The following is a 57,671-nucleotide window of genomic DNA, read 5'->3' as shown; positions in this document are numbered from 1 at the left end:
ATTCGGCGCCGGACAACGCGGTCACCGCGCCCAGGTTGGCGGCGAAGCCGGAGGAGAACACCAGCGCGGCCTGCGCGCCGCAGAACCGGGCCAGCTCCAGCTCCAGCTCGGTGTGCAGCTCCAGCGAGCCGGTGACGAGCCGGGAGCCGGTGGCGCCGGAGCCCCAGCGCAGCGCCGCCGCCGCGGCCGCTCCCGCGACCCGCTTGTCCCGGGCCAGCCCGAGGTAGTCGTTGCCCGCCAGGTCGAGTTCGTCCGGCTGGGCCGGCCGGGGCCGCAGCCGGCGGACCAGCCCCGCGCCCGCCCGCTTCTCCGCCTCGGCGTCGAGCCAGTCGAAGACGTTTTCGGGCGGCAGCGGGGGGATGGCGTTCACGTCCCGCAGTCTCCCACCCGGGTCCGCGACCCGGATGTGCACCCCGTCACGGGAGAAGCCCCGCCCGGCGGTGCCGGACGGGGCTTCTCCTCAGTGCTTCAGGCTTAGCTGTCGTAGCTGCGACGCGGGCCGCGGCCCGGACGCTGCGGACGGCCCGTGCCGGTGCGGCTGCGGCCGGCGTAACCCGGGCGGCCGCCTTCGCGGGAGCCCTGGCTGCCGTAGCCGCCGCCGCGGCTCTCGCCGTAGCTGCGGTCGCCACGCTCGCGACCGCCGCCGTAGCCACGGCCTCCGCCGCCGCGGCGCGGGGACTCACGACGACGCTCGATCACCGGCTCGCCGCTCGGCTCGCGGGCACCGGCGATGCGCGAAAGCTCGTCGTCGCCCGGGCGGACCATCGTGGTCTCGGCGCGCACGCCGGCCCGGTCGGTCATCCGGCGGACGGTGCGGCGCTGGTCGTGCGTCACCAGCGTGACCACGACGCCGGACGCCCCGGCGCGCGCGGTGCGGCCCGCGCGGTGCAGGTAGTCCTTGTGGTCGGCGGCCGGGTCGACGTGCAGCACCAGCGAGATGTCGTCCACGTGGATGCCGCGCGCGGCGACGTCGGTGGCGACCAGCACCGGGGTGTGGCCGTCCTTGAAGTCGGCGAGCACGCGGTTGCGCTGGCCCTGGGTCTTGCCGCCGTGCAGGGCCGCGGCGTGCACACCCTGCTCGCGCAGCCGCTCGGTGAGGCGGTCGACGTGGTGCTTGGTGCGCACGAACATGATCGTGCGGCCCTCGCGGGCACCGATCTGCGTGATGACGTCCTGCTTCTCCGCGTGCGAGACCTGGAACAGGTGGTGGTCCATGGTCGTCACGCTGGCGGTGGACGGCGCCACCGAGTGCGTGACCGGGTCGGTCAGGTACTGCTTGACCAGCTTGTTGACGTCACCGTCGAGCGTGGCCGAGAACAGCAGGCGCTGCCCGCCCGGCGGGGTGAGGTCGAGGATCTCCCGGACCTGCGGCATGAAGCCCATGTCGGCCATCTGGTCGGCCTCGTCGAGGGCGATGAAGTTGCAGTCGCCCAGCGAAGCGGTGCCCTGGCGGACGTGGTCCGACAGCCGGCCCGGGGTCGCGATCAGCAGGTCGACGCCGCGCGAGAGCGCGTCGGCCTGGCGGGTGAAGGCCATGCCGCCGACGGCCGTGCGGCACCACAGGCCGAGCGACTTGGCCAGCGGGGTCAGCGAGTCCGCCACCTGCATGGCCAGCTCACGGGTCGGCACCAGCACCAGCGCGCGGGGGCGCTTGGGCCGGGCGCGGCCGCCGTTGAGCCGGGCCAGCATGGCCAGGCCGAACGCCAGCGTCTTGCCCGAGCCGGTCTGCGCGCGGCCCAGCACGTCGCGGCCCGCGAGCGCGTCCGGGATCGTGGCCGACTGGATCGGGAACGGCGAGCTGATGCCCGCCTCGGCCAGCGCCCGCAGCAGCTCCTCGGGGAGCCCCAGCTGGGCGAAGGTCTTGGTGGCCACCTGCTCGACGGCGTCGTCGCGCAGCATGCCCTCGCCGGCGCCGGCCGGGCGCTGCCGCGGCTTGCGGTCGGGACGGCCCGCGGCGGCGGACGTCGATGAGTGACCGGAATTGAACGTGACTGTCACAAATGCCTCTCGGACGTGGTACGTCGCAAGGGAGGCCCGGGCTGCCCGCGCGCAGGCAGGGCAAGATGGTGTGCGGTGGGCTTTCACAGGGACGGACCCGGCCCCCCATGTCGTGACCGACATCGAGCGCCGATGGAAGTGCTTCGGATTGACACCGCGAACCCGTGCTGTGGGTTTGGAGGCGACGGACACCAACTCATCCACGCCGCCGGTTGCGGTCTGTGCTCACTGTACCGGAGCCGGGCCTTCGACTTCGCACCCAGGTCCACGGTTGTGGGCGGCGTCGCAGGGGTGTCCTGCACCACACTGCCCGCGACGCCGCCCACGGCTCAGCCGAGCCCGGCCGAATCGATCAGCCGGTCGACCAGCTCCCCGGCGTCGAGGAGGTGTTCGGGCAGGCCACGGGCCTGGAACCAGCCGGACAGGTTGCGCACGTCGCGGTCCAGGAACGCCCGCCCCCGCGGGTTCGCCACCAGGTCCACCACCTGGGGCAGGTCGATCACCACCAGCCGGCCCTCGTGCACGAGCAGGTTGTACGCCGAGAGGTCACCGTGCGCGACGCCCTGACCGGCCATCAGCTCCAGCACGGCGGTGGCCTGGTCCCAGAGACCGGCCAGCTCGCCGGGCTCCGGGCGGAGCTGGGCCAGCCGCGGGGCCGCGGCACCGTCCTCGTCGCCGACGAACTCCAGCAGCAGCTCGTTCCCGTTGCGCTGCACCGGGTACGGCACCGGCGCGCCGATCGTCCACAAGCGACTCAGCGCGGTGAACTCGGCCGCCGCCCACTGCTCCGCGATCAGGTTGCGGCCGAACGAGCTGCGGTTGGCCATCGCGCGCATCTCGCGGGAGCGGCGCATCCGGCGGCCCTCGAGGTAGCCGGCGTCCCGGTGGAACAGCTTGTGCTCGTCGCCGCGGTACCGCTTGGCGGCGAGCAGCACGCCGCCGGTGCCCGGCCGGCCGCGCCGCACCACGTGGACGTCGGCCTCCTTGCCGGTCTTGAGCACCCCGAGGTCGGTGTCGACCGCGGCGAGGTCGGTGACCACCCAGTCCGGCCACGGCTGCGGGCCGCGCTCGGCGCCGTCCCAGGTGCTCCAGCGGTCGGCCCCCTCGGGAAGTTCGGCCTCGGTGTAGGCGTCCTCGCGCCGCCGGGCGAGCCGGCCGCGCTCACCCTCGGTGAGCCGGCCGCTGCGGACCGGGGCGGGCCCGTCGTCGAACTCGCGGACGCGGCGGGCCGGCTCCTCTTCGAAGGCGTCCTCGAACTCGGCGTAACGCTCATGGACGGAAGAGCTGGCAGAGTCGGAAAAGCCGGCAGAGTCGGAAAAGTCTTCGTGATCGTGCTGACGCACTGGTGGGTTCTCCTCGATCAGGGGTGCCCCACCGGGCGAGCGCGAAGCTCTAGCCGCGGGGGGCGGGCGGAAGGGGGCGGGACTGCGCCCGGACGTTCTCCACGACGCACCTCCTCACTTCGGCCGCCGGCTCCCCGGCCGGTCCCGGACACCATGCCGGGCCCCGTGGGGCTGGTGCAACCGAATTAACCGCTCCGGCGAGCCGCGCACCGGGCGGCCGTGCGGAGCTAGCCTGCGAGCCATGGGTTACGACGCGGTGATCGTGGGCGGCGGGCACAACGGACTGGTGGCGGCGGCTTACCTCGCGCGGGCGGGCCGGTCGGTGCTCGTGCTGGAGCGGCGGGAGGAGACCGGGGGCGCGGCGGTGTCGTTCCGGGCCTTCGACGGGGTCGACGTGCGGCTGTCCCGGTACTCCTACCTGGTCAGCCTGCTGCCGCGCAAGATCGCCACGGACCTGGGCCTGGGCCTCGAGCTGCGACGCCGGCGGATGTCGTCCTACACCCCGGCCGGCGACTCGGGTCTTCTTGTCGACACGGGGGACGGGGCTCGCACGGCCGAGGCGTTCCGCGCCGTCACGGGGTCCACAAAGGACTTCGACGCCTGGCGCCGGTTCTACGCCCTGGCCGGACGGGTCGCCGCGCGGACGTTCGCCACGCTCACCTCGCCGCTGCCCAGCCGGGCGGAGCTGCGCGAGCGGATCGGTGACGAGGAGGCCTGGTCGACGTTGTTCGAACGGCCGATCGGCGAGGCGCTCACCAGCCGGTTCGGCGACGACACCGTGCGCGGGGTGGTGCTCACCGACGCGCTGATCGGCACCTTCGCCCCGGCCGGCGGGGCGGACCTGCGGCAGAACCGCTGCCTGCTCTACCACCTGATCGGCAACGGCACGGGTGACTGGGACGTGCCGGTCGGCGGGATGGGCGCGGTCACCGGCGCGCTGGCGGACGCCGCGCGGCGGGCCGGGGCCACGCTCGTCACCGGCGCTGAGGTGGAGTCGATTACGCCCGACGGCGAAGTGCGCTACACCCGCGAAGGCGCTTCGCGGACCGTCTCGGGCGGGCACGTATTGGCGAACGTCGCGCCGCACACGCTCGCCCGGCTGCTCGGCGAAGAGCCGGGCGAAGCACCGGAAGGCGCGCAGCTGAAGGTCAACATGGTGCTTTCGAGGCTGCCCCGGCTGCGCGACCCTAACGTCGGCCCGAGTGACGCGTTCGGCGGCACTTTCCACGTCAACGAGACGTTCTCGCAGCTCGAGACCGCATACGCCGAAGCGGCCGCCGGGCGGATCCCGTCGCTGCCGCCGTGCGAGATCTACTGCCACTCGCTCACCGACCCGTCGATCCTCGGCCCGGCCGAGCGGGCGGCGGGCGTTCACACGCTCACGCTGTTCGGGCTGCACATGCCGGCGCGCTTGTTCGAGGCGGACAACACCGCGGCGCGAGCCGAAGCGCTGCGCGCGACGTTGGCGTCGCTGAACAGCGTGCTGGCCGAGCCGATCGAGGACTGCCTGCTGCGGGACCCGGCCGGGCGGCCGTGCATCGAGGCCAAGACCCCGCTGGACCTGGCGGCGGAGCTGGGGCTGCCGCGCGGGCACATCTTCCACCGCGACCTGTCCTGGCCGTTCTCGGATTCGGCGGCCGGCACCTGGGGCGTGGAGACGGCGCACCCGCGGGTGCTGCTGTGCGGGGCGGGGGCGGTCCGGGGCGGCGGGGTCAGCGGGATCCCCGGCCACAACGCGGCGATGGCGGTGCTGGCCGGCTGAGCCCGGGCCGGTGGCGCGCCCGCCGCTCGACGGAGCGGAGCGGAACGGGCACTGTGGGGGACATGCGCGTGATCGTGATCGGCAGTGGGATCGGCGGGGCGGCGACGGCTTACCACCTCGCGGCGGCAGGGGCGGAAGTCGTTTCGGTGGACGCGCCCCGGCCGGGCGTGGCCACCGAGGCGGGCGCCGGGATCGTCAGCCCCTGGACCTCGCGGTGGGACGATCAGCTGTACCCGCTGGCCGCCGCCGCGGGCGCGTACTACCCGCGGCTGGCGGCGGCGCTGGCCGAGGAGGGGCAGGACTCCTCGTACGAAGTCGTCGGCGGACTGGTGGTTTCGGACTCGGCGGCCGAACTGGACGAGGCGCAGGCCCGGCTGGCCGCGCGCGTCGCGGACGCCCCCGTCGCGGGTACGGTCAGCCGCCTCGACCCGGCCCAGGCCCGCGCGCTGTTCCCCGCGCTCGCTCCGGAGCTCGGTGCCGTGCACCTTTCGGGCGCGGGCCGCGTGGACGGCCGCCGCATGCGCCGGGCGCTGATCGCCGCGGCGAAGCAGCGCGGGGCCCGGTTCGCGCGGGCGTTGGCTTCGCTGCGGCCGAATACCCCCGCTGACCGGGGGCCGTGGCGGGTGGCCGCCGGTGACGAGGAGCTGACCGCCGACGCGGTGGTGCTCTCGGCCGGGGCGTGGTCGGCCTCGGTGGCCGAGCCGCTGGGGGTGGAGGTCCCGGTCGCGCCGCAGCGGGGCCAGATCACGCACTTCGAGCTGCCGGGCACCGAGACCGCGGCCTGGCCGGTCGTGCTGCCGCGCACGAGCCACTACCTGCTGGCCTTCCCGGGCGGCCACGTCGTCGCCGGGGCGACCCGCGAGACCGGCTCCGGCTTCGACCACCGGGTGACCGCGGCCGGGCAGCGCGAGGTGCTCGACCACGCGCTGGCCGTGGCGCCGGGCCTGGCCGACAGCACGCTGGCCGAGACCCGCATCGGCTTCCGCCCCTCGACCCCCGACGCCCTGCCGCTGCTGGGCCCGGTCGAAAGCCGTCCCGGGCTGTGGCTCGCGACCGGCTTCGGCCCGGCCGGGCTCACCCTCGCGCCGTACGCGGGAAAGCTGATCGCCGAACTGGTGCTCGGCGGCGAGGTCCCGGCGGGCCTGCTCGAACCGTGCTCGCCCGCCCGGTTCGGCTGAGGGGCTCAGCCGGTCAGCAGCTCCAGGCGGTGCTCGCCGGTGCGCTCGACGGTGAGCCCGGCCTTGGCCACCACCCGGACCAGCTGGTCCACAGTGGACGGCTCGGCGCGGGTGGTGGCCAGCACCGCGGCCAGCCTTCCCTTGTACGCCTTGTTGAAGTGGCTCACCGTGGTGCGGTTGCCCCGGGCGTCCTCGGTCACCACGCGCACGGTCACCGCGTCCGGGCGCAGCCGCGCGAACGCCGCGTAAGGGCCCGAACGCAGGTCCACCACCAGGCCGTCGAGGCCCTGCAGCACCGGCTCCAGCACCGGTTTCCACAGCCCGCGCACGGTGCCCAGCGCGGGCACGGAGCTGCCGCCCGAAAGCCGGTACGCCGGGATCGGGTCGGTCGCGGAGACCACGCCGAACAGCGCCGAGGTCACGGCGAGGCGGCGGTGCGCCTTCTCCAGGCCCGCCTTGGTGAAGCTCTTCAGGTCGAGCGCGTCGTAGAGCACGCCGGTGTAGCGGCGCAGCGCGGGCAGCGTCGGGGAGGTCCACAGCCGCGCGTTGCGGGTGACCTCGTCGCGCTGGCGTTCGGAGATGCCGAGGGCGGCGAGGCTGGCCGGGACGTCGCGGGCCAGCTCGACCAGCGCGTCCGCGAGCTGGGCCCGCACGGGGTTCAGCTCGGGGAAGGACAGCGCGGTGTGGTCGAGCGGCGGGCCGTCACCGCCGTCGGCCTTGGTCTCGGAAGGGGGCAGCAGCACCAGCACGCACTCAGCGTAGCCGGGGAGCTCGTCCGGGTGCGACGGCCGCTCGCCCCGGCCGACGCGGGGCCGCTCACGGGGCTGTTCGCCGCGGCCCAGGAAGGTCGACCGCACCGGCGAGCACCACAGCGTCGAAGACGGGCGCGGGAAGCTGCGGGGGCCGAGGTGCTGGTCCGCGCCGGTTCCCAGTGGGCCCGCACTTTCGTCGAAACGCGCGCCGACCTCGCCGAGCGGCTGGTCAGTCGACCAGGTTGAGCAGCGGACGGCCGTCGGCGAACCGGCGCAGCTGCCCGGTCACCAGTTTCCGGGCGCGCGGGTGGAACGAGGCCGAGCCGCCCGCGATGTGCGGGGTCAGGATCACCCCGGGCACCTTCCACAGGGGATGGCCGGGCGGGAGCGGCTCGGGGTCGACCACGTCGAGGGCGGCGCGCAGCCGTCCGGCGGAGGTCTCGGCCAGCAGCGCGCCGGTGTCGATCGCGGTGCCCCGGCCGACGTTGACCACCAGCGCGCCGTCCGGCAGCGCGGCGAGCTCGGCCGCGCCGACCAGGCCACGGGTGTCCGGGGTGTCGGGCAGGACCAGCACCACGATGTCGGCCGAGGGCAGCAGCCCGGGCAGCTCCGCGACGCCGTGCACGCCCTCGGCCGGCCGGGCCCGGCTCGCCACCCGGGTGACCACGGCCTCGGCCGCGAGCAGCTGCCGTTCGATCGCACGGCCGATCGAGCCGTACCCGACCAGCAGCACCCGGCTGTCGGCCAGGGAGCGGGTGTGCTCGCGCTCCCAGGTCCCGCTCGCCTGCTGCGCGAACCACCGCGGCAGGTCCCGCTGCGACGCGTGGACCAGCGCCAGCGTGTGCTCGGCGACGCTCAGGTCGTGCAGCCCGCGCCCGTTGGCCAGCCGGACGCCCTCGGGCAGCAGCGGCAGCACCGTCTCGACCCCCGCCGACAGCGACTGCACCACCCGCAGCGCCGGGAGCCGCCGCATCAGCTTCACCGGCTCCGCGCCGCTGTCGTAGGGGATCACGTAGAACTCGATCCCGTCCAGGCCCTCGGCGGGCGGCTCGCCGCCCCCGTACCAGGCGGCGGAGAGGCCGGCGGGCAGTTCCAGGTCGGTCCAGGGCAGCAGCACGCGGGGAGTCACGGGTTTCACGCTAGCCGAACCCGGGGCTGCCGCACCCGGACGCTCGTTCGCCGGGCCCGCCCCGGCGAAGCGCTGACCGGCCCCGCCCGTGGATAACCCGTTGGAGCCGGTCGGGGGCGGTTGACTACGCTGAGCCGAACTTTCCCGACCCGCCCAGCGCAGGGAGTCCCGCCGTGATCACCAGGATGTCGTCGTTGTTCCTCCGCACGCTGCGTGAGGATCCGGCGGACGCCGAGGTACCCAGCCACCGGCTGCTGGTGCGCGCCGGCTACGTCCGCCGGGTCGCCCCGGGTGGTTACACGTGGCTGCCGCTGGGGCTGCGGGTGCTGCGCCGCATCGAGAACGTGGTGCGCGCCGAGATGAACCGCATGGGCGCGCAGGAGATCCAGTTCCCCGCGCTGCTGCCGAAGGAGCCCTACGAGGCCACCGGCCGCTGGACCGAGTACGGCGACAACCTGTTCCGCCTCAAGGACCGCAAGGGCGCCGACTACCTGCTCGGCCCCACGCACGAGGAGCTGTTCGCGCTCACCGTGAAGGGCGAGTACAACTCCTACAAGGACTATCCCGTCACGCTGTACCAGATCCAGACCAAGTACCGCGACGAAGCGCGCCCCCGCGCCGGGATCCTGCGCGGCCGCGAGTTCGTGATGAAGGACTCGTACTCCTTCGACCTCGACGACGCCGGCCTGGAGCGCTCGTACCAGGCGCACCGCGACACCTACACCCGGCTGTTCGACCGCCTCGGCCTCGAGTACGTGATCGTCGCGGCCACCTCGGGCGCCATGGGCGGCTCGGCCTCGGAGGAGTTCCTCGCCGTGGCCGAGACGGGGGAGGACACCTACGTCCGCAGCACCGAGTCCGGGTACGCGGCCAACGTCGAGGCCGTGCTCACGCCCGCGCCGCCCGCGAAGCCGATCGAGGGCCTGCCCGAAGCGCAGGTGCACCACACGCCGAACACGCCGACCATCGAGTCGCTCGTGGCCTTCTTCAACGCCGCCGGCCTCGGACGCGAGTTCACCGCCGCGGACACGCTGAAGAACGTCATGCTCAAGACCCGCCGGCCCGGCGCCAAGGAGTGGGAGCTGCTCGGCGTGGGCCTGCCCGGCGACCGCGAGGTGGACATGAAGCGCCTCGAAGCGTCGCTGGAGCCCGCCGAGGTCGAACTGCTCGAAGAGGCGGACTTCAAGAAGAACCCGTTCCTCACCAAGGGCTACATCGGGCCGAAGGCGCTGAAGGACAACGGCGTCCGCTACCTGGTCGACCCCCGCGTGGTCGAGGGCACGGCCTGGCTGACCGGCGCCGACCAGGCCGACCACCACGTGCTCGACCTGGTGATGGGCCGCGACTTCACCGCCGACGGCACCATCGAGGCGGCCGAGGTCCGCGAGGGCGACGCCTCGCCCGACGGCCGGGGCACGCTGGTCGCCGCGCGCGGCATCGAGATCGGCCACATCTTCCAGCTCGGCCGCAAGTACACCGACACGTTCGCCGTCGACGCGCTCGGCCCCGACTCCAAGCCCATCCGCATCACCATGGGCTCCTACGGGCTCGGCGTCTCGCGCCTGGTGGCGGTGCTGGCCGAGCAGAACTTCGACCAGGACGGACTGGTCTGGCCGCGCGAGGTCGCCCCGTTCGACGTGCACGTGGTCATCGCGGGCAAGGACGAGACCATCGCGGCCGGCGCGGAGAAGCTGGCCGCCGAGCTCGACTCGGCCGGGATCGAGGTGCTGCTCGACGACCGCAAGTCCTCGCCGGGGGTGAAGTTCGCCGACGCCGAGCTGGTCGGGGTGCCGACCATCCTGGTGGTCGGGCGCGGCCTGGCCAACGGCGTGGTCGAGGTCAAGGACCGCCGCACGGGCGAGCGCGAGGAGATCGCGGTCGACGCGGTGGCGGACCACCTGGTCAAGCTCGTCCGCTCCTGACCCGGCTCCGGCGGCGGCCCGGTCCGGTCGCGAAGGTGGCGGCCGGACAACCCGGCTACCCGCCGCCGGAGCCCGGTCTGGACGCGGCGGTGACCGGCACCGATCGGGACGCGGCTCTCGCGAGGACTGGCCACGGCTGGGGCGTGGTCATCGGGCGGTGGTGGCTTCCGGCCGGTCCACCTCGGCCCCATCCGTCACCCGCTGACGTCTGAGTGCGAGCTTCGCGAAGTCCTTCAACCCGGCGTTGGGCAGGTAGGCCCGCCCCAGGGCGATACCGATCCGCAGCAGGTCGGCTTCGTCCCGGTAGGCGAGGTACATCGGTTCGTGCCGGGGCTGGAACTTGGCCTTGAACGCGTGCAGCGAGCGGAATCCGTAGTACGGCTCCATCTTCTCGCCCAGGGCGTCGAGCACCCGCTCCACCGCGCGGGCCGGTCCGGTGTCGCGGCTGCGGGCCAGCGGCGCGCCGGAGAGCGAGACGAACCGCGCGCCCTCCTCGCGGAAGGCGAGGCAGGCCGAGGCGATCAGGAACTCCATCACCGGGCGGAAACCGCGGGCGCGGCGGCGCATCACGTCGAGCGTCCAGCCGCCGACCGTGCCCGCGCCGGTGTGCACCGGCAGCCACGAGGTGACGCCGTGCACCGTGCCGTCCGCGCCGATGGCCAGGCCGACCCGGGTGGCCGGGTCCATCGCCTGGGCCAGGCCGCCGAGGGTGAACCCCATCTCCGGCATGCCCTTGCCGCCGATCCACTCCTCGGACAGCGCGCGCACCTGCTCGCGGACGGCGGCCGGCTCCTCGGCCAGGCGCACCAGCCGGAACTCGATGCCGTCCTTCCCCGCCTTGTTCAGCGCCGAGCGCACGTCCTGCCAGGCCTTCCCGCGGAACTCCAGGTGCTCCAGGTCGACCAGGGTGTCCTCGGCGACCTGCACCTGCTGCCAGCCCAGTTCGCGGGTGACCGCCACGGTGGTCGCCGTCGCGGAGAAGAAGCACGGCACGAGCCCGGTGTTTTCGCACATCTCGGTGAATTCGGTGACGGCGCTCGCGGCCGAGCCGTCCGGTGCCACCGGGTCGCCGAGCGCGACCGCGACCCCCGCGTGGCGCTGGTAGGCCAGGTAGGAGTGGCCGTCGGCGGCGACGAAGTAGGCGTTCTGCGGCCAGGTGGTCATCCACGAGATGGAGCTGCCCCCGTTGCGCCCCAGCAGCATCCGGGCGAACGCCGGGTCCGGGCCGCCGCGGCCGACCTTGCGGCACCGGCGCCGTGACGGCACGCGGAACGCCCCGCGCGCGGCGATCAGCAGCGTCAGCTCGATCGTCCACAAGAGATTGTCCACGAAGAACAGTGAGAGGTCGTGGGCGTCGTAGCCCGTGCGCAGCACCTTCGCCAGGGCGAGCACCCCGCCGACGACCAGCACCTGCGACACCGCGAACACGCACAGAGCCACGGCCCAGCGCCACGCCGTGCGGCTACCGCGGCGCAGTCCGTTGAGCATCGGCACCACGATCGCGCACAGCAGCAGGATTTCCACCGGTGACAGGGAAACCGCGTCGGACGGGCCGAACGGGCCGTCCCCGGGCACCAGCCACATCACCACCTCGGCGCCGGTGAGCAGCAGCAGCCCGGCGCACGCCATCAGGCGCAGCTCCCGCTGGCCCGGACGGCCGGCCTCCTTGATCCGCGCGGCCCCGACGAGCCGGTGCCCGAGCGGCAGCGCGATCAGGAGCGCGAAGAAGTGCACGAGGTCGGCCAGGGTGCCGACGTAGACGATGGCGACGCACGCGTACACGAACAGGCCGGTGCGAAGCCGTAGCCGCCACGGCGGACGCAACGCCGCGCTGGCCACCGCGATGGCCGCCAGCGTGCCACCGGAGAAGCCGACGTCGAGCGTGCCCGCGATCCGCCCGGCCCAGACCCAGCCGGAGTTGCGGCACAGCTCGAGGAACTGGATCGCCGCGACGGTGGACACCAGCTGCCCGCCCACGGTCACGGCGATCGCGCGCCGCGTGCCGAGCTGCCACTCCGCGAAGCCCGCCAGCAGCGCGAAAGTCCCCACCATCGGCAGGTAGAACAGCGGCCGCAGCGCGAAGAACGGCCCGGTCGCCAGCGTCCACCAGCGCCCGTGCTGCATCGAGGGCAGGCCGTAGGCGTAGTAGTGGAAGCCCGCCTGGTGCTCGGCCGCGTGCCACAGGGTCCCGCTCGCGACCGCCACCACGAGCATGGCCAGCACGACGGTGGTGGTGAACGGCAGCCGGTGCCACAGCAAGGCGAACCGCCCGCGCGGCGGCTCCCCGGCCACCCCTTCGCGTCCCCCCGTGCCGGTCCCCGCGGCCGGCGTCGCTGTCGTCATACTCCGAGTCTGGCCCGGCGACCCGAGGCCGGCATCCCTCGCCGGTCGGACTTCTCCCCCTAAGGGAGTGCTACCCCAGGAGGACCCGACCCTGACCCGAGACGGCCGGCGGGCTCAGGGCCACCACGGTGACCAGGGCCGATCCGCGCAGGCGGGAGCAGCCGCGCGAGCACCACGCGAAAACAAGGGTTGACGCGCGGCGCCGACGGGTCTGCGCACGCCGCCACCTCGTTCAGGCAGCAACCGGCTCAGCTGCGTTGGCGCATTGAGGGACCATTCTGTCAGGTCCTAGGTGCCACCCATACCTCCCAGACAGGTCGGCGGCTACGGCGCACCGGGCGGCCAGCACCAGCGGGTTGAAAGTGCCGGCCCCGCTGCCCACGCAGAGGTTGCTGGACGACCCGTGCGGCGTGCTGACTGATTCCGAGCTCCACGGCGTCGGACTGGCTTCGCCGGGCAAGGTCTCGCAGGGGCCCCCGCCGTTGTGCGGCTGGAATTCCTCCGACTTCGCGCAGAACGGGGCGAACGCGGGGCCGGTGCCGCAGAACAAGGGCGGTATCAGCGACATCTACGACCAGAAAGCCAAGCAGGCCCACTTCCAGCGGTGATCACCAGTATCGGCACCGGGCCGAACAAGGCCACCCCGTGCGCCAGCGCGCAGAAGATCGGCGAAGCGGTGATCGCGCACCTCAAGGGTGCTGCCTGAGCGCCGTGTCGAAGATGCCGGTCGCCTGAGGAGCAGGGCGAGGTGGACAAAGACCGGGATCGTGCTCGGTTCTCCCGGTCTGGTCCTCCGTCGCTGCTCGCGGTGTGGCTGCCGCCCGGTTTGACGGGCGGTTCAGCCCAGTACGGCCCGGCGCACCGTGTCCAGGTCGCGCAGGTCGGGCAGTACCGTGTGGGCCCCGGCGGTCCGGAGCTCGTCGGCGCTGTACCGCCCGGTGGCGACCGCGACCGAGACGGCGCCGTGGTCGAGTGCGGCCCGGACGTCTTCCGGGGTGTCACCGACCACCACCACGGTCTCGGGGGCGAAGGTGGTGGCGTGTTTGGCGGACGCGGCGGAGACGGCGTGCGGCACCAGGTCCGGACGGTGCGCCGAAAGCGAGCCGTACCCGCCGATCGCCAGGTCCAGGTGCTCGTCGAGGTCGAACGCCGCGAGCTTGTGCCCGGAGATCTCCGGTAGGTTGCCGGTGACCAGGGTCTGCACCACGCCGCCGTGCCCGGCTACGGCCGCCAGCGAGGCCGCGGCGCCGTCGAGGGCCCGGCCCCGCTCGTGCAGCGTGGCGCTTTCCCGCGCGGAGATGGCGATCAGCTCGGCCCACAGGCGCTGGATGGTCTCCTCGTCCGGCTCGATCCCGTGGCTGGCCAGCAGGGCGCCGCTGATCGCGCGCTCGGTGTTGCCGCCGAAGTCCGGCTCCGCGCTCAGCTCGGTGCCGGTGGCCGTGAGCAGCGCCTCGGTGTACCAGCGCAGGCCGACGCCGCTGTAGTCCACGAGGGTGTGGTCGATGTCCCAGAGCACCAGCCGGTGCGCGCGTGTCGTCGTCACGCCGGCGAGGCTACCGGGACGGATTTTTCGACGTCCGGTGAATTTCAGCCCGCGAGCAGGCTGAACCGCACCCGCCGCACCGGGTTGTCCACGTTGGTGTCCACCAGGCAGATCGACTGCCAGGTGCCCAGCAACAGCACCCCGCCGAGCACCGGGATGGTCGCGTACGGCGGCACCAGCGCGGGCAGCACGTGGTCGCGGCCGTGGCCGGGGGCGCCGTGCTGGTGGCTCCACCGCCCGTCGCGGGGGAGCAGCCGGTCGAGGGCGCTCAGCAGGTCGTCATCGCTCCCGGCGCCGGTCTCCAGCACCGCCAGCCCGGCGGTGGCGTGCGGCACCCACAGGTGCAGCAGCCCGTCGGTGGCGTCGGCGTCGCGCAGGAAGGTCTCGGCCTCGCGGGTCAGGTCGTGCACCACGGCTTCGCCGCCGGTGCGCACTTCGATCTCGGTGGAGTACATGCCGCCAGGGTAGGGCTCAGGAGCCGAGGTACCGGAGCACGGCGAGGACCCGCCGGTTGTCGCCCTCCGACGGCGGCAGTCCGAGCTTGCCGAAGATGCTGGTCACGTACTTCTCCACCGAGCCCGCCGAGAGGAACAGCGAGGCGGCGATCGCGGAGTTCGACCGGCCTTCGGCCATCAGCCCCAGCACCTCGCGCTCCCGCGAGGTCAGCTCGGCCAGTGCGTCGGACCGGCGGGTGGCGCTGAAGAGCTGGCTCACCACCTGCGGGTCCAGCACCGTCTCGCCGGCCGCGACCCGGCGCAGCGCGTCGAGGAAGTCCGAGACCTCGGCCACGCGGTCCTTGAGCAGGTAGCCGACCCCTCCGGCCCGGTCGGCCAGTAGCTGCGCCGCGTACTTCGTCTCGACGTACTGCGAGAACAGCAGGACCGCCCGCGGCCGCTCGTCCCGCAGCGCGATCGCCGCGCGCAGCCCCTCGTCGGTGTGCGTCGGCGGCATCCGGATGTCCACAACGGACACATCGGGCTCCAGCTCCACCACGGCCTCCCGCAGGGCCACGGCGTCCTTCACCGCCGCGACGACCTCGTGCCCGCGCAACGTGAGCAGTTCGACCAGCCCGTGGCGCAGGACGGCCGAATCCTCCGCGATCACGATCCGCACGCTTCCCCCTTCTGCGGAGCCGACTCTAGGCCCGCACCGGCACCGTGGCCGTGACGGTGGTCGGCCCGCCCGGCGGGCTGGTCACCGACAACCCGCCGTCGACCGTGCGCAGCCGTTCCGCGAGCCCGGCCAGCCCGCCGCCGGGGACGACCGCCGCGCCGCCCGGTCCGGGGTCCGCGACGAGCAGCCGCAGAAACCCGTCGTCCTCGGTGACGGCCAGGCGGACCGGGGAGTGGCTGTGCTTGGCGGCGTTGGTGAGCAGTTCGGCCGCGGTGAAGTAGAGGATCGTCTCGATCGAGGGCGGTGGCCGCCGCGGCAGGCGGACCTCGACCCGCGTGTCGATCCCGGTGGTCGCGGCCAGAGTGGGCAGGGCCACGTCCAGGCCCGCGTCGAGCGCGGCCGGGTGGATGCCGCGGGCCAGGTCCCGCAGTTCGGTCAGGGCCTGCTTGGCGCCGGCGTGCGCGGTGGCCACCAGCTCGCGCACCTGGCCGAGGTCGACGGCCTCGGCGCTCAGCTCCTCCTTCGCGAGCCCGAGCCGCATCGCCAGCGCGACCAGCTGGGCCTGCGCGCCGTCGTGGAGGTCCCGCTCGATCCGCCGCAGCCGCAGCGCGGCGTCCTCCACGGCGGCCGAGCGGCTCGCTTCGAGGTCCTGCACCCGTTCGCGCAGCCGCCGGCGGCCCAGCAGCCCGGTCACGAGCGCGCGGTCGACCACGGCCGACCCGTGGAGCAGCCAGGGCACCACGGCCAGCACGGCGATCCCGGACGCCGCCCACAGCAGCGAGCCCGCCCACGGTCCACTGTGGATGCCGAACACCGGCAGGACCGCGCCGTGGAGGAAGAACCACAGCACGGGGTAGCCGATCGTGGCCCCGGCGTAGAGCAGCGGCAGGCCGGTCAGCAGCAGACCGGCCACCGTCCACGGCAGCCGCACCAGCAGGTACGCCACGGCCCGCCACGCGACCGGGTCGCCGATCCGCGCCTCGAGCCAGTGCCACAGCCCCGGCCGCAGCGCCGCCGGACGGGGGGCCTGGACCGGCCCGCCGAGCAGCGCGCCGGCCAGCCGCCGGTGCCCGGCGCCGAGCGCGCGGGCACCGGACAACGCCGCCGCGAGCACTGCTGGTCCGACCACCAGCGGGGAAAGCGCGATCCCGGTCGCGATCCCGGCCAGCACCACGATCAGCGCGACCGGGGAGAACACCCCGGCCAGCAGCAGCCACGCCGCCTCCCGCGCGGTGGCGCGGGGCGGACGCAGCAGGACGTCGAGCTTCACCCGGGTGAGTCTGCCGCGGGGACACCGGCCCGCCCACCCGGTTTTCCCCACTTCCGGCCGCGCACCGGAATCCGGCCGGGCCCCCTCGCTGCGGGGGCCCGGCCGGACCGGACGGCCGGACCGCTCAGTCGCCGGGCTCGGTCCGGTGGAGGCGCGCCTCGTCGGCCTGCGCCTTGCCCGCCGCCTCCCGCATCTCGATCAGGTCGGTCAGCCAGCTCCCGGTTTCGCGCGCGATGTCGCGCACGGCGCCGGTGATGATCGTGGCGATGGCCCCGATGTGGGTGGCCGCCGATTCCGTGAGCTCCTGAACCGTGTCCTTGCCGCTTTCGAACTGGCCCACCATGAGGGTTCCTTAGGCTGCTCGGAGTCGTTGGTCGTGGTCCAGGCTATCCGCCGGTGACGGGGTCGGCCGCCCGATCCGGTCCGGCAGCGCCAGTTTGACGATCTTCTTCGCCACCGACCAGAGCTGCCGGCTCAGCGGGCCGGTGTGGTACGGCAGCCCGTAGCGCTCGCAGATCTCGCGCACCTCGGCGGCGATCTGCGGGTAGCGCCGCGCCGGGATGTCCGGGAACAGGTGGTGCTCGATCTGGTGCGAGAGGTTGCCCGAGAGCAGGTGGAACAGCGGGCTGCCGCTGATGTTGGCCGAGCCGAGGATCTGGCGCAGGTACCACTGGCCGCGTGACTCCTGCTCGGTCTCCTCCTCGCTGAAGCTCTCCACCTCGGCGGGGAAGTGGCCGCAGAAGATGATCGAGAACGCCCAGAGGTTGCGGACCAGGTTCGCGCTCGCGTTGCCCAGCAGGGTCAGCGGCGCGAGCGGGCCGGTCAGCGCCGGGAACAGCAGGTAGTCCTTACCGACCTGGCGGGCCGCCTTGCGCACGATCTTGCGCAGCACCGGCACGTTCTCGGCCCAGCTCCGCTCGCCCTTGACCACCCGCTCGATCTCCAGGTCGTGCAGCATCACGCCCCACTGGAAGAACACCGCGAGCAGCGAGGCGTACACCGGGTTGCCCAGGTAGTACGGGTGCCAGTTCTGCGCGCGGTCCATCCGCAGGATGCCGTAGCCGACGTCGCGGTCCTTGTCGACGATGTTGGTGAACGTGTGGTGGATGTAGTTGTGGGAGTGCCGCCAGTTCTCGGCCGGCGCCACGGTGTCCCATTCGAAGCGCTGCGAGCTCAGCTCGGGGATGCGCGTCCAGTCGTACTGGCCGTGCATCACGTTGTGGCCGATCTCCATGTTGTCGAGGATCTTGGCCAGCGAAAGCGCGGCGACGCCGGCCAGCCACGCGGGCGGCAGGAACCCGGCGAACAGCAGCCCCCGGCCGGCGACCTCGAGCGCGCGCTGGGTCTTGATCACCGTCCGGATGTACTCGACGTCGGCCTGGCCGAGGTCGTCGACGATCCGCTGGCGCAGCGCGTCGAGCTCGCGGCCGAACTCCTCGACCTGCTCCGGGGTCAGACGGTCCTGAAGACCGGTCATGGGTACCTCCTGGATTTCTCGGGACGACCGGGGCGGGCCCGGTCAGGCGTTGATCTCGACGTCCCCGACGGGGACGCTGATGCAGAGCTGGATCTCTTCGTCGTCTTCGCCGGAGATCTCGCCGGTGCGGGCGTTGCGCACGCGCCCGGCGGTCTTGACCTGGGTGCAGGAGAAGCAGATGCCCATCCGGCAGCCGTGCTCCGGGGACAGGCCCGCGTCCTCGGCCTGCTCCAGCAGCGGCTTGCCCGAGTTGTCGCACTCGCGCCCGCTGCGGGCGAAGCGCACCCGGCCCTCGGCCGCCGCCGTGTCGAAGGTCAACGGCGGCGCGGTGAACTCTTCGGTGTGCAACCGTTCACCCAGTCCCTCGGCGGCGAACTGCTCGCGGACCGAGTCCATCAGCGGTTTCGGCCCGCAGAGGTAGGTCTGGGCTTCGCGGTACCAGGGCGCGGCCTCGGCCAGGTGCTCTTCGGCGAAGAAGCCGTGCAGGTCGCCGCCGCGGCGGCTGTGGGTGTGCGCGTGCACCACGCGCAGGCCCGGGTGCTCGGCCGCGAGCGCGTCCAGCTCCTCGCGGTGGAGCACGTCGGCCGCGCTGTTGGAGTAGTGCAGGAAGACGATTTCGCCCCGGTGGCCCTCGGCGACGAGCGTGCGCAGCATGGCCAGCACCGGCGTCACCCCGCTGCCGCCGCTGACCAGGAGGATCTGCTCCGGCCTCGGGGTCGGCAGGGTGAATTCGCCGTCCGGCTGGGAAAGCCCGAAGACCGTGCCGACCCGGGTCGTGTCCCGCAGGTGGCGCGAGACCAGGCCCTGCGGGTCGGCCTTCACGGTGAACTCGAGGTCGCCGCCCTGCGGCCCGCACGGCGAGTAGCAGCGGGTGCGCCGCACGCCGTCGATCTCCACGGTCAGCCGCACGTACTGGCCGGCGCTGAAGCCCCGCCAGGCCCGGCTGGGCCGGACGGTGAAAGTGACCGTGTCCGGCGTCTGCCGCCGGACCGCGGTGACCCGGCCGCGGATCTCGCGGCGGACCAGCATCGGGTCGAGCAGTTCCAGGTAGCGGTCCACGCCGTGGGGGGTGAGCAGTGCCTCGGCGAGCGAGGCGAGGCTGCGGACCCGGCGGGGGAGCAGTGCGGCCATCACGCCTCCAGAAATTTGAGTGCACATCTGTACACTCACCAGTGTGGGGGCACGGACGGGTGTGCTGTCAACGCGAGAGCGAGGTGATGTGACGTGGGCCATGGTGCAACCGTCAGTACGCTGCCGGACGTGGCGGGATTCGAAGAGCCGGTGTCCAGGCCGGAGCGCAAGCGGCGGACCCGCCAGGCGCTGCTCGACGCCGCGCTGGAGTTGCTGGCCGACCGCGGCTTCGCCAGCCTCTCCCTGCGTGAGGTGGCCAAGCGCGCGGGCATCGTGCCCACGGCGTTCTACCGCCACTTCGCCTCGATGGAGGAGCTGGGCGTGGCGCTGGTGGAGGAGGCCACGCGCACGCTGCGCGCGATGATCCGCTCCGCCCGCACCGACCGGGACAGCTACGGGCGGATGATCGAGGTCTCGGTGCGCACGCTCTACGAGCACGTGCGCGCCCGGGAGGACCACTTCCGGTTCCTCACCCGCGAGCGCTACAGCGGCACCGGCCCGGTGGCGCGGGCCATCGCCGTCGAGCTGAAGCTGTTCTCCAGCGAGCTGGCCATCGACCTCGCCCGGTTCGGCCCCCTGCGGCAGTGGCCGGCCGAAGACCTGTACGTGCTGGCCGATCTGATCGTCACGGCGATGCTGGCCACGGTGGTCGACCTGCTGGAGGCCCGCCCCGGCGACGCGGAGGCGGACGCCCGCACCGTCGCCGTCGCCCAGATGCGGTTGCGGCTGATCCTGCTCGGGGTGCCGCACTGGCGCCCGTCCGCGTGAACCGGGCCGCCTCACCCGTCTGCCCACCCGAAATGCGCCTCAAGCGGCTACGGACCGTCCTCCGCACGTGGTAGAAATCGCGGAGATCGAGATCCTCAAGGTCGAGGAGGTCGCGTGGCGGAGAGCGAGAGCCGGCTGACGGTCGGGGTGGTCGCGGAGTCGCGGCCCGGCGAACGCCGGGTGGCGATGGTGCCGAAGCTGGTCGACCGGCTGGCCCGGCGCGGTCTGCGGGTGGTGGTCGAGCCCGGCGCCGGCGCCGGGGCCCAGCTGGCGGACGACGCGTACGTGCGGGCCGGCGGCGAGCTCGGCGACGCCTGGGCGGCCGAGGTCGTGCTGAAGGTCGCGCCCCCCTCGGAAACCGAGGTCGGCCAGCTGAAGCCGGGCACCGTCCTGATCGGATTCCTCGACCCCCGCGGCGCTCCCGAGGGGGTGGCCGCGCTGGAGCGCGCCGGGGTGCGCGCGTTCGCGATGGAGGCCGTCCCCCGGATTTCGCGGGCCCAGGCGATGGACGCGCTGTCCTCGCAGAGCAGTGTTTCCGGCTACCGCGCGGTGCTGCTCGCGGCGGAGAAGTTCACCCGGTTCTTCCCGATGCTGACCACCGCGGCCGGCACCGTGCCCCCGGCCAAGGTGCTGGTGCTCGGCGCCGGCGTGGCCGGGCTCCAGGCGCTGGCCACGGCCAAGCGGCTCGGCGCGCAGACCACCGGCTACGACGTGCGGCCCGAGGTGGGCGAGCAGGTGCGCTCGATCGGTGCGAAGTTCCTCGACCTGGGCATCGAGGCCGTCGGCGAAGGCGGTTACGCCCGCGAGCTGACCGGGCCGGAGCGCGCCGAGCAGCAGCGGCGGCTGACCGAGGCGATCACGAAGTTCGACGTGGTGATCACCACCGCGCTGGTACCCGGCCGCCGGGCGCCGACCCTGGTCACCGCCGACGCGGTGAAGGGCATGCCGGCCGGCGGCGTGGTGCTCGACCTGGCCGGGGAGAGCGGCGGCAACTGCGAGCTGAGCCGGCCCGGTGAGGACGTCGTCGAGCACGACGTCCTCGTCAGCGCCCCGCTCAACCTCCCGGCCGGGATGCCGGCCCACGCCAGCGAGCTGTACGCCCGCAACGTCACCGAACTGCTCGAACTGCTGGTCACCACCGGCGGGGAGCTGAAGCTCGACTTCTCCGACGAGGTGGTCGCCGGGGCCAGTGTGGCCGGGCGCGAAGGGAGCGCGTCATGACGCTGGTGGAGAACCTGGCCGTGCTGGTGCTCGCGGGGTTCGTGGGCTTCACGGTGATCTCGAAGGTGCCGAACACCCTGCACACCCCGCTGATGTCGGGCACCAACGCCATCCACGGCATCGTGCTGCTGGGCGGTCTGGTCGTGCTCGGGCTGGGCGTCGACGGGGTGCTCAACAAGGTCCTGCTGGTGATCGCCATCGCCTTCGGCACGATCAACGTGGTCGGCGGCTTCCTGGTCACCGACCGGATGCTGGCGATGTTCAAGGCCAAGAAGCCCGCGCCCGGCGAGGAGGACGAGAAGTGACCGACCTCATCGCCATCCTCTACATCATCGCGTTCGCCCTGTTCATCTACGGGCTGATGGGCCTCACCGGACCGCGCACGGCGGTGCGCGGCAACTGGATCGCCGCCGCCGGCATGGGCATCGCGGTGGTCGCGACCCTGCTCACCCCCGGCATGGGCAACTGGCTGCTGATCGTCCTCGGCGTCGCGATCGGCGCGCTGGTCGGCGTGCCGTCCGCGCGCAAGGTCAAGATGACCGCGATGCCGCAGATGGTGGCCCTGTTCAACGGCGTCGGCGGCGGTGCGGTGGCCCTGATCGCGTGGGTCGAATTCCGCAGCACCGACGCCTACGCCCACGAGCCGCTCTACGTCGCGATCGCCTCGCTCTTCGCCGCGCTGATCGGCTCGATCTCCTTCTGGGGCTCGATCATCGCGTTCGGCAAGCTGCAGGAGGTGCTCACCGGCCGCCCGGTCACCCTCGGCCGGCTCCAGCAGCCGGTGAACGCGCTGCTGCTGGTGCTCGCGCTGGCCTGCGCGGTGGTCATCCTGACCGGCGGCGACGCGCAGATCCTGATGATCGGCCTGCTGGTGGCCGCCGCGGTCCTCGGCGTCACCTCGGTGCTGCCGATCGGCGGCGCCGACATGCCGGTGGTGATCTCGCTGCTCAACGCGTGCACCGGGCTGTCCGCGGCCGCGATGGGCCTGGCGCTGTCCAACACCGCGCTGATCGTGGCGGGCATGATCGTCGGCGCGTCCGGCTCGATCCTGACCAACCTGATGGCCAAGGCGATGAACCGGTCGATCCCGGCGATCGTGGCCGGTGGCTTCGGCGGCGGCCCGGCGGCCACCGCTTCCGGCCCGGGCTCGGGCGAGGTCCGGCCGGTGCGCAGCACGAGCGCGTCGGACACCGCGATCCAGATGGCCTACGCGGGCAAGGTGGTCGTGGTGCCGGGGTACGGGATGGCCGTGGCGCAGGCGCAGCACACCGTGCGCGAGATGGCGAAGCTGCTGGAAACCAAGGGAATCGAGGTCGCCTACGCGATCCACCCGGTGGCCGGGCGGATGCCGGGGCACATGAACGTGCTGCTGGCCGAGGCCGACGTGCCCTACGAGCAGCTCAAGGAGATGGACGAGATCAACTCCGAGTTCGCCCAGACCGACGTCGCGCTGGTGATCGGCGCGAACGACGTGATCAACCCGGCCGCCGAGACCGACCCCGGCTCGCCGATCTACGGCATGCCGATCCTGAAGGTCAGCCACAGCCGCTCGGTGATCGTGCTCAAGCGCTCGATGAGCTCGGGCTTCGCGGGCATCGACAACGACCTGTTCTACGATGCCAAGACCAGCATGCTCTTCGGGGACGCCAAGTCCTCGGTGGGCGAGATCGTGGAGGAGCTCAAAGCGCTGTGAATCCGGGAACGCCGTGAACGCCGGGTCGGACGTACGCGCGGAATTCGCCGACCCGGCCGGGAACCTGGCGTTCGACGAGGCGTTGCTGCGGGTCGGTCCCCCGGCGCCGGTGCTGTGGCTGTGGCGAAACCCGGTGTGCGTCGTGCTCGGGCGCGGTCAGAAGGCCGCGCGCGAGGTGCGGGTCCCGGACTGCGTCCGCGACGGCGTTCCGGTGCTGCGCCGGGCCAGTGGCGGCGGCACGGTCTTCCACGACCCGGGCAACCTGAACGTCACCCTGGTCCTGCCCGGACCGGCCGACCGCCCGCTGGAGATGCTGGGCCGGGTGATGTCGGCGGCGGTGGAAAAGCTGGGCCTGCCCCCGATCCTGGGCGAACGCGGACTGTTCGTGGGGACGCGGAAGCTCTGCGGCTTCGCGGTCTTCCGCGCGAAGGGCGGCTTGCTGGCCCATTCGACGCTGCTGGTGGACACGGACCCCTCGCGCGTCGGGGCCTATCTGACCGGCCCGCCGCCGGACCCGAAGCCGCTGGACTCGCACCGCAGCCCCGTCGCGTCCCTGGCCGACCACGGCCTGGCCTTCGGCGCGGGCGAGGTGGAATCGGTGGTCCGGGCGGCAGCCGCTTCCCTGCTCGGCCCGCTCGAGCCCCGCGCGGCCTCCCCGGCGGAGCTGGAACGGCAACAGACCCTGCTGTACACCCGGTACCACTACGACGCCTGGCACGCCGACGGGCGGCAGCGGCAGCCCTGATTTCCCGCCCGAGCGGGAAAGCCCCTCGCCTGGGACCCACTCCGGACTTCGGCGAGGAGCCGCGCTCGCGGTCGCCGGGCTCAGGCCCGGTTCACTCGCCCGCGGAGAACGTGACGGCCGGAACCTTCGCCACCGCGCGACGCGATTTGGCGGGCTTCCCCTCGGTCGCCTTCGGAGCCGGGGTTGCCTTGGCCGGGACCGTCTTCGGTGCCGCCTTCTTGACCGTCGCGTTCTTGACTGCAGGCTTTTTGACTGCCGGCTTCTTCGCCGCCGCCTTCGGTGCGGCCGCCCTCGCAGTCGCCTTTACCGCACGTCCCTTCGCGGCCTCTTTAGACGCAGCACTCTTCGTCGCGGCGGACTTGGCTGTAGTGGCCTTCGCCGCAGCGCTCTTCGCCGCAGTGGCTTTCGTCGTAGTGGTTTTCACCGTAGTGGCCTTGGCCACAGCAGATTTGGCCACAGCAGATTTGGTCGCCGTCGCCCTGGCCGGAGCCGCCTTCGTCCCCGCGACCTTCTTCGTGCCGACCGACTTCGCCGCCTGCTTCCCCGTGGCCGGCTTCTTCGCGCCCGGCACGAAACGCGGGCGCTGCTTGCGTCCGCCGGTGCGGCGTCCGGCGTCGGCGTAACGGCCGAGGAGCTTGCGCAGCGCGGCCGCGTTCGTCGAGGTGAGATCGATCTCGTAGTCGACGCCGTCGAGGCCGAAGCCGACGGTCTGGGCCGCTGGGCCGCCGGTCAGGTCGTCCAGAACGCGGACAGCAGTGTTCCTGGCCATGAAGCCTCCCGTGCTCGATCGTGGTAGTGCGTGCAACCGGCACGGCGACGCCCCGGCTCCCCCCGGTGCCGCCGGTTTCTTGCAGCTGTCTGACGAGAATAGCCGCTGGCTTGCGCGAAGCCGCGTGGTGGTGTGCGCTGAACCCATGTCAGGACAGACTTTCGACGTCGTGGTGATCGGGGCCGGACCGGTCGGCGAGGTGGCCGCCGAACGCGCCGCCAAGGGCGGGCTCGAGGTGGCGCTCGTCGAGCACGAACGGTTCGGCGGGGAGTGCTCCTACTGGGCCTGCATCCCGAGCAAGGCGTTGCTGCGCCCGGGAAACCTGCTCGCGGCGGCCAAGCGGGTGCCGGGGGTGGTGGTCGGCGGCGAGCTGGACGCGGCCCGGGTGCTGGCCCGGCGGGATTGGTTCACCGGTAAGGGGGACGACACCGGGCAGGTCGACTGGGCGCGCGGCGCGGGCATCGAGCCGGTGCGCGGCCACGGGCGGATCACCGGCGAACGTGAGGTGACCGTGGGCGAAGACCGGGTGCTCACGGCCCGCCACGCGGTGATCGTCTGCACCGGCAGCGTCCCCCGGTCGCCTTCGGTGCCCGGACTCGACACGATCCGGCCGTGGGGCTCGCGGGAAGCCACCTCGGCCTCCGAGGTGCCCGCCCGGCTCGGCGTGCTCGGCGGTGGGGTGGTCGGTGTGGAGATGGCGCAGGCCTGGGCGCGGCTCGGCGCGCAGGTGCACCTGGTGATCACCGGTGAGCGCCCGCTGCCGAAGCTGCCGGATTTCGCCGGTGAACTGGTGCTCGAAGGACTGCGGGCCGACGGGGTGGTCGTGCACGCATCCTCCGGCCTCCGCGAGGTGTCCGCTGTGGACGGCGGCGGTGTGTCGCTCCAGCTCTCCGGCGGGGAGGAGGTGGAGGTCGACGAGCTGCTGGTCGCCACCGGCCGCGCCCCGGCCACCGGCGACCTCGGCCTCGACGGGCTGGGCCTGCCCACCGACGCCCCGCTCGCCGTCGACGAGAGCGGCCGGGTGTCCGCCGTGGACGGTGGCTGGCTGTACGGGGCCGGTGACGTCACCGGCCGTGCGCTGCTGACGCACCAGGGCAAGTACGCCGCGCGCGTCGTCGGCGACAGCGTCGCGGCCCGGGCCCGGGGCGAGCAGATCTCGACCGCTCCGTGGAGCCGGTACAGCGCCACGGCCGACCACCACGCCGTGCCGCAGGTGGTGTTCACCGATCCGGAGGTGACTTCGGTCGGGCTCACCGAGGCGCGCGAGGGCTCGGCCGACCGGGTGGTGGACATCGACATCGCCGTGGCCGGTTCGTCACTGCACGCCGACGGTTACCGGGGCAAGGCGCGGATGGTCGTGGACACCGAGCGCGCGGTGGTGCTCGGCGTGACCTTCGCCGGCCAGGACGTGGCCGAGCTGCTGCACTCGGCGACCATCGCCGTGGTCGGCGAGGTGCCGCTGGAGCGGCTGTGGCACGCCGTGCCCGCGTTCCCCACGATCAGCGAGGTGTGGCTGCGGCTGCTGGAGTCCTACGGGCTCTGACGCTCAGCTCGGCAGCACCAGGTCGAGCGCGCCCTTCGTGGCGCGGACGAGGCCGGGATCGTCCGGAGTGGACGGTCCCGGCAGCCAGACCGCCTGCACCAGCCGCACGCCCTTGCCCTCGACCTTGCTGGTGTAGGCGGCCCCGTCGAACTGCGGGACCGGCCCCGCCCACTTGCCGGTCTCGGTGGCGACGTCGATGATGCCGCCGCTGCCGGGCGTGTCGGCCACGTCCTTGAAGTGCGCGGCCTGCGCGGTATCGGGGAACGCGACGACGGCCACGGTCACCGCGGCCGCCCGCCCGTCGACCTCGGCCGCGTAACTCGCGCGCTGGACCCCGGCGCAACTGGTCTGCTGCAGGCTCGCCTGCACGTCCCCGAACGCGTGTGACGCGCACCGCTGGTCGCCGCTGCTGTCACGCGCGGTGAACGTCAGGGTGGGCGCCACGGGCGCGGTGGACACGGGTGCGGTGGACACCGGCGCGGTGGAGGGAACCGGCCTCGGCGCCACCGGCGGGGCGCTCGCCGCCGGAGCCGCGCTCTGCCCGCCGCTGCCCCCGGTCGCCGCCGCGACGACCACCGCGGCGACCAGCAGCACGACCAGCAGCCCGATCGCCCCGAACGGCAGCCACCGCACGGTCCGCGACTGCTCGCCGGGGGAGGGCGGCACCGGTGCCGCACCCGCGGGTGGGGTGGCGGCCGGAGTCAGGGCCGCGCTCGCCACCGCCGTGGCGGGGGTGGCGGGCGGCGGGCGGGGGCCGTGGCTCGAAGGGGGGGCCGCCCGCCCCGGCCCGGGCTTGGGCGTCCGAGGCGGTGGCGCCATGACCTCGGTGCCAGCGTCATCGTCTACCGCCGGCCCGCCGCCCGAGGCGGATGAGCCAGGACGCACCGGCGAGGCGATGGATTCCGTCAGCTCGCCGGCCCGGCCGTCGGCGTCGGAGTCCGATGGATCGGCCTTCGGCGCACCGGCTGCGGGGGAAGACGCAGCTGGGCGCTCGGCCGGTTCCGCCGTCGATGTGGACCCGGCCGGGGGATGCGCACCGGGGAAGACCGGTGCGTCGTCCCGCGAAGGGCCGCCAGGGGAAGCCGGGCCCATCGCCGCGTCGCCGGGGGAGGCCGGGCCGGGCAAGGACGGCCCGGAGGAAGGCGGATCAGCCGGCGGGGCGACGTGCGGCACCGGCGCGACGGTGGGGAACACCGGCGGGGGAGGCGGCACCGAGATGATCTTCGACCGTCGCGGAGGCGTCGGCGGGCCCGTTCTGTCCGGAAGGGACGACGATTCGGTCGACGGGGCCACCGCAGTCACCCCCGAGCCCGCCGCGGCCGCAGGGGTCGGAACCGCCGCCGGAGCCGGGACCTGCGCCGCAGCCGGGGCGGTCGTCCCGGCCGGAGCCGCGGCTGCGGCTTGCGCCGCGCCCGAGACCGAGGCCGCTGTGACCGCCGCCACGGCCGGTATCGAGGTCGAGTCCGGTGCGGTGACCGTCCCCGCCGAGGTCACCGCTGCCGAGGACCGTCCAGCAGAGCCTTGATCCGCCGGAACCGCGGCGGGGGACGGGGCCGCTTCGGCCCGCGCCGCCGCCGTGCCCGTCACCGCCGTGCCTACCCCCGCCGAGACGGTCGTGCCGGCCGCGCTCGTCCCCGCAGTGCCTCCTGTGCCTTGCGCGCCCCCAGTGCCCAAAGAGGACACCCGATCCTCGTCCGGCACCGGCGAATCGTCGGTGAAGCGCACGAACCCCTCGCCCAGCAGCACCTCGTCCGGCAGCGGCGGGGCGTCCGGGGCGAAAGCCGCGATCAGCGCGCGGGCCTGGTCCAGCGAGCGCGGGCGGCGGGCCGTGGCGAGGGACACCGTCGCGGCGAGCATCGTGGTCGGGGTGGGGTGCAGGACGCGGACCGGGCCGGCCAGGTCCGCGGGGGGCTGGTCCACGGTTTCGACGTAGGGGCCGACCGCGATGACCGTGCCGACCGGGCCGGTGCCGGGGGCCAGTTCCGCGATCCGGCGTTCGCACTCCTGGGACAGGTCGAGGGCTTCGGTGGCCGGGTTGACGGCGTCGTCGCCGTGGACCAGGGGCCAGCCGTCGGCCTTCCACGGGCCGTCGAGGGGGGCTTCGAGGCGCAGCGCCGGGTCGGGCAGGTCCACGCCGATCACGACGAGCACGCCCCTCGGCAGCACCACCACCGCTTCCACGGCCCGGTCCCCGCCGACCGGGCGCGCGCCGACCAGGGCGACCCCGCCGATCACAGTGCTGCCGCGGCCGAGTGAAGCCAGCGCGGCCCGCACGTCTTCGGCGACGCGTGAAGGCTGTTGCCCGAGGCGGACCAGTCGCACCGAAACCCTCCTCACCTCGACCGTTGCCGGGACACCACGCTAGCGCGCCCGGCCGTGTACACGGCGCGACACGGGGAAGCGTCGGCGTGGCTCCCTCCTAAAGGGGGTTCCCGTGCGACTTGTGGTGTTCGTGTGGCCAAACAGCACGGTTGGGGTGCAGAATGTGCTACACAGTCCTGCAAAGTCGGGAAGAAGCAAGTCGGGGAGAGGCACGGCAAGCACACCGAGCCCGTCGCTGGTCGAGAGGTCGTAGGGGAAGACGTCCCTCGTCGAGCAAGCGGAGGTCAGCAGTGAGCACCCGTGGCAACACCCGAGGCGTGGTGTACGTCCACTCGTCGCCGTCTGCGGTTTGCCCGCACGTCGAGTGGGCCATTTCGGGCACCCTGGGTGCCCGAGTCGAGCTGAAGTGGACGGCGCAGCCCGCCAGTCCCGGACAGCTCCGCGCCGAATGCGGCTGGCGTGCGCCCGCCGGCAGCGGTGGCAAGCTGGCCGCCGCGCTCAAGGCGTGGCCGATGCTGCGCTTCGAGGTCACCGAAGAACCCAGCGCCGGGGTCGACGGCGAACGCTTCTGCTTCGCCCCCGGCCTCGGCCTGTGGCACGGGCGGACCAGCGCCAACGGCGACCTCGTGGTGGGCGAAGACCAGCTTCGCGCGCTGGTCAGCCTGACCAGGGGCGGGGAATCCTTGGCGCACAAGCTGGACGAGCTGCTCGCGGCGAGCTGGGACGAGGCGCTGGAGCCGTACCGGCACGCCGGTGACGGCGCCCCGGTCACGTGGCTGCACCAGGTCGGCTGACACCCGGCTGAGGCCGGGGGAAGGGTGAGTACCCTCTCCAGGGTGACCGCCCAACCGCCCGCCCCGTCCCGCCAGCGGTGGCTGGTGCCCGTCCTGGTGGTGGTGCTGTCCCTCACCGTCGGCGGCGGCCTGCTGGCCCGTGAGCTGTACCAGCGGCCGGAGGCGAAGCTCGCCGACGCCGCCGCCGTGGCCCCGGCCACTTCGGTGGAACGCGACGACCAGCCGGGCCCCGGCAAGGTCGAGGTCACCGACGACGTCGCGCACCACCCGCAGGGCGATGCCGTGCGCCCCGTCATCCAGGCGTACTTCGACTCGATCAACAGCCGCGATTACGGCAAGTGGCGAAGCACCGTCAGCGCCGAGCGGGCCAGCCAGAAGCCCACGGAAGACTCCTGGAAGAAGGACTACCGGTCCACGAAGGACGGCAGCATCCTGATCTACCGGATCGAGCCCGCCGCGCACACCTCGCTGCGGGTGCTGCTGGCGTTCACCAGCACGCAATCGGTCGACGACGCGCCGGAGAACTTCAAGGAGGGCTGCATCCACTGGCGGCTCGTGCTGCCGATGGTCTTCCAGGCCGGCGGCTACAAGATCGACGCCGTGGACAGCACCGGCCGCTCTCCGGAGAGCGAGAACTGCTGAAGCGGCGCCGCCCGCATACGGCGAAGAGGGCCCTCCCCACCTGGGGGAGGGCCCTCTTCGCGTAACAGGAGGCGGTCAGGCCGCCGGGGTGAACAGCAGCGCGGTGTTGTGGCCGCCGAAGCCGAACGAGTTGCTGAGCGCCGCGGTGAGCTCGACCTTGCGGTTCTCACCCGCCACCACGTCGAGCTGGACCTTCGGGTCGAGCTCGCCGAGGTTCAGCGTCGCCGGCACCACGCCCTCGTACATCGACAGGATCGTGGCGATGCCCTCCACCGCGCCGGCGCCGCCGACGAGGTGGCCGAGGGCGCCCTTCGGCGCGGTGATCACCGGGTGGTCGCCGATGGCGCTGCGGATCGCGGCCGCCTCGCCGAGGTCACCGACCACAGTGGACGTCGCGTGCGCGTTCACGTGCCCGATGTCGGCCGGGGAGAGCCCCGCCATCTCCATCGCCGCGCGCATGGCCGCGATCTGGCCGATGCCGTCCGGGTGGTTGCCGGTGATGTGGTACCCGTCCGAGGTGATCCCGTACCCGGCCAGCGTCGCGTAGACCCGCGCGCCGCGGGCCTTGGCGCGGTCGGCCCGCTCCAGCACCAGGACGCCCGAGCCCTCGCCGAGGACGAAGCCGTCGCGGCTGACGTCGAACGGCCGGGAGGCGGCCGCCGGGTCGTCGTTGCGGGTCGAGACCGTGCGCGCCTGGGCGAAACCGGCCAGCGTGATCGGGTGGATGCACGCCTCGGCCCCGCCGGCGACCACGACGTCGGCCCGGCCGGACCGGATCATCTCGTAACCGGTGGCGATGCCCTCGGCCCCGGAGGCGCAGGCCGAGGCGGGCGAGTGCACGCCCGCCCGCGCCTTCAGGTCGATGCTCACGTGCGCGGCCGGGCCGTTGGGCATCAGCATCGGCACGGTGAGCGGGGACACCTTGCGGATACCCTGCTGGTGCAACAGGTCGTTCTGGGTGAGCAGCGTCACCGGACCGCCGACCCCGGTGCCGATGGAAACGCCGAGGCGCTCCGGCACGACGTCGGTGTGCTCGTCGGTCTGCTCGGTGAAGCCGGCATCGGCCCAGGCCTGCCGCGCGGCGATGAGGGCCACCTGCTCGCACCGGTCCAGCCGCCGGGCCTGGACCCGGGCCAGCACCTCGGACGGGTCGACGGCCAGCGTCGCCCCGATCTTCACGGGCAGGCCGAGCTCCTCGACCCAGTCGGCGGTCAGCGCGCGGATGCCGCTGCGGCCGGCCAGCAGGCCGTCCCAGGTGGACGCGACGTCCCCGCCGAGGGGGGTGGTGGCCCCCATACCGGTGATCACGACGTCGTTGTTGCTCATGGGTTCTCCCCAAGGTCGGCTCCGGACCGGGGAGCTTCCCGGTCCGGGTACGCAGAGGACTTAGTTCTGGTGGGCGGAGACGTAGTTCACCGCGTCGCCGACGGTCTTGAGGTTGGCCAGCTCGTCGTCCGGGATCTTGACGCCGAACTTGTCCTCGGCCTGCACGGCGATCTCGACCATCGACAGCGAGTCGATGTCCAGGTCGTCCACGAACGACTTCTCGGCGGTGACGTCGTCCTGAGCCACACCGGCCACCTCTTCGACGATCTCGGCGAGGCCGGCGAGGATTTCAGCGTTGTCAGCCATGGGGGTTGTTCCCTTCTCGGTTCTTCTCTTCGATGGTGCCCGCGGGCCCGGTGCCCGCGGGGAAAGTATCCACTCAGGGGCAGATGAAAGCCTGCCCGGCATAGGAAAGCCCGGCGCCGAACCCGACCGCCAGCACGACGTCGCCGGACTTCGCGGTGCCCGCCTTGCGCATGTGGTCCAGCGCCAGCGGGACCGAGGCCGACGAGGTGTTGCCGGAGTACTTGATGTCGTCGGCCACGACCATCTCGTCCCGGGCGCCCGCGGACCGCAGCTTCTTCGCGATCGACTCGACGATGCGCAGGTTGGCCTGGTGCGGGATGAGCACGTCCACATCGGACGGCTGCAGGCCCGCGACCTCCAGCGCGCGCATGGCGATCGGTGCGATCTGGGTGGTCGCCCACCGGAAGACCGACTGGCCCTCCTGGTAGATGTAGCGGTCGTCGCGCATGTAGATCAGCCCGGCCAGGTCGCCGGCGCTGCCCCAGACCACCGGGCCGATGCCCGGCTCGTCGGCCCCGCCGACCACCGCGGCGCCTGCGCCGTCGGCGAAGATGATCGCGTTCGCGCGGTCGAGCGGGTCGACCGAATCGGTCAGCTTCTCCGCCCCGATCACCAGCACCTTCTTGGCCGAGCCGCCGCGGACCAGGTCCGAGGCCAGGCCCAGGCCGTAGCAGAAGCCCGCGCAGGCGGCGTTGAGGTCGAACGCGCCGGGGCCGGGGATGCCGATCCGGGCGGCGACCTGCGCGGCCGCGTTCGGGATCTGGGTGGGCATGGTGCAGTTCGGCAGGATCAGCGTGTCCACTTCGGACGGCTCGACCCCGGCGTCGGCCAGCGCGGCCGAGCCGGCGGCGACGGCGAAGTCGACCAGCAGCTCGTCCTTCTCCGCGAACCGGCGCTCGACGATGCCGACGCGGTCGCGGATCCACTGGTCGCTGGTGTCCATGAGCTGCGACAGGTCGTCGTTGGTGACGACCCGGTCCGGCTGGTGGCTGCCGGTGCCGAGGATCCGGGTGCCGCTCGGGCCGGTGGTCAGGCGCAGGGTGGGGCGGGTGGTCACTGGGCGTCCTCCTCGCGCAGCTTCGCCAGCTCGGCCGGCGTCTTCAGCGCGGTGATAGTGGTGACGACGCCCTTGAGTTGCCGCTTGACCAGTCCGGTCAGCGTGCCCGCGGGCGCGAGTTCGACGGTGCCGGTGACGCCGAGCGAGGCGAGGCCGTCCATGGTCAGGTCCCACCGCACCGGCCGGGTGACCTGGGCGACGAGCCGGTCCAGGTACTCCGCGCCGCTGGTGACCACCTGACCGTCGGCATTGGACAGCAGCGGGCGCTTCGGGTCGGCCGGGCTGAGGCCGGCGGCGTGCTCGCGCAGCGCCTGTTCGGCGGGCGCCATGAAGGCGGTGTGGAAGGCCCCGGCCACCTTGAGCGCACGGATCTTCGTGCCCTCCAGCGGCTCGGCGACGATCCGCGCGATCGCCTCGGCCGAGCCGGACGCAACGATCTGGCCCGCGCCGTTCCGGTTGGCCGCGGCCAGGCCCTGTCCTTCGAGCCACGCCACGACCTGCTCGGGGTCGCCGAGCATCACGGCGGCCATCGACGTGGGCTCCAGCGCGCAGGCCTTCGCCATCTCGGCGCCGCGCAGGGCGGCCAGCGCCACCGCTTCGGCCGAGGTGAGCACCCCGGCGATCGCGGCCGCGGCCAGCTCGCCGACGGAGTGCCCGGCCACCGGCGCGTCCGGCGGCACCGGGGCGGCCTGCTGCAGGTGCTCGAACGAGAGCAGCGAAAGGGCCACGATCAGCGGCTGCGCGACGGCGGTGTCCTGGATCTCCTCGGCCTCGGCCTGCGTGCCGAGCCGGAGCAGGTCGAGCCCGGCCCCGGCGGACCACTCCTCGACGCGCGCGCGGGCGCCGTCGAGCTCGAGCCACGGGGTGAGCATGCCGGGGGCCTGGGAACCTTGGCCGGGAGAGAGGACTGCGACTGTCACCTTTCTATGACACCACGGAGAGCCTTCCCGGCCGGATGCGGGCGGTCACCAAGTACGACCGGTGTAATTGGAGGAAACCTCCAACGCGCCGCCGTCAAACTTCGCCCTTAACCCACAAGCCTTGTGGGATTCAATCATTGCTTGCCGTGAAGTCGGTCACGGGCGGTTCACCCTCCGCCTCGGCGCGACCGGGCCGGGATCACCAGAGCCCGCGGCTGCGCGCGAGCCGGCCGACGGTCAGGGCGATCCTCAGCACCAGGGCGTCCCGCGGCTCGGTCGGGTTGCGGCCGGTCAGCTCGGCCGCCTTGCGCAGCCGGTAGCGCACGGTGTTGGGGTGGACGAACAGCGCCTGCGCGCAGCGTTCCAGCACGCCGCCGGTCTCGAGATAGGCCTCCACGGTGCGCTGCAGCGCCGGCCCCGCCTCCTCGAGCGGGCGGGCGACGAGGTCCACCAGCAGCCGCTCGGCCTCCGGGTCGCCGGACAGGGCGCGCTCGGGCAGCAGGTCTTCGGACCGGACCGGACGCGGGGCCCCGGGCCAGCCGAGCACCGCGCGCAGCCCGGACAGCGCCTCGGCCGCACTGTGGTGGGCTTCGGCCAGCGACGGCACGGTCGGACCGGCCACCACCGGCCCGTCGGCGAACACCGCGGACATCCGGGAGAGGATTTCCCGCTCTTTCGTCCCGCCGTCGGTGGGGCCGCCGATCACGATCACCAGTCGTGAGCCCTGCACCGAGAGCAGCACCGGGCGGCCGACCCGCGCGGCGCGGCTGCGGACCTCGAACACCACGGTCGGCGGGTCCTCCGACGGCGGGTTGCCCACGAGCACGGTCGCGGCCGAGGCCGGGTCCCAGCCGAGCGCGGCGGCGCGGGAGAGCACGGCCTCCTCGGCGTCGCCGCGGACGATGCCGTCGACGACCAGCGCCTCCAGCCGGGCGTCCCACGCGCCCCGCGCCTCCGCGGCGGCAGCGTAGGAATTAGCCGCGGCGAAGGCGATTTCCCGGCCGTAGCGCAGGATCCCCTCGATCAGGGCCGCGCGCTCGGACTCGTTCGCGGCGAAGTCCGGAAGCTGCTCCTCGAACACCTCGATGGCCAGCCGCACCATGCCGACGGCCTGGCGCAGGCTGATCCAGCGCGAAAGCTCGGCGGGCGCGTCGCGGAAGGCCTCCGTGGTGAGCTTCAGCGCCTCCTTCGCATCGCGCAGCCAGTCGACGAACCCGGCCGCGCCGGCCTGGGTGATCAGCAGGACGCTCGCGCGCTGGTCGGCGGGCAGCCGCGAGTACCAGACCAGCCGCTGCTCCATCACCGCGACGCTCGCGCTGGCGAGGCGCCCGGAAGCGTGCTCCAGCTCGCGCAGGGTCTTGGCGGACAGCCCGTGGTGCTTGGGCACCCGGCGTCCGGAACTCGTTTCAGCCATCTCGGCCCCGATCCTACGGGGACGGCCCCTCGGCGACCCCACCAGCAACTTCCGGTGGCGGACACGCAACACCAGGTGCTAGGAACCGGCGACGACCCCTCTCTACGATCACTCAAGGTGACAGCCGTCACCGAGTCGAACGGCAAGGGGGACTGGGGCCATGCCTGAGCCCGGACTGGAGATCGACGCGATCTCCAAGCGCTACGGCACCGTGGTGGCGCTGGAAAAGATGACCTTCGAAGTGCGGCCGGGGGAGCTGTTCGGCTTCGTCGGCAGCAACGGGGCCGGCAAGACCACCACCATGCGCATCGCCCTCGGCGTGCTCAGCGCCGACGCCGGGCAGGTGCGCTACGCCGGGGTGCCGGTGAACCACGAGACCCGCCGCCACATCGGGTACATGCCCGAAGAGCGAGGTCTGTACCCGAAGATGAAGGTCGGCGAGCAGCTGACCTACCTGGCCCGGCTGCACGGGATGTCGGCTTCGGACGCGAAGGCCTCCACCGAGCGCTGGACCGAGCGGCTCGGCGTCGCCGGCCGCCGCGACGACGAGGTGCAGGCCCTGAGCCTCGGCAACCAGCAGCGCGTGCAGCTCGCGGCCGCGCTGGTGCACGAGCCCCGGATCCTGGTGCTCGACGAGCCGTTCTCCGGGCTGGACCCGGTCGCGGTGGACGTGATGAGCGCGGTGCTGCGGGAGAAGGCGGCCACCGGCGTGCCCGTGGTGTTCTCCAGCCACCAGCTCGACCTGGTGGAGCGGCTGTGCGACCGGATCGGGATCGTCCGGAGTGGACAGATGGTGGCCTCGGGCACCGTGGCCGAGCTGCGCTCCGGCGGCGCGGTCCGGCTGCTGGTCGATGCGCCGCAGGCCCCCGAAGGGTGGGCTGCCGGGCTACCCGGGGTGACCGTGCTCGGGCGTGAGGGCTCGGTGACCGAGGTCGAGCTGGGCGAGGGCGGGGACGACCAGGCCGTGCTGCGCGCGGCCCTGACCACCGGCCCGGTGCACGAGTTCTCCCGGAAGCTGCCTTCGCTGACCGACCTGTTCCGCTCCGTCGTGAGCGAGCACCACACCGAGGAGGCCGCGGCATGAGCGAGCCCGATGTCCGGATGAGCCCGCTCTCGGCGGTCGGCCTGGTGGCCTCGCGCGAGATCGGCACGCGGGTCAGGTCGAAGGCCTACCGCATCAGCACCCTGGTCATGCTGATCCTGATCGTCGCCGTCACGGTGGTGATGAAGCTGGTCGGCGGGGGCGGCGGCGCCGACTCGACCGTGGGCTTCGTGCCCGCCGCGGCCCCGCTCGCGGCCCCGCTGGTCGCCACGGGCAAGACGGTCGGCCAGGCCATCGCCACCCAGCCGGTGGCCGATCCGCAGGCCGGCCAGGCGAAGCTGAAGGACGGCTCGATCGACGCGCTGCTGGTCCAGGACGCGCAGCGGGTGCACGTCCAGGTGAACAAGCAGCTCGAACCGGCGCTGAAGAACGTGCTGACCGTGCTGGCCGGCCAGATCGCCCTCAACGAGCAGATCCGCGGCCTCGGTGGCGACCCGGCGAAGATCGGCGCCGCCGTCGACAGCGCTTCGATCGACGAGCTGCCGCCGCTGCAGCAGCCGTACGACTACGACGGCCAGCAGCTGATCCTCGGCATCATCGCCGGCATCCTCATCTACCTCTCGCTGATGCTGAACGGCCAGAGCGTGGCGCAGGGCGTGGTCGAGGAGAAGACCTCGCGGGTGGTCGAGCTGCTGCTGTCCACGATCAAGCCCTGGCAGCTGATGGCGGGCAAGGTGCTCGGCATCGGCACCGTGGGGCTGATCCAGATGGTGGCGATCGGGGTGGTCGGCCTGGCCGCGGGCCTGGGCCTGGGGGTGCTGACCATCTCGCTCTCGGCCGCGATCGGCACCGTGGTGTGGCTGGTCGTCTGGTACCTGCTGGGCTTCTTCATGTACTCGATCGTCTTCGCCGCGCTCGGCGCGCTGGTCTCCCGCCAGGAGGACGTCGGCGGCGCGACGATGCCGGCCCTGCTGCTGGTGGTCGCCGGCTACGTGGTCGGCATTTCGGTGCTGCCCTCGGACCCGTCGAACTCCCTGGCCGAGGTCCTCTCGGTGATCCCGGTCTTCGCCCCGACGCTGATGCCGATGCGGCTGGCCATGGGCGGGGTGCCGGTCTGGGAGGCGGTGTTGTCGGTGGGGCTGGTGGTGCTGCTGATCCCGGCGCTGATCTGGCTGGCCGCGCGGATCTACCGCAACGCCGTGATGCGCACCGGCGCGAAGGTGAAGCTGCGGGACGCGATCGGCGCCGCCTGATCGGTTGCGGCGCCGGCCCAGTGGCTCGGCGTCGCGCGAAGTGCGAGTGGCCACGGACGCCCGAGGGCGTTCGTGGCCACACTCGTGTTTCGGGGCGAGTTTGTTACTGACGAGTTGGTTACTGGCGAGTCGCGGAGAATGGAGCCGGCGCGGTTTGCGCGGTGCCGGGTGAAACGCGGACTGCCGCCGGGACGGCGACGATTGCGCCGGATGGCCGCGGGCCTCTGCTCCGCTCGCCCGGGCGGTGAACTGTGCCGCTTGGTCAGGCTTGGCCGCGAGTGTGGACAAAGGCGCCGGACCCAGCCTGATGAACAAGTCACGTCGCCCGGGGAAACCCGAAGCGTATTCGCAGGGCGACCGGTCGCGTACTCGCTGACATAACCGGTGGAAATGCTCGAGGCCGCCCGACGCTTGCGGTTTACGCTGCGCCGGACGGCCTCGTCTCCCCGGTCCCCACCGGTAGGACAAGTATGGCCGCCTTTGATCTTCTCGCGCCAGTCGTCTCACTCGATCGTGGTGCACAGCACGTTCTCCGGCTGGGTACCTGGTCAGCGAACCGGTGCACAGCGGACGCCGCCGGATTCGATGCCGACCACGGTGAAGGGAGCCCGCGTGGGTGAGCAATTGAAGGACGGACTCGGACAGGCTTGGAATCTGGTGGCCACGTTCGTCCCGAAACTCGTCGGATTTCTGATCATCCTGTTCATCGGCTGGCTGATCGCGAAAGCTGTGTCCAAAGCACTGGGACTGGTGCTCGGAAAGCTCGGATTCTCGCGCCTGATCGAGAAGACCGGGCTGACCGGAATGATGAAGCAGGCGAATGTGGACGCCACCGGCATCCTGGTCAAGCTCGTCTACTACTTCATTCTGCTGATCGCGCTGCAGCTGGCGTTCGGCGTGTTCGGCGCGTCGAACCCGGTCAGCCAGCTGCTGAACGAGATCATCGCGTTCCTGCCGCGGATCCTGGTGGCGCTGGTGCTGATCGTGGTGGCCGCGGCCATCGCCAAGGTGGTGCGTGACGTGGTCACCTCCGCGCTGGCGGCGCGGCCCGCGGGCCGCCTGCTCGGCACCGTCGCCTACTGGCTCATCATGGCGTTCGGCATCATCGCCGCGCTGGGCCAGGTCAACATCGCGACGGCGGTGACCGGCCCGGTGCTGATCGCCGTGCTGGCCACCATCGGCGGCGTCATCGTGGTCGGCTTCGGCGGCGGCCTGATCAAGCCGGCCCAGGACCGCTGGGGCGGCTGGCTCGCCGGCCTCCAAGGCCAGCTCGGCAACACCCCGGGCCGCCAGCAGGTCGGTGGCCAGCCCCAGGGCGGTCACGGGACGAGCGGCCAGCTCCAGCCGTCGCAGGCCCAGACCGGTCAGACCTCCGGCGCCCAGACTCAGAGCGCCCAGACCCACAGCGGCCAGACCCACAGCGGCCAGACCCACAGCGGCCAGATTCAGGGCGGTCAGATCCAGGGCGGCCAGGGGCACGGCGGCGGTCAGGTCCAGCCCGCCCACACCCAGCAGATGCCGGGTCAGCAGACCCCGGCCCACGCCGCTCCGAGCCCGGCCCAGCCCACCCCGGGCCAGCCGTCCGGCTCCCAGCCGTCGCAGGCCCAGCCCACCCACGGCTACCAGTCCGCCCCCGACACCCCGACCCCGCCCGCCGGGTTCGGCCGCGTCGACCGCTGAGCCCCGTCTCGGCCGGAGTCCGGTGCATCGAGGGGACACCGGACCCCGGCCGAGTCGTCGGCGCCCCATCGGCGCCCCCATCGGCTCCGCCTGGCTGGCTTCTCGCCGACCCCCGCCCCCACCAGCTCCGCCCGGCTGGCTTCTCGCCGACCGCCGCCCCCATCAGCTCCGCCCGGCTGACCGCCGCCTACCGTCGCCCCGGCCGCCCGGCCCCTTCGCCGCCTCGGCCCGGCCGCCCCGCCGTCTGCCGCGTTTCCCGCCTGTAGCTTGCCGCCCGCGAACCACCTCGTCGTAGCTACGCCCGCGACCCATCGCCCGACCCGGCCGCGCCCCTCGACGTCGCTGTCGCGCCTCGCCGTCCACCCGGCTGGATGTCTCTCGCCTCACATCGGCCGGGGAATGGGGTCGCGGTGCTGCATGTTGGGAGCGGTAGAGCGGAAGGGGTGGGACCGTGGAGTTCCTGCTGCACCACGGCGTGACCGTGCTGGGCCAGTGGATCTCGATCGCCGAGCTGGCGGGCCAGGTGTTCGCGCTGGCCGTGGTGTTCCTGGCCGAACGGCGCACGCTGTGGACCTGGCCGGTGCAGGTCGGGGCGACCGTCCTGCTGTTCTCCGTCTACCTCTCCGCGCACCTCGGCGGACTGGCCGGCCGCCAGATCGCCATCCTCGCCATCTCGCTCTACGGCTGGTGGGCCTGGAACCGGCGCAGCGATCCGGTCTACGGCGTCGTCGTGCGCAAGGGCCGCTGGGCCGAGCGGGCGGCGATGCTCGGCGGTTTCGCGGCCGGCACCGTGGTCATGGCGCTCGCGCTGCAGGCGCTGAACGCGTCGTGGGCCCCGTGGCCCGACGCCGCCATCTTCGTCGGCACGCTGGTGGCCTTCGGTGCGCAGGGCGCCGGGCTGGTGGAGTTCTGGCTGGTCTGGCTGGTGGTCGACGCGATCGGCGTGCCGTTGCAGATCTCGTCCGGGCTGTACTTCTCCGCGGCCATCTACGTCGTGTTCGCCGCGCTGGTCGTGCACGGCTGGTGGAGCTGGAACCGCACGGCCAAGAGCGTGTCCCGGCCGTCGGTCACGGCCACCGCCAAGGGTTCGTGAGCAGGACGGCACCGACCGGCCTCGCCGCTCATCAGGGGTTCAGCGCAGGGTGGCGTGCGAAGGTTCGAGGTCCTGGATCCGCCGGACCCCGAGCAACTGCATGGTCCGGACCAGTTCAGTGCGCAGGATGTCGACGCACCGCTGCACCCCGCGCTCGCCGCCGGCCATCAGCCCGTACAGGAACGCGCGGCCGATCAGCACGGCGTCCGCGCCGCGGGCGAGCGCGGCCACGATGTCGCCGCCGGAGAGGATGCCGGTGTCGACCCAGACCTCGGCACGGCCCTGGAGCCGGTCGAGCACGGCGGGCAGCAGCTCGATCGGCGTCGGCGCGCGGTCGAGCTGACGGCCGCCGTGGTTGGACAGCACCACCGCGTCGGCCCCGTGCTCCACCACGGCATGGGCGTCGTCGACGTTCTGCACGCCCTTGACCACCAGCCGGCCCGGCCAGGTGCGGCGCACCCAGTCGAGGTCGTCGAAGTCGAGCGTGGGGTCGAACAGGATGTCCAGCAGCTCGGCCACGGTGCCGCCGAAGTGGGTGAGCGAGGCGAAGGTCAGCGGCTCGGTGGTGAGCAGGTTGATCCACCACGCGGGGTGCATCGCACCGTTGGCGAAGGTCTTGAGCGTCAGCGCCGGCGGGATGGTCAGCCCGTTGCGGACGTCGCGCAGGCGGGCGCCGGCCACCGGGGTGTCGACGGTCAGCAGCAGGGTGTCGTACCCGTTCTCCCAGGCCCGATTCATCAGATCTTCACCCGCGCCGTGGTCGTTCCAGACGTAGAGCTGGAACCACCGGCGTGCGTCCGGCGCGGCCTCGGCGAGGTCTTCGATCGAGGTGGTGCCCATGGTGGACAGGCTCACCGGGAGGCCGTTGCGCTGGGCCACCCTGGCCACCGCGCGCTCGCCCTCGTGCTGCATCATCCGGGTGAACCCGGTGGGCGCGAAGGCGAACGGCAGCTCCGAGCGGCGGCCGAGGATCTCCGTGCTCGTGTCCACATCGGACACGCCACGCAGCACGTGGGGGTGGAATTCCACCCGCCGGTAGGTCTGGCGGGCCCGGCGGAGGCTGTCCTCCAGCTCGGCCGCGCCGTCGGTGTAGTCGAACGCGGCGCGCGGGGTGCGCCGGCGCGCGATCGTCCGCAGGTCGGCGATGGTGTGGGCGCCGGCCAGCCGCCGGTCGGTCGGGTTGAGCACGATCGGCTTGGGCCGCAGGATCTGCTTCAGTTCGCTCGGCCGCGGCAGGCGACGCTGGGTCACGTTCGATCACCCTTCCTCACGCATCCGAAATACATCCGACCTCTACCCTAGCCGCCGCCGCGAAGGCCGTGAAGACCCCACGAAGACCAAGGGGCCCTCCGGGCACGGTGCGTCCCGGAGGGCCCCAGAGCGAGGCGTCCCGGTTACGCGCTGCCCGAGTCCGAGGTCTGCGGACCCGCGGCCGACACGTCGTCGATGCGGTACTTGCGCGCCGCCTCGATCACCTTGTCCTGCTCGACCTCGCCGCGCTTGGCCAGCGCGGTCAGCGCGCCGACCACGATCGACTGGGCGTCGACCAGGAACTTGCGCCGCGCCGCCGGGCGGGTGTCGGAGAAGCCGAACCCGTCCGTGCCGAGCGTGAGCATGTCGGTGGGCACCCACGGGCGGATCAGGTCCGGCACCGCGCGCATCCAGTCCGACACCGCCACGATCGGGCCGTTCGCGCCCGAAAGCACCTCGGTCACGTACGGCACCCGCGGGGCGTCGCCCGGGTAGAGCAGGTTGTCGTGGTCGATCGCCACGGCTTCGCGGCGCAGCTCGGTCCACGAGGTCGCCGACCACACCGCCGCCCGCACGCCCCATTCCTCGGCCAGCATCCGCTGGGCCCGCAGCGCGTCCGGCATGGTGACGCCGGAAACCAGGATCTGGGCCTCCGGGCCGTCGCCGGACGGGGCGTCGGCGTACTTGTAGAGGCCCTTGAGCAGACCGTCCACGTCGAGGTCCGCCGGCTCGGCGGGCTGCTGGTACGGCTCGTTGTAGATCGTCATGTAGTAGAAGACGTTCTCACCGTTGCCGTCCGGGCCGGTCTCGCCGTACATCCGGCGCAGGCCGTCCTTGACGATGTGCGCGATCTCGTAGGAGTACGCGGCGTCGTAGGCCACCACCGCCGGGTTGGTCGCCGCCAGCAGCAGCGAGTGCCCGTCGGCGTGCTGCAGGCCCTCCCCGGTCAGCGTGGTGCGGCCCGCCGTGGCGCCGAGCACGAAGCCGCGGGCCATCTGGTCCGCCGCCGCGTACAGCCCGTCACCGGTGCGCTGGAACCCGAACATCGAGTAGAAGATGTAGATCGGGATCATCGGCTCGCCGTGGGTGGCGTAGGAGGTGCCCACCGCGGTGAACGACGCGGTCGAGCCGGCCTCGTTGATGCCCTCGTGGAGCAGCTGGCCCTTCTCGGACTCCTTGTAGGCCAGCATCAGGCTCGCGTCGACCGAGGTGTAGGTCTGGCCGTGCGGGTTGTAGATCTTGGCCGTCGGGAACATCGAGTCGAGGCCGAAGGTGCGGGCCTCGTCCGGGATGATCGGCACGATCCGCTTGCCGATCTCGGAGTCCTTGGCCAGCTCGCGGACCAGCCGGACGAACGCCATGGTGGTGGCGACCTCCTGCTTGCCCGAGCCCTTGCGGACGCCTTCGTAGACCTTGTCGCCGGGCAGCACCAGGGCCTTGGCCGCCTTCGGCCGGCGCTCGGGCAGGAAGCCGCCGAGCGTCTTGCGGCGCCCGACCATGTACTCGATCTCCGGCGAGTTCGCGCCCGGGTGGTAGTACGGCGGCAGCTTCGGGTCGCGCTCGAGCTCCTCGTCGCTGATCGGGATCCGCTGGGAGTCGCGGAACAGCTTGAGGTCGTCGAGTGTGAGCTTCTTCATCTGGTGCGTGGCGTTGCGGCCCTCGAACGACGGGCCGAGGCCGTAGCCCTTGATGGTGTGCGCCAGGATCACCGTCGGCTGGCCGTTGTGCTCCATGGCCGCCTTGTAGGCCGCGTACACCTTGCGGTAGTCGTGGCCGCCGCGCTTGAGGTTCCAGACGTCGGCATCGGACAGGTCGCTGACCAGCTCCTTCGCCCGCGGGTCGCGGCCGAAGAAGTGCTCGCGGACGAACGCGCCGTCGTTGGCCTTGTAGGTCTGGAAGTCGCCGTCCGGCGTGGTGTTCATCAGGTTGACCAGCGCGCCGTCGCGGTCGGCGTGCAGGAGCGAGTCCCACTCGCGACCCCAGATGACCTTGATCACGTTCCAGCCCGCGCCCCGGAAGTAGGCCTCGAGCTCCTGGATGATCTTGCCGTTGCCGCGCACCGGGCCGTCGAGCCGCTGCAGGTTGCAGTTGATCACGAAGGTCAGGTTGTCCAGGCCCTCGCCCGCGGCCACGTGGATCAGCCCGCGCGACTCCGGCTCGTCCATCTCGCCGTCGCCGAGGAACGCCCAGACGTGCTGGTCGCTGGTGTCCTTGATGCCGCGGTCGCGCAGGTAGCGGTTGAACCGGGCCTGGTAGATGGCGTTCATCGGGCCGAGGCCCATGGACACCGTCGGGTTCTCCCAGAACTCCGGCATCAGCCGCGGGTGCGGGTACGAGGGCAGGCCGCCGCCCTCGCCGGCGTGCGAGTACTCCTGGCGGAAGCCGTCGAGCTGCTGCTCGGACAGGCGGCCCTCCAGGAACGCCCGGGCGTAGATGCCCGGTGAGGCGTGGCCCTGGATGTAGACGTGGTCGCCGCCGCCCGAGTGGTCCTTGCCGCGGAAGAAGTGGTTGAAGCCCACTTCGTACAGCGCCGCGGACGAGGCGTAGGTCGAGATGTGCCCGCCGACGCCGACGCCCGGCCGCTGCGCGCGGTGCACCATGATGGCCGCGTTCCAGCGGATGTAGGCGCGGTAGCGGCGCTCGAGCTCCTCGTCGCCGGGGAACCACGGCTCGTTCTCCGTGGGGATGGTGTTGACGTAGTCCGTGGAGGTCAGGGCGGGCACGCCGACGTTGCGCTCGCGCGCGCGCTCCAGGAGGCGCAGCATCAGGTACCGCGCCCGCTGCTGGCCACCCCTGGCCAGCGCCTCGTCGAAGGAGTCCAGCCACTCGGCCGTCTCGTCGGTGTCGATGTCGGGCAGGTGCGCCGCCAGTCCGTCACGGATGACGCGTACGCGTGCCGGGGTCTCCTTGCCGGAGGCGCCGTCGTTCTGCGGGGCCAAGGGGTCTCCTTGTAGCTGGTTGTGCTCTCGGGTGGGAGTGTTCGCCGCTCACCCGTCGTCGCCCCCGGCCCGCCCCCGTCACCACTACTGGGCGGTAACAAGGGGTGACCCGGCTGCGCCACTCCCCGTGCGCGGTGTAACGCGCGCGCGTTTTTCTCCCCCAGCCTAGGGGAGAGGTTTCCGGCACCGCCCGGAGCGGTCGTGGGACACTGGTCTCGGACACCCGTCCCGGGGTCGCGCGACGGCCCCGGGAGCCCCTGCGCTGCGACACGAGTTGTCGAAGATCCGGTGTGGACGGTTGCGCGCAGCGCCGCGCCAGTGTTCGCTATGACAACCGTGTACCCCGAGTGTGGCGGTCCGTCCCGGTCCGAAGGGCCGGCCGAACGCCACGCTCCGTCGTAGTTGGAGGAGTGGAAGCAGTGGTCGCCGCGGGAGACGCCGGCAACGCCAGCGTCGCCGAGAGGCTTGGCATCAAGCCGGACATGGTGGTCCAGGAGATCGGCTGGGACGAGGACGTCGATGAAGACGTTCGTGCCGCCATCGAAGAGGAGATCGGTGGTGAGCTCCTGGACGAGGACGCCGACGACGTCGTCGAGGTCGTGCTGCTCTGGTGGCGCGAAGACGACGGCGACCTGGGCGACACCCTCATCGAGGTCAGGACTCCGCTGGACGAGAACGGCGTGATCTGGGTGCTCACTCCGAAGACGGGTCAGCCCGGGCACGTCGAGCCGAGCGAGATCGCCGAGGCCGTACCGCAGGTCGGCCTGGCGCAGACGGCCAACATCAGCGTGAGCGCCGACTGGGTCGGCACGAGGCTGGTGTCGCCGAAGTCCTCGAAGGCCAGACAGCGCTGAGCCCGGGCCTGCGCCGCTGACACGATAGTGTGGCCGGCGCAGGCACGTGTTCGCTCCGGAGAGGAATCGCCGCATGACCGTCGAGGTCGGCTCACCAGCCCCTGACTTCACGCTCAACGACTACGACAAGCAGCCCGTCACCTTGTCCTCCTTCAAGGGCGAGAAGCCGGTGCTGCTGGTGTTCTTCCCCTTCGCGTTCAGCGGGGTCTGCACCGGGGAGCTCTGCCAGCTGCGCGACGAGTTCTCCGCCTACGACACGAAGGGGGTCCAGGTCCTGGGCATCTCCTGCGACGCGGTCTTCTCGCTGAAGGTCTGGGCCGAGCAGGAGAACTACCAGTTCCCGCTGCTGTCGGACTTCTGGCCGCACGGCGAGGTGGCGCAGGCGTACGGCGTCTTCAACGACAAGGCCGGTCTCGCGCTGCGCGGCACCTTCCTGATCGACACCGGCGGGGTGGTGCGCTTCGCCGAGGTCAACCAGCCCGGCGAGGCCCGCGACCAGCAGGCCTGGAAGAAGGCCGTGGCCGAACTGGCCTGACGATCTTCCCGGCGGTGCCCGCGTTCCCGAGTTCGCCCGGGCCGCGGGCGCCGTCCACGGGGCGCATAGCTCAGCGGAAGAGCACTCGGTTTACACCCGAGCGGTCGCAGGTTCGAACCCTGCTGCGCCCACCTCGACGAGCCGAAGGCCTCCACCCGACCACGGCCGGGTGGAGGCCTTCGTGCACCGCCCGGGCGCCGGGTCTGCCCCCTCGACAGACCCGGCGAGCCGCGGGTAGGCGGGTTCAGGAGGATCCGGGACGGCCGCGGGATACGTTCTTGCCTTGCGCCGAACGGGTGATCTTCGGCAGAAAAATCCCGTGCGCACCGGAACCCGCCTGGGCGGACCCGGTCAGGCTCGGGGCAGCGGTGCCGCCGCGAGGAACGCCTCCAGGCCGGTGAGGTCGCCAGGCGGGCGACGGCTTCGGATACGAACCCGGCTTCAAGCTGCCCCTGTACGGGTACGTCGAGCGCGTGGACGACCCGGCGTAAATCGGTCGCCTGACGTCGCGGGGCCTCGACTCGCTCCGCCGCGATCTTCGACGAACTGCGGGCGGAGTGGGTTCGTGCGCTCGGCGCCGACCCGCGCGCGGTGGTGCCCGCCGACGGGTTCCGCGTCGATGTCGCGGGCTAGCGTGGGCCTGGAAGACGACGTGGAGGTACGGGTGGACGCCGAAGACTTCGGACAGGTGCTGGCCGCCGTGCGCGATTTCGTGCGCAAGGAGGTCGTGCCCCGCGAGGCCGAGATCGACGAGCGGGACGAGATTCCCGCCGAGGTCCGGGCGAAGGCGGCCGGGCTCGGCCTGTTCGGCTGGGCCCTGCCGGAGGAGTACGGCGGCCTCGGCCTCGGCCTGGCCGAGGACGTCCGGCTGGCGGTCGAGCTGGGCTACACGACCCCGGCCTTCCGCTCGCTGTTCGGCACCAACAACGGCATCGCGGGCCAGGCGATCGTCGGGTACGGCACGCCGGAGCAGCGCACCCGCTGGCTGCCGCGGCTGGCCGCCGGGCAGGCGATCGCGTCGTTCGCGCTGACCGAGGCCGAGGCGGGCTCGGACCCGAGCGGGTTGACCAGCCGCGCGGTGCGCGACGGCGAGGGGTTCCGGCTCAGCGGGGTCAAGCGCTTCATCACCAACGCCCCGCTGGCCGAGCTGTTCGTGGTCTTCGCCCGGACCACGCCGGAGAGCACCGGCCGGGACGGGATCTCCGCGCTGCTCGTGCCCGCCGGCTCGAAGGGCGTCACCGTCGGGCCGCACGACAAGAAGATGGGCCAGGCCGGCGCGTGGACCGCCGAGGTGTTCTTCGACGAGGTCGAGGTGCCGGAGTCCGCGCTGGTCGGCGCGCAGGGCCAGGGCTACCGGATCGCGATGGCGTCGCTGGCCCGCGGCCGGCTGCACATCGCCGCGCTGTGCGTCGGGATGGCCGAACGAGCGCTGCGCGAGGCGGTCGACTACGCCCGCACCGCTCGCCAGGGCGGCCGTCCGATCGGCGAATACCAGCTGGTGCAGGCGCTGCTGGCCGAATCCCACGCCGAGCTCGCGGCCGGGCGCGCGATGGTGCACGAGGCGGCCGCGGCGTACGACTCGGGCGAGGACCGCAGGCTCGGCCCGTCCTCGGCCAAGCTGTTCTGCACGGAGATGCTCGGCCGGGTGGCCGACCGCGCCGTCCAGGTGCACGGCGGGGCCGGCTACCTGCGCGGCGTCACGGTCGAGCGGATCTACCGCGACGCGCGGCTGTTCCGGATCTACGAGGGCACGAGCGAGATCCAGAAGCTGGTCATCGCCCGTCAGCTGCTGCGGGAGTCCTGAGCCAGCCGGGTCACCTCGCGCACCAGCCGGTCGATCTCCTCGTCGTCGTTGTAGTAGTGCACCGAAGCGCGGACCAGGTCGGGCAGGCCGCGGGCGGTGAAGTCGTACTGCGCCGAGGGGGCGTGGGTGACGCTGGTGTTGATCCCCGCGGCCCCCAGGCTGGTCTTGACCTGCTCGGCCGGCCGCCCGTCGAGGCTGAACGTGACCAGCCCGGACCGGCGCGCGCCCACGTCGTGGACCCGCACGCCCGGGATCTCGCCGAACCGTGAGCGCATCGTCGCGGCCAGCCCGGCCACTCGCGCTTCGATCGCCGGCAGCCCCCACTCCAGCGCGTAGTCGACGGCGGCGCCGAGACCGAGGGTGGCGGCGAAGTCGCGCTCCCAGACTTCGAACCGCTTCGCCGTCGGATCCACCACGTACTCCGCCGGGGACACCCAGGTGGCCGAGTGCAGGTCGAGCATCGCCGGCTCCAGCCGGTCACGCAGCCTCGGGTGCACGTAGAGGAACCCGGTGCCGCGCGGCCCGCGCAGGTACTTGCGGCCGGTGGCGCTCAGCGCGTCACACCGGATGCGGGCCACGTCGAGGTGGATCTGCCCGGCCGACTGACACGCGTCGAGCAGGTACGGGACGCCCGCGGCCGAGGTCACCGCGCCGATCGCCTCGGCCGGGTTCACCAGCCCGCCCTGGGTCGGCACGTGGCTGACGGCGACGAGCTTCACGTCTTGGTCGATGCGGGCTCGAAGGTCGTCGACGTCGAGCTGGCCGTCGGCGTCGTCGGCCACCACCTCCACGCGGGCGCCGGTGCGCCGAGCCACCTGCAGGAAGGCGATCGCGTTGCTCGCGTACTCGGCGCGCGAGGTCAGGATCCGGTCGCCGGGTCCGAACCGCAGCGCGTAGAAGATCGCCTGCCACGAGCGGGTCGCGTTGTCCGTCAGCGCGATGTCGTCGACGTCGGCGTTGAGCAGCCGTGCGACCGAGGCGTACACCGCCTGCGTGCGTTCGGCCGCCGCTTCGGCAGCCTCGTAACCGCCGATGAGTGCTTCGCGGCGCAGGTAGTCGACGACCGTGTCGGTGACCCGCGCCGGGGGAAGTGCGGAGCCGGCGTTGTTGAAGTGGGCGACGCCGGCGCAGCCGGGCGTTTCGGCCCGGGCACGGGCGACATCGGCGGGCTGGAAGACCATGTCCACTGAATACAGCAGTGGCTTTCCGTCGGCAATACTGCCGATCATGACCAGGAGCCGGACCCCGTTGCGTGAGGCGCCGATCGGGCCGGCCGACCGCGGGCTGCTGTTCGCCGCGCTGGACCTCGCCGCTCGCCCCTGTCCTCGCTGCCGGACCGGCTCGACCGGCTGGCCGAGGGGACGGATCTGTCCGCTGTGGACGAACGCTGGCCCGCGCTGTTGCTGTCCCGCTGCGGAAATCCGTACCTGGTCCGGTTGATCGAGCCGACCAAGCCGCTGCTGAAGCGGTACGAGGCGGTAATTGGATGAAGTCGTTGGCTCACCTGGAAAGGGGCTGATCCGCGTGCGGGTTTTCGCGCACCTGTCCGATCTCCACCTCGACGGCGGCGAGCGCGCCGACGCCCGCGCCGCGGCGGTGCTGGACTACCTGGGGAACCTGGCCCGGCCGGTGGAGGCGGTGCTGGTCACCGGCGACCTCGCCGACCACGGTGCGCCCGAGGAGTACCGCCGCGCCGCCGAGCTGCTCGAGCACCCGTCGCCGGTGCTCGTCTGCCCCGGCAATCACGACGCCCGGGCGCCGTTCCGCGAGATCCTGCTGGGCCAGCCACCGGGCGACGAGCCGGTGAACGTGGCCACCGACGTCGGCGGAGTCCTGGTCGCCCTGTGCGATTCGACCATCCCCGGTCGCGATGCCGGCTACCTCGCCGACGAAACGCTGGTGTGGCTGGACGAAGTGCTCACCGCCCACGAAGGCCCTTCGCTCGTGGCGTTCCACCACCCGCCGGTGGCGGTCGGCATCCCGCTGGTGGACGCGATCCGCCAGACCGGGCAGGACCGGCTGGCCGAGGTCGTGACCCGGCATCTGGGGATCGCCGCTCTGCTTTGCGGCCACGTCCACACCGGGGCGGGCACGACGTTCGCGGGCGTGCCCGTGCGCATCGCGCCCGGCGTGGTGTCCGGCTCCCTGCTGCCGGTCGAGCCCGGCGCCGACCGGGGCTGGGACGAGGGCGGGCCGCTCGACCACGAGGGGCCGCCGTCGCTGCTGCTGCACGTGCTGCACGACGACGGCCGGCTCACCAGCCACCAGCGGGTGGTGCCGTTCAGCGGGTGAAGACGGGCAGCGTGATCCGCGACGGGTGCGCCGCGTCGTGGAACACCTCGAACCGGTTCGGCCGGCCGTCCACGGCGGTGGTCACCGGTTCGCCGGTGCCGTGGTTGCGGGCGAAACGCGGGAACGCGCCGCCCGCGACCTGCACGCGCAGCCGGTGCCCGCGGCGGAAGCGGTAGGCGGTCGGGTCCAGGGGGACCTCGACCTCCACCACGCCGTCGGCGCCGGCCGCCGGGATCCCCGGGCGCAGCCGCAGGATGCCGTCGGTGACGTTGCGGGACAGCCCACCCGGGTCGACGTCGCAGATCCGCACGTACACGTCCGCGTGGCCGAGTTCGGTGCGCACGAACACGGTGGCGCTCGCGTCGCCGATCACGTCGAGGTCGGCCGCCAGCGGCTCGCCGGTGAACACCAGCACGTCGTCGCGCGCCTCGACGTCCTTGTTGTCCTGCTGCTTGTTGGTGCCGCTGAGCAGCGGGCCGCCCACCGCGGGCGTCGGGTCGGCCGGGTCGTAGGTGAACGGGGTGGGCCGGGCCTGCCCGTCGAAGGCCGCACCCAGCCCGCCGACCGGGCGCAGGTGCGAGTCGGCCGGCGTGGACGCGGGCGGCCACTGCTCGAAGTCGAGCCAGGTCGAAGCCTGCTGCAGGTAGATCCGCACGGGGGAGCGCTGCAACTGCGTGCGGTCGCCCATCAGGTGCGCGCGCAGGAAACCCAGCTGGTCCTGGATCATCACGCGCAGGCTGGCCGGTTCGCCGTGCGACCACGGGCCGATGGTGATCCGCGGCGCGCGCCCGGCGTTCTGCAGGGTGACGAAGTCCTGCAGCTGGGTCCGGACGAACAGGTCGTACCAGCCGCTGACCATGGTCACCGGCACGGTCAGGCCGGCCACCTGGGCGCTGTGGTCGGACATGGCCCAGTAGTCGTCGCCCGGCTCCGCGTGCGCGGTCACGTCTTCCAGGAATTTCACCGGCTTCCCAATGGCGGCGACGTCGGCCCCGCTGACCGGCAGGTGCGCCATGGCCGCGCGGGTCTTGCGGGTCTGGAACGGGTTCGGCAGCCCGGCGAACCGCTGCTCCTGCCGGCCGATCGCGCTCGACCACGACACCATGTCGTCGGCCGCGAGCACCCCGCCCGGGTAGAAGTTGCCGAGGAACTGCGAGGCCGTGACGCCGAGGCACATCGCCTCCAACGGCGGGTCGAGGTACGGACCGAGCGCCCACTGCGTATATCCGAGGTAGCTCGCGCCGGCCGTGGCCAGCCGCCCGTCGCACCACGGCTGCGCGCGGAGCCACTCGGCGGTCGCGATGCCGTCTTCCCGCTCCAGGTGGAACGGCCGGAACTCACCGCCCGAGCCGAAGCTGCCGCGGGTGCTCTGTATGACCGTCTGCAGCCCGTGACGGGCGAAGGTCTCGCCGAACAGCTTCGCCGGCAGCCCGGTGCGGCCGTACGGCGTGCGGATCAGCACCACCGGCCCGGTGTGCGCGCCGACCGGGGCGTAGTGGTCGGCCAAGAGGTGGACGCCGTCGGGCATCGGCACCCGCAGGTCCTTCGTGACCACTGGCGCCGGACCCTCGGCCCTGGGCAGGCCCAGCAGCCGGTCGACGAGACGGTTCAGCACAGAGGTCCCCTTTCGCGGTGTGACTCGCCTCCGAAGCTACCCGCTTCCCGGCAATCCGGAGCGGGCATCCACTTCCGGGGGAATTCAGGCCGCGCGGCGGAGTTCGGCCAGTGCCCCGGTCACCCGGAGGGTGTCGCTGGAGAACGGTTCGAGCCGCCCGCCGTCGACTCCGCACAGCCCGAGCGCGGCGGCGAGCACCGGCGGACGGGCGCGGTCGCCGCCGTCGGCGATCTTCACCGCCACCGCCGTGCCGTCCGGCAGCGCGGCCAGCTGGACCGCCTCGAACCCGTCCTTCGCGATCAGCCCCGGCACGGCCCGCATCAGCGCCGTGACGTCGCGACGGGAGCCGCCCACGAGCTCGGGGTGCTGCCGGATCCCCTGGGCGACAAGAAATTCCGGCGTACCTGCGGCGGCCGTCGCGATGCGCGAAGCGGCCTTCGCCAGCCCGCGCAGCGAGACGGCGAACAGCGGGGCGCCGCAACCGTCGACGGCCACGCGGGCCACCGGCTGTGCGGTCAGGTCCTCGACCGTCGCGCGGATCGCCTGCTGCAGCGGGTGGCCCGGGTCGAGGTAGCTCTCGGCCGGCCAGCCGTTCTCCCGGCAGGTGACCAGCATCGCGGCGTGCTTGCCGGAGCAGTTGTGGGCCAGCCGATCCGGTTTGCGGCCGTCGGCGATCCAGGCGTCGCGCACGATCGGGTCGAACGGGTAGTCCTCGGGGTTGCGCAGCTCCTCGGCCGGGATGCCGGCCCCGGCCAGCACGGCGGCCGCGGCCCGCAGGTGCTGGGACTCACCGGAGTGGCTGGCCGAGGCGATGGCGAACCCGGCCGCGTCGAGCCGCAGCCCGAGCCTCGCCATGGCGACGGCCTGAAGCGGCTTCGCCGTGGAGCGCGGGTACATCGGGGTGTCCGGGTCGCCGACCTCGAACAGCGTCGAGCCGTCCGGCGCGAGCGCCACCACTGAGCCGTGGTGGACGCCTTCGACCATGCCGCCGCGCAGCAGGTGGACCAGCGGCACGTGCCCGGGCGTCACGACTCGGCCCCTTCGAACGCGCTCATGTCGATCCGCTTGCGCACGCAGAACCAGCCGACGACCAGCGCCACGAGGATCACCGGCAGCGCCATCAGGGTGATCCGCCCGGTGCGGTCGAAGCCCATCAGCACCACCACGGCCAGCAGGAACAGCAGCGTCGCGACCTCGGTGTAGGGCGAGAACGGCAGCCGGAACGAAGGCCGCGTCACCTCGCCGCGCCGGGCCTTGCGCACGAACAGCAGGTGGCTGAGCACGATGATGGCCCAGGTGCCGAGGATGCCGACGGCGGCGAAGTTCAGCACGATCTCGAACGCGTCCTTGGGCACCAGGTAGTTCAGCGCCACCCCGAGCACGCACACCGACGCGGTCAGCAGGATGCCGCCGTAGGGCACCTGGTTGCGGTTCATCACGCCGGTGAACTTCGGCGCCGAGCCGGCCATCGACATCGAGCGCAGGATGCGGCCGGTGGAGTAGAGCCCGGAGTTCAGGCTGGACATCGCCGCGGTCAGCACCACCAGGTTCATCACGCTGTCCGCGGCCGGCACGCCCAGGTGCGAGAGCACCGTGACGAACGGGCTCTGGCCGGCGGAGTAGGAGCTCCACGGCATCAGCATCGCCAGCAGCACCACCGAGCCGACGTAGAACACCAGGATCCGCCACATGATCGAGTTGATCGCCTTCGGCATGATCTTCTTCGGGTCCTCCGTCTCGCCCGCGGCGACGCCGACCAGCTCGATCGAGGCGTACGCGAACACCACGCCCTGCACGATCAGCACCATCGGCAGCACCCCGGCCGGGAAGATCCCGCCGTGGCTCGCGATCAGCTGCGGGCCGGGCGCGATGCCGTCCACCGGGTGCCGGGTGACCAGCAGCACGATGCCGACGACCATGAACAGGACCAGCGCGGCGACCTTGATGATGGCGAACCAGAACTCCATCTCGCCGAACAGCTTCACCGAAACCAGGTTCAGCGTCAGCACCACCGCGAGCGCGATCAGCGCCAGCACCCACTGCGGCACCGGGGTGAAGAACGACCAGAAGTGCGCGTACAGGGCGATCGCGGTGATGTCCGCGATGCCCGTGGTCGACCAGTTCAGGAAGTGCATCCAGCCGGCGACGTACGCGCCCTTCTCGCCCATGAACTCCCGCGCGTACGAGACGAACGCGCCCGAGGAGGGCCGGTGCAGGATCAGCTCGCCGAGGGCGCGCACCACGAAGAACGCGAACAGTCCGCACACGGCGTACACGATGGCCAGCGCCGGCCCGGCCTGCGCCAGCCGCCCGCCCGCACCGAGGAACAGCCCGGTCCCGATCGCGCCGCCGATGGCGATCATGTTGATGTGGCGCGACTTCAGGGCCTTGTTGTAGCCCGCGTCGCCCGCGTCTCGGTGCCCGCTCTCGCCCTCGGTGGGCTGCAGGGTCTGTTCGCTCACGGTGTCAGTCTTTCTCGTTCTGCTGCGGCGCGCGGGCCGGCCGCACGATCGTGGTCAAGGTCGTCTCGACGTGCTCGAGGTGTTCGGTCATCGCGGCCACGGCTGCGGTCTCGGAGCCCGCGGCGATCGCCGCGACGATCCGCCGGTGCTCCACGGTGGACTCGGCCCGCCGGTCGCCGAGCTGGTTCAGGAAGGCCGACTGGCGGGCCAGGGCGTCGCGGATCTCCTCGATCACCTTGGCGAACACCGGGTTGCCCGAGGCCTGCGCGATGCTGATGTGGAAGAGGGAGTCGAGCGCGACCCAGGCCGTGTTGTCGGTTTCGGCGTCCATGCGCTCGACGAGGTGGCTGAGCAGGTCGAGGTGGTCGGGGCTGCGCCTGAGCGCGGCGTACGCGGCGACGGGGATCTCGACGTGGCGGCGCACCTCGAACAGGTCGCGCGCGGAGTAGCTGCCGAAGATCGGGTTCTCGGCCGGCCCGCTGGCCGTGACGAACGTGCCCTTGCCGGTGCGCGAGACGGTCAGCCCGAGCGCCTGAAGCCCGCGCAGCGCCTCCCGGACCACCGACCGGCTGACCTCGAACTCCCGGCTGAGCTCGGCTTCGGACGGCAGTTTGTCGCCGACCGCGTGGTCCCCGCGCTCGATGGACCGCCGCAGGTGAGCCAGCACGGCCTCCATGGCACTGACACGACGGGGACCGGGCTCACCTGTCTGGCTGTCGGACAGGTTCATGGAACGAGATCGTGAAGATCGGCCGAACTGATGTCAAGCGATGCAGTCCGCGCCCGGGGCCGGCGCCCCGCGAACGGCAGGTGAACTGCGGGGACGAGGGGCTGTTGTGGTCGGTCTCACGCCTGGGGCGGTTCGGGGGGCGCAGTTTCTGTCGGGGCTGGATGCGAACATGTGTTCGATCCACCGGCGAGGGCCGGGGGAGAACGGAGTGGGGTCGTGTCGAGAGGAAGCGCAGTGGTGCGGGGGAGACCGGGTCCGCCACGGCGGGTGGCGCAGCGGTGGATACCGGTTTCGCCCGCGCACGACGGCCCGCGCCACCCGCCTCGGCGTGCCGTCCACGCCGGGCACCCCGGCCGGTGGCGCTCAAGCCCTTGCGCAATCCCCTGGCCGAAGTTTCCTCGGCCGGGGGCCCCTTCCGGAACCGGGCACGGGCGGATCTTCGCCGAGCCGCACCGGAGCGAGCGGGTTAGGCTGCAGGTCCAGGGCCATTTCGCCGCCGGAACCGGGAAGCCGTCGGCTTCAGGGAGGTTTTTCGCTGGTGCCGCACGATTCCGTCGCCCGCCTGTCCGTCCGCACCGAGGCGCCGGGTCCCGCCACCGGACCGCGCCGCCACCCCGGAACCAGCGCCTGATGTCCGATTACCAGCCGGACCCGAAGCGCTGGCGTGCCCTCGCCGTCACCCTGACCGCCGGGTTCATGAGCCTGCTCGACGTCAGCATCGTGAACACCGCCCTGCCCTCGATCCAGCGCGACCTGCACACCGGCAGCGGCGCGATCCAGTGGGTGGTCTCGGGGTACGCGCTGTCGTTCGGCCTGGTGCTGGTGGCCGGCGGCCGGCTCGGCGACGCGCTGGGCCGCCGCCGGATGTTCCTCATCGCGTTGTTCGCGTTCGTCGCCACCAGCGCGCTGGCCGGCGCGGCCACGGACCCGACCACGCTGGTGCTCGCGCGGCTCGCCCAGGGGGTCGCGGCCGGCCTGCTCACTCCGCAGAACAGCGGCCTGATCCAGGACCTCTTCCGCGGCGCCGAGCGCGGTCGCGCGTTCGGCCTGTTCGGCGCAGTGGTGGGCATCTCGACCGCGGTGGGCCCGGTGCTCGGCGGCTTCATCCTGGCCGTGTTCGGCGATCCGAACGGCTGGCGGTGGGTGTTCTACGTGAACGTCCCCATCGGCATCGTCGCGTTCGCGCTGGCCCTGCGGCTGCTGCCGAAGTCGGAGCGCCGGACGGTGCGGCTGGCTTCGCAGATCGACTTCGTCGGCATGGTGCTGCTGGCGATCGCGGTGCTCGGGGTGCTGCTCCCGCTCGTGGAGACCGAGCAGGACGGGATCGAGAAGCTCTGGTGGCTCTTCCCCATCGCGGTGGTCTTCGGCGTGCTGTTCGTCCGCTGGGAACATCGCCGGGCGCGCACGGGCCGTTCCCCGTTGCTGGACACCCGCCTGTTCACCACGACGCCCGGCTACGCGAGCGGCGCCGCCGTCGGGGCGCTGTACTTCTGCGGGTTCGCCGGGATCTGGCTGGTGTTCGCGCTGTTCTTCCAGCAGGGCCTCGGTTACACGCCACTGCAATCCGGCCTGTCGGTCACCCCGTTCGCCCTCGGCTCGGCCGTGGCCGCGGCGGTCGCCGGACGGCTCGTGCCGCGCTGGGGCCGGCGCCTCACCGTCACCGGCCTCAGCCTGGTCGCGCTGGGCCTGCTGACGGTCGCGCTGGTGGTGCCGCTGGTCCCGCCTTCGGTGGCCGGCTTCGCCGTGGCGGCACCACTGCTGGTCGGCGGAATCGGCGGCGGCATGGTGATCTCGCCGAACACCACCCTGACCCTGGAGTGCGTACCCACGGAGATGGCGGGCGTAGCCGGTGGAGCCCTGCAAACCGGCCAGCGAATCGGCACCGCGATCGGCACCGCGGTACTCGCCTCGGTGTTCCAGTCGGTGGTGGTGTCCTCCGGTGGCCACTACCCGACGGCCCTGTCCGTGGCGATGTGCTGCGCGGCCGCGCTGACCTGCGTCGCCCTGGCGGTCGCCATCCTCGAACTACGAGCCCGGCGAACCCGATCCGGCTCCGCCGATTCCCCCCGCACCGACCAGGACACCGCCGACGTGCACCGCGCCTGAACCGCCGCCTGCCACCGCCACCCACTACCGCCAGCTGCCGTCGCCCGCCGCCGCTGCCCTCCCTCCGCTCCCCGCCACCGCCATCTGCCACCCACCGCAGCCACCTGCCCGCCGCCGCTGCCCTTCATCCACTTCCCGACGCCACCCGCACCACCCGATGCCGCCCGCCACTCGCCACCGCCACTCGCCACTCGCCACTCGCCGCCGCCGTTCGCCATCGTGCGGCCTCGTCACCGCCGACCTCCGCGGTCGTCCCCTTCCCTCACCGCGGCCTGGTAATTCTTCCCTGTCCGGTGCGGTACTCCCGAACCTCCGCCACCCACCCACCGAACTGTGCCGACGGCCGATCCGGCACCTCCCAGCCGCCGGTGAACCACCCACGCTCACGCACCACACCCGGTGAACTACTGTCCGAAGGCTCTGCTGCTCCATCCGAGTGATGCGTTACTCCCGGCTCTGGTGCTACTCAGAGCAACCGGGTAGACCTTATGGAGCCTTCAGCTCGCTACTTTGGCTACCTACAGTGGCATTTCGACCGGTCGACCGGGGATGGGTCGACCGGCCGAGCGGCCGGGAGTTCCGCCGCGTCCGTGGCATGGGCACTCCTGGTCACCTCCCAGCAGGGATCGTCGGCGTCCGCGGGGGACCGTGCGGCGACCGCCGGGAGTCGTGCCGCGTGTGGCCATGAGTGCGGAGAAGGCGGCTGGGCGGGCCCGGGCGAGGGGGAACCGGGCCCGCCCTGCTCTCGTTTGCCTTCCGATCTCACCCGCTAGAGGACGTCGCGCTCGCCTGGCCGCCCTGATCATGCTGGGATGACGGCGTTGCGTGCAGCTGAGTGCGGGGAGAGCTGATGACCCAGGAGCCGTCGCCGGGCAATCGGATCCGGGTGTGGCACCGGCCGATGCGGTCGCGGGACAGCGCCGAGCACCACCGGGTGGCGACCCCGCTCGAACTGCTCTTCGACCTGTGTTTCGTGGTCGCCGTCGGTCAGGCCGCGGCCAACCTGCACCACCAGCTCTCCGAAGGGCAGGTGGGCCACGGTGTGCTCGGCTTCGCCCTGGTCTTCTTCGCCGTGTGGTGGGGCTGGCTGAACTTCAGCTGGTTCGCCTCGGCCTTCGACACCGACGACGTGCCGTACCGGCTCGCCACCCTGGTGCAGATCGCCGGCGGCCTCACCGTCGCCGCGGGTGTCGCCAAGGGGTTCGACGGGGACTTTCGCGTCATGGTCATCGGTTACGTGCTGATGCGCCTGGCAATGGTCGCGCAGTGGCTGCGCGCCGCACGGTCCGTTCCCGAGTGCCGGGCGACGGCGTTGCGGTACGCGGCAGGCGTCACGGTCTGCCAGCTCCTGTGGATCGGGTGGCTCGCGGTGTCGGGGGCGGCCCAGATCGTGCTGTTCATGGTGTTCGCGGCGTTCGAGCTGGCCGTACCGTTCCTGGCCGAGCGCCGGGCCGGCACGCCGTGGCACCCGCACCACATCGCCGAGCGGTACGGCCTGTTCACCCTGATCGTGCTCGGCGAGACGGTGCTCAGC

At 72.5% G+C, this 57,671-nt stretch carries 49 protein-coding genes and 1 tRNA gene (2 of these 50 running past the window's edge); 23 read left to right on the top strand and 27 right to left on the bottom strand.

Annotated features, from left to right (window positions below; genetic code table 11):
• The 3 genes from NYF13_RS31470 to NYF13_RS31460 all read right to left on the bottom strand — a co-directional run.
• On the bottom strand, positions 1–370 hold the 5' end (the start) of the coding sequence (locus NYF13_RS31470; protein ID WP_315661566.1) for an 8-amino-7-oxononanoate synthase. Its footprint begins 806 nt before the window's first position; the window shows 370 of its 1,176 coding nt (coding positions 1–370); it begins with the start codon at positions 368–370; the stop codon falls past the left edge of the window.
• Between the two features lie 104 nt (positions 371–474).
• The gene (locus NYF13_RS31465; protein ID WP_315661565.1) at positions 475–1,998 is read right to left on the bottom strand and encodes a DEAD/DEAH box helicase; all 1,524 of its coding nucleotides are present in this window, start codon (positions 1,996–1,998) and stop codon (positions 475–477) included.
• A gap of 329 nt (positions 1,999–2,327) precedes the next feature.
• Positions 2,328–3,341: an RIO1 family regulatory kinase/ATPase gene (locus NYF13_RS31460; protein WP_315661564.1), complete on the bottom strand. Its 1,014-nt coding sequence runs from the start codon at positions 3,339–3,341 to the stop codon at positions 2,328–2,330.
• 241 nt (positions 3,342–3,582) lie between these two features.
• On the opposite strand from NYF13_RS31460, the gene NYF13_RS31455 reads away from it, so the two are divergent.
• Both NYF13_RS31455 and NYF13_RS31450 read left to right on the top strand, forming a co-directional pair.
• Positions 3,583–5,103: an NAD(P)/FAD-dependent oxidoreductase gene (locus tag NYF13_RS31455; RefSeq protein ID WP_315661563.1), complete on the top strand. Its 1,521-nt coding sequence runs from the start codon at positions 3,583–3,585 to the stop codon at positions 5,101–5,103.
• A gap of 62 nt (positions 5,104–5,165) precedes the next feature.
• The gene (locus NYF13_RS31450; protein WP_315661562.1) at positions 5,166–6,281 is read left to right on the top strand and encodes an FAD-dependent oxidoreductase; all 1,116 of its coding nucleotides are present in this window, start codon (positions 5,166–5,168) and stop codon (positions 6,279–6,281) included.
• A 5-nt stretch (positions 6,282–6,286) separates the two neighbouring features.
• Here NYF13_RS31450 and yaaA read toward each other — a convergent pair whose 3' ends face one another.
• Positions 6,287–7,030, bottom strand: a complete 744-nt coding sequence (gene yaaA, locus NYF13_RS31445) for a peroxide stress protein YaaA (protein WP_315661967.1) — start codon at positions 7,028–7,030, stop codon at positions 6,287–6,289.
• Positions 7,031–7,262: 232 nt separating this feature from the next.
• Positions 7,263–8,162, bottom strand: a complete 900-nt coding sequence (locus NYF13_RS31440; protein WP_315661561.1) for a 2-hydroxyacid dehydrogenase — start codon at positions 8,160–8,162, stop codon at positions 7,263–7,265.
• Positions 8,163–8,335: 173 nt separating this feature from the next.
• On the opposite strand from NYF13_RS31440, the gene NYF13_RS31435 reads away from it, so the two are divergent.
• Complete coding sequence (locus NYF13_RS31435; protein ID WP_315661560.1) at positions 8,336–10,084, top strand: proline--tRNA ligase; 1,749 nt, start codon at positions 8,336–8,338, stop codon at positions 10,082–10,084.
• Between the two features lie 147 nt (positions 10,085–10,231).
• Here NYF13_RS31435 and NYF13_RS31430 read toward each other — a convergent pair whose 3' ends face one another.
• Positions 10,232–12,427, bottom strand: coding sequence for a bifunctional lysylphosphatidylglycerol flippase/synthetase MprF (locus NYF13_RS31430; RefSeq protein ID WP_396287779.1), 2,196 nt, complete (start codon positions 12,425–12,427; stop codon positions 10,232–10,234).
• Between the two features lie 275 nt (positions 12,428–12,702).
• Between NYF13_RS31430 and NYF13_RS31425 the strand changes: the two genes are divergently transcribed.
• Positions 12,703–13,035 (top strand): DUF3558 family protein, encoded by a 333-nt coding sequence (locus tag NYF13_RS31425; protein ID WP_315661965.1) that lies wholly within the window; start codon positions 12,703–12,705, stop codon positions 13,033–13,035.
• A 230-nt stretch (positions 13,036–13,265) separates the two neighbouring features.
• On the opposite strand, the gene NYF13_RS31420 is transcribed toward NYF13_RS31425, so the two are convergent.
• From NYF13_RS31420 to NYF13_RS31390, 7 genes are all read right to left on the bottom strand, one after another.
• Complete coding sequence (locus NYF13_RS31420; RefSeq protein WP_315661559.1) at positions 13,266–13,970, bottom strand: HAD hydrolase-like protein; 705 nt, start codon at positions 13,968–13,970, stop codon at positions 13,266–13,268.
• Positions 13,971–14,014: 44 nt separating this feature from the next.
• The gene (locus NYF13_RS31415; protein ID WP_315661558.1) at positions 14,015–14,425 is read right to left on the bottom strand and encodes a secondary thiamine-phosphate synthase enzyme YjbQ; all 411 of its coding nucleotides are present in this window, start codon (positions 14,423–14,425) and stop codon (positions 14,015–14,017) included.
• 16 nt (positions 14,426–14,441) lie between these two features.
• On the bottom strand, positions 14,442–15,083 hold the full coding sequence (locus tag NYF13_RS31410) for a response regulator transcription factor (RefSeq protein WP_315661557.1): 642 nt from the start codon (positions 15,081–15,083) through the stop codon (positions 14,442–14,444).
• Positions 15,084–15,108: 25 nt separating this feature from the next.
• Positions 15,109–16,353, bottom strand: coding sequence for a sensor domain-containing protein (locus NYF13_RS31405; RefSeq protein ID WP_315661556.1), 1,245 nt, complete (start codon positions 16,351–16,353; stop codon positions 15,109–15,111).
• A gap of 124 nt (positions 16,354–16,477) precedes the next feature.
• Positions 16,478–16,696, bottom strand: coding sequence for a hypothetical protein (locus tag NYF13_RS31400; protein ID WP_315661555.1), 219 nt, complete (start codon positions 16,694–16,696; stop codon positions 16,478–16,480).
• A 9-nt stretch (positions 16,697–16,705) separates the two neighbouring features.
• A complete protein-coding gene (locus tag NYF13_RS31395) occupies positions 16,706–17,830 on the bottom strand; it encodes an acyl-CoA desaturase (RefSeq protein WP_315661554.1) in 1,125 nt (374 codons plus the stop codon).
• A 42-nt stretch (positions 17,831–17,872) separates the two neighbouring features.
• The gene (locus NYF13_RS31390; protein WP_315661553.1) at positions 17,873–18,961 is read right to left on the bottom strand and encodes a ferredoxin reductase; all 1,089 of its coding nucleotides are present in this window, start codon (positions 18,959–18,961) and stop codon (positions 17,873–17,875) included.
• 93 nt (positions 18,962–19,054) lie between these two features.
• Here NYF13_RS31390 and NYF13_RS31385 point away from each other — a divergent pair, with 93 nt between their 5' ends.
• From NYF13_RS31385 to NYF13_RS31365, 5 genes are all read left to right on the top strand, one after another.
• On the top strand, positions 19,055–19,729 hold the full coding sequence (locus tag NYF13_RS31385; protein ID WP_396287778.1) for a TetR family transcriptional regulator: 675 nt from the start codon (positions 19,055–19,057) through the stop codon (positions 19,727–19,729).
• A 114-nt stretch (positions 19,730–19,843) separates the two neighbouring features.
• Positions 19,844–20,950 (top strand): Re/Si-specific NAD(P)(+) transhydrogenase subunit alpha, encoded by a 1,107-nt coding sequence (locus NYF13_RS31380; protein ID WP_315661551.1) that lies wholly within the window; start codon positions 19,844–19,846, stop codon positions 20,948–20,950.
• Complete coding sequence (locus tag NYF13_RS31375; protein WP_315661550.1) at positions 20,947–21,255, top strand: NAD(P) transhydrogenase subunit alpha; 309 nt, start codon at positions 20,947–20,949, stop codon at positions 21,253–21,255. Before NYF13_RS31380 ends, NYF13_RS31375 begins: the two co-directional genes overlap by 4 nt.
• Complete coding sequence (locus tag NYF13_RS31370) at positions 21,252–22,643, top strand: NAD(P)(+) transhydrogenase (Re/Si-specific) subunit beta (RefSeq protein WP_315661549.1); 1,392 nt, start codon at positions 21,252–21,254, stop codon at positions 22,641–22,643. The genes NYF13_RS31375 and NYF13_RS31370 overlap by 4 nt, the downstream gene beginning before the upstream one ends.
• Before the next feature lie 13 nt (positions 22,644–22,656).
• A complete protein-coding gene (locus NYF13_RS31365; RefSeq protein WP_315661548.1) occupies positions 22,657–23,388 on the top strand; it encodes a lipoate--protein ligase family protein in 732 nt (243 codons plus the stop codon).
• 91 nt (positions 23,389–23,479) lie between these two features.
• Here NYF13_RS31365 and NYF13_RS31360 read toward each other — a convergent pair whose 3' ends face one another.
• Positions 23,480–24,157 (bottom strand): Lsr2 family protein, encoded by a 678-nt coding sequence (locus NYF13_RS31360; RefSeq protein ID WP_315661547.1) that lies wholly within the window; start codon positions 24,155–24,157, stop codon positions 23,480–23,482.
• 145 nt (positions 24,158–24,302) lie between these two features.
• Between NYF13_RS31360 and NYF13_RS31355 the strand changes: the two genes are divergently transcribed.
• Positions 24,303–25,700 carry an NAD(P)/FAD-dependent oxidoreductase gene (locus tag NYF13_RS31355; protein WP_315661546.1) on the top strand — a complete coding sequence of 466 codons (1,398 nt, stop codon included), beginning with the start codon at positions 24,303–24,305 and terminating at the stop codon, positions 25,698–25,700.
• Positions 25,701–25,703: 3 nt separating this feature from the next.
• On the opposite strand, the gene NYF13_RS31350 is transcribed toward NYF13_RS31355, so the two are convergent.
• A complete protein-coding gene (locus NYF13_RS31350) occupies positions 25,704–28,022 on the bottom strand; it encodes a hypothetical protein (RefSeq protein WP_315661545.1) in 2,319 nt (772 codons plus the stop codon).
• 290 nt (positions 28,023–28,312) lie between these two features.
• Between NYF13_RS31350 and NYF13_RS31345 the strand changes: the two genes are divergently transcribed.
• Complete coding sequence (locus tag NYF13_RS31345) at positions 28,313–28,816, top strand: DUF3145 domain-containing protein (RefSeq protein ID WP_315661544.1); 504 nt, start codon at positions 28,313–28,315, stop codon at positions 28,814–28,816.
• Positions 28,817–28,858: 42 nt separating this feature from the next.
• On the top strand, positions 28,859–29,458 hold the full coding sequence (locus NYF13_RS31340) for a hypothetical protein (protein ID WP_315661543.1): 600 nt from the start codon (positions 28,859–28,861) through the stop codon (positions 29,456–29,458).
• A gap of 75 nt (positions 29,459–29,533) precedes the next feature.
• On the opposite strand, the gene NYF13_RS31335 is transcribed toward NYF13_RS31340, so the two are convergent.
• The 5 genes from NYF13_RS31335 to NYF13_RS31315 form a co-directional block, all read right to left on the bottom strand.
• On the bottom strand, positions 29,534–30,784 hold the full coding sequence (locus NYF13_RS31335; RefSeq protein ID WP_315661542.1) for a beta-ketoacyl-[acyl-carrier-protein] synthase family protein: 1,251 nt from the start codon (positions 30,782–30,784) through the stop codon (positions 29,534–29,536).
• A 60-nt stretch (positions 30,785–30,844) separates the two neighbouring features.
• Positions 30,845–31,090 carry an acyl carrier protein gene (locus NYF13_RS31330; protein WP_315661541.1) on the bottom strand — a complete coding sequence of 82 codons (246 nt, stop codon included), beginning with the start codon at positions 31,088–31,090 and terminating at the stop codon, positions 30,845–30,847.
• Positions 31,091–31,163: 73 nt separating this feature from the next.
• A complete protein-coding gene (locus tag NYF13_RS31325; RefSeq protein ID WP_315661540.1) occupies positions 31,164–32,147 on the bottom strand; it encodes a beta-ketoacyl-ACP synthase 3 in 984 nt (327 codons plus the stop codon).
• A complete protein-coding gene (locus NYF13_RS31320) occupies positions 32,144–33,067 on the bottom strand; it encodes an ACP S-malonyltransferase (RefSeq protein WP_315661539.1) in 924 nt (307 codons plus the stop codon). Before NYF13_RS31320 ends, NYF13_RS31325 begins: the two co-directional genes overlap by 4 nt.
• Before the next feature lie 199 nt (positions 33,068–33,266).
• Positions 33,267–34,481, bottom strand: a complete 1,215-nt coding sequence (locus tag NYF13_RS31315) for a helix-turn-helix domain-containing protein (protein ID WP_315661538.1) — start codon at positions 34,479–34,481, stop codon at positions 33,267–33,269.
• A 160-nt stretch (positions 34,482–34,641) separates the two neighbouring features.
• Between NYF13_RS31315 and NYF13_RS31310 the strand changes: the two genes are divergently transcribed.
• From NYF13_RS31310 to NYF13_RS31295, 4 genes are all read left to right on the top strand, one after another.
• Positions 34,642–35,565, top strand: coding sequence for an ATP-binding cassette domain-containing protein (locus NYF13_RS31310; RefSeq protein ID WP_315661537.1), 924 nt, complete (start codon positions 34,642–34,644; stop codon positions 35,563–35,565).
• Complete coding sequence (locus tag NYF13_RS31305) at positions 35,562–36,776, top strand: ABC transporter permease (protein ID WP_315661536.1); 1,215 nt, start codon at positions 35,562–35,564, stop codon at positions 36,774–36,776. The genes NYF13_RS31310 and NYF13_RS31305 overlap by 4 nt, the downstream gene beginning before the upstream one ends.
• A gap of 612 nt (positions 36,777–37,388) precedes the next feature.
• Positions 37,389–38,456: a mechanosensitive ion channel family protein gene (locus NYF13_RS36840; protein ID WP_396287776.1), complete on the top strand. Its 1,068-nt coding sequence runs from the start codon at positions 37,389–37,391 to the stop codon at positions 38,454–38,456.
• A 451-nt stretch (positions 38,457–38,907) separates the two neighbouring features.
• Complete coding sequence (locus tag NYF13_RS31295) at positions 38,908–39,549, top strand: nicotinamide mononucleotide transporter family protein (RefSeq protein WP_315661535.1); 642 nt, start codon at positions 38,908–38,910, stop codon at positions 39,547–39,549.
• A 39-nt stretch (positions 39,550–39,588) separates the two neighbouring features.
• On the opposite strand, the gene NYF13_RS31290 is transcribed toward NYF13_RS31295, so the two are convergent.
• Entirely contained in the window at positions 39,589–40,800 is a 1,212-nt protein-coding gene (locus NYF13_RS31290) for an alpha-hydroxy acid oxidase (protein ID WP_315661534.1), read from the bottom strand.
• Positions 40,801–40,943: 143 nt separating this feature from the next.
• On the bottom strand, positions 40,944–43,739 hold the full coding sequence (gene aceE / locus NYF13_RS31285) for a pyruvate dehydrogenase (acetyl-transferring), homodimeric type (RefSeq protein ID WP_315661533.1): 2,796 nt from the start codon (positions 43,737–43,739) through the stop codon (positions 40,944–40,946).
• A gap of 419 nt (positions 43,740–44,158) precedes the next feature.
• Here aceE and NYF13_RS31280 point away from each other — a divergent pair, with 419 nt between their 5' ends.
• The 4 genes from NYF13_RS31280 (at position 44,159) to NYF13_RS31260 (ending at position 46,932) form a co-directional block, all read left to right on the top strand.
• Positions 44,159–44,593, top strand: coding sequence for a DUF3052 domain-containing protein (locus NYF13_RS31280; RefSeq protein ID WP_315661532.1), 435 nt, complete (start codon positions 44,159–44,161; stop codon positions 44,591–44,593).
• 73 nt (positions 44,594–44,666) lie between these two features.
• Positions 44,667–45,128, top strand: a complete 462-nt coding sequence (locus tag NYF13_RS31275) for a peroxiredoxin (RefSeq protein WP_315661531.1) — start codon at positions 44,667–44,669, stop codon at positions 45,126–45,128.
• A gap of 59 nt (positions 45,129–45,187) precedes the next feature.
• Positions 45,188–45,259, top strand: a tRNA-Val gene (locus tag NYF13_RS31270).
• 533 nt (positions 45,260–45,792) lie between these two features.
• Positions 45,793–46,932: an acyl-CoA dehydrogenase family protein gene (locus NYF13_RS31260; protein ID WP_315661964.1), complete on the top strand. Its 1,140-nt coding sequence runs from the start codon at positions 45,793–45,795 to the stop codon at positions 46,930–46,932.
• Here the strand turns inward: NYF13_RS31260 and NYF13_RS31255 are convergent.
• Positions 46,911–48,113: an aminotransferase class V-fold PLP-dependent enzyme gene (locus NYF13_RS31255; RefSeq protein WP_315661963.1), complete on the bottom strand. Its 1,203-nt coding sequence runs from the start codon at positions 48,111–48,113 to the stop codon at positions 46,911–46,913. The genes NYF13_RS31260 and NYF13_RS31255 overlap by 22 nt on opposite strands.
• Before the next feature lie 343 nt (positions 48,114–48,456).
• Here NYF13_RS31255 and NYF13_RS31250 point away from each other — a divergent pair, with 343 nt between their 5' ends.
• Positions 48,457–49,224 (top strand): metallophosphoesterase, encoded by a 768-nt coding sequence (locus NYF13_RS31250; protein ID WP_315661530.1) that lies wholly within the window; start codon positions 48,457–48,459, stop codon positions 49,222–49,224.
• Here the strand turns inward: NYF13_RS31250 and NYF13_RS31245 are convergent.
• The 4 genes from NYF13_RS31245 to NYF13_RS31230 form a co-directional block, all read right to left on the bottom strand.
• On the bottom strand, positions 49,214–50,839 hold the full coding sequence (locus tag NYF13_RS31245) for a CocE/NonD family hydrolase (RefSeq protein WP_315661529.1): 1,626 nt from the start codon (positions 50,837–50,839) through the stop codon (positions 49,214–49,216). The genes NYF13_RS31250 and NYF13_RS31245 overlap by 11 nt on opposite strands.
• Positions 50,840–50,923: 84 nt before the next feature.
• A complete protein-coding gene (locus NYF13_RS31240; RefSeq protein WP_315661528.1) occupies positions 50,924–51,868 on the bottom strand; it encodes an asparaginase in 945 nt (314 codons plus the stop codon).
• A complete protein-coding gene (locus tag NYF13_RS31235; RefSeq protein WP_315661527.1) occupies positions 51,865–53,301 on the bottom strand; it encodes an amino acid permease in 1,437 nt (478 codons plus the stop codon). Before NYF13_RS31235 ends, NYF13_RS31240 begins: the two co-directional genes overlap by 4 nt.
• 4 nt (positions 53,302–53,305) lie before the next feature.
• Complete coding sequence (locus NYF13_RS31230) at positions 53,306–53,977, bottom strand: FadR/GntR family transcriptional regulator (protein ID WP_315661526.1); 672 nt, start codon at positions 53,975–53,977, stop codon at positions 53,306–53,308.
• A 684-nt stretch (positions 53,978–54,661) separates the two neighbouring features.
• Here NYF13_RS31230 and NYF13_RS31225 point away from each other — a divergent pair.
• Both NYF13_RS31225 and NYF13_RS31220 read left to right on the top strand, forming a co-directional pair.
• Positions 54,662–56,137 carry an MFS transporter gene (locus NYF13_RS31225; protein WP_315661525.1) on the top strand — a complete coding sequence of 492 codons (1,476 nt, stop codon included), beginning with the start codon at positions 54,662–54,664 and terminating at the stop codon, positions 56,135–56,137.
• 850 nt (positions 56,138–56,987) lie between these two features.
• Positions 56,988–57,671: the 5' portion of a low temperature requirement protein A gene (locus NYF13_RS31220; RefSeq protein ID WP_315661524.1), read on the top strand. 507 nt of this gene lie beyond the right edge of the window; only the first 684 of its 1,191 coding nucleotides appear in the window; it begins with the start codon at positions 56,988–56,990; its stop codon lies off the right edge, out of view.

Origin of the sequence: Amycolatopsis sp. PS_44_ISF1, assembly GCF_032335455.1 — a bacterium.
GTDB lineage: Bacteria > Actinomycetota > Actinomycetes > Mycobacteriales > Pseudonocardiaceae > Amycolatopsis.
Note: the sequence above shows the minus strand (reverse complement) of the source record. Positions and strands in the feature narration are given on the sequence as shown.

Bases quoted from the DNA above. Each gene is read 5' to 3' on its own strand.
- NYF13_RS31225 (WP_315661525.1), top strand. From the start codon at position 54,662: ATGTCCGATTACCAGCCGGACCCGAAGCGCTGGCGTGCCCTCGCCGTC.
- NYF13_RS31255 (WP_315661963.1), bottom strand. From the start codon at position 48,113: ATGGTCTTCCAGCCCGCCGATGTCGCCCGTGCCCGGGCCGAAACGCCC.
- NYF13_RS31230 (WP_315661526.1), bottom strand. From the start codon at position 53,977: ATGGAGGCCGTGCTGGCTCACCTGCGGCGGTCCATCGAGCGCGGGGAC.
- NYF13_RS31275 (WP_315661531.1), top strand. From the start codon at position 44,667: ATGACCGTCGAGGTCGGCTCACCAGCCCCTGACTTCACGCTCAACGAC.
- NYF13_RS31305 (WP_315661536.1), top strand. From the start codon at position 35,562: ATGAGCGAGCCCGATGTCCGGATGAGCCCGCTCTCGGCGGTCGGCCTG.
- NYF13_RS31355 (WP_315661546.1), top strand. From the start codon at position 24,303: ATGTCAGGACAGACTTTCGACGTCGTGGTGATCGGGGCCGGACCGGTC.
- NYF13_RS31360 (WP_315661547.1), bottom strand. From the start codon at position 24,157: ATGGCCAGGAACACTGCTGTCCGCGTTCTGGACGACCTGACCGGCGGC.
- NYF13_RS31455 (WP_315661563.1), top strand. From the start codon at position 3,583: ATGGGTTACGACGCGGTGATCGTGGGCGGCGGGCACAACGGACTGGTG.
- NYF13_RS31450 (WP_315661562.1), top strand. From the start codon at position 5,166: ATGCGCGTGATCGTGATCGGCAGTGGGATCGGCGGGGCGGCGACGGCT.
- NYF13_RS31310 (WP_315661537.1), top strand. From the start codon at position 34,642: ATGCCTGAGCCCGGACTGGAGATCGACGCGATCTCCAAGCGCTACGGC.
- NYF13_RS31390 (WP_315661553.1), bottom strand. From the start codon at position 18,961: ATGGCCGCACTGCTCCCCCGCCGGGTCCGCAGCCTCGCCTCGCTCGCC.
- NYF13_RS31415 (WP_315661558.1), bottom strand. From the start codon at position 14,425: ATGTACTCCACCGAGATCGAAGTGCGCACCGGCGGCGAAGCCGTGGTG.
- NYF13_RS31335 (WP_315661542.1), bottom strand. From the start codon at position 30,784: ATGAGCAACAACGACGTCGTGATCACCGGTATGGGGGCCACCACCCCC.
- NYF13_RS31315 (WP_315661538.1), bottom strand. From the start codon at position 34,481: ATGGCTGAAACGAGTTCCGGACGCCGGGTGCCCAAGCACCACGGGCTG.
- NYF13_RS31430 (WP_396287779.1), bottom strand. From the start codon at position 12,427: ATGACGACAGCGACGCCGGCCGCGGGGACCGGCACGGGGGGACGCGAA.
- NYF13_RS31400 (WP_315661555.1), bottom strand. From the start codon at position 16,696: ATGGTGGGCCAGTTCGAAAGCGGCAAGGACACGGTTCAGGAGCTCACG.
- NYF13_RS31375 (WP_315661550.1), top strand. From the start codon at position 20,947: ATGACGCTGGTGGAGAACCTGGCCGTGCTGGTGCTCGCGGGGTTCGTG.
- NYF13_RS31395 (WP_315661554.1), bottom strand. From the start codon at position 17,830: ATGACCGGTCTTCAGGACCGTCTGACCCCGGAGCAGGTCGAGGAGTTC.
- NYF13_RS31330 (WP_315661541.1), bottom strand. From the start codon at position 31,090: ATGGCTGACAACGCTGAAATCCTCGCCGGCCTCGCCGAGATCGTCGAA.